Genomic DNA, 57671 nt, shown 5'->3' with positions numbered 1-57671 from the left:
CGACTGATTCGACTTCCGGCAGCACGGGAACCGGCGGCACAACTGATTCAACCAGCGGTACTTCAGGTGCAAACGGAACGGACAGCACACAGTCTGGCAGCACAAATTCAAGCGGCACAACAGGCTATTAACAGCAAACCCGATCCTTTGAGAAGGATCGGGTTTTTCTATATAATAAGAGAATAGCAGAATCCATAAAAAAGCAGACCATTTGCATGATCTGCTCTTTTTAATTTTTCTTTACCAACCTCTTGTAAAACTTGGTAAATGGTTTAAATTGTTCATTTACTAACCCTGTGACCTCTGCTATGATTTGCATAAATACAATCAATACAAAAATAATAAACAGCGAAAGCCATATGGTCGCGCTTTTCAGCAGGATTGCACTGACGCTGAAAATAAAGCCGATTAAATAAATGATGATGACAGCCGTACGGTGTGAAAGCCCGAAGGCCATCAGCCTGTGGTGTATATGTGACTTATCAGGCGCCGAGATCGGCTGTTTGTTTAAAATCCGCCTGATGACAGCGAATGTCGTATCAAAAATCGGCACGCCCAAAATAATGATCGGAATGATGATACTGAATAAAGTAACGCTTTTATAAAGACCCAATAATGAGAGTACTGAGATGACGTATCCGAGAAAGAGCGATCCGGTATCTCCCATAAATATTTTTGCCGGATGAAAATTATAAAATAAAAATCCGAGTGTGCTTCCTATCACTACGAGAGAAAGTGACAGAATCAGGATTTTGCCTCCGGATAACGCCATTACTGCGATGGTGGACAGTCCGATGACTGACAGGCCCGCAGCGAGTCCGTCCAAACCGTCTATCAGGTTCATCGCGTTCGTGATACCGACGATCCATAACACAGTCAGCGGGTAAGCGACCCATCCCAATTCTAAACGTTCCGTTAAAAACGGCACGGAGAAAAAGTCCATTTTCAGTCCCGTGCTCACAATCATAATGGCCACGGCTAACTGGACGAAAAACTTTACCTTTGCGCTTAATTGGTATTTATCATCAAGTATTCCTAAAATAACAATAATAAACGCGCCCACCGTGATGGCGGTCATCTTCGTTTCATTATATATGCCGGCCGCGAGCACCCCTGCCGCTACGCCGATAAAGATAGCCAATCCGCCCATACGGGGCATTATTTTATCATGTACTTTTCGGTTGCTGGGCTGGTCAACTGCACCTATTTTGATCGCAATTTTTTTCACGATAGGAGTTAGGATTAAAACCGTTAGCAGAGAGACAAAAAACGCAACAACTATGCGAAACATGCGTTCGTCAAGCATAAAGAAGTCTCCTTTGGAATTATATGAAGTCTTTTCTGATATTGAACCGTTCCTTCCATTATAATTCTTACTAGTTATTATAACAAGCATCATCAAAAAGAAACACGCAAATCAAAAAATGCGCTTTCCCTTTTAATGGGATTGCGCATTTTTCAATATACCCGTGCATTCGAGCATTCGGCCGAATAAAACGTTCCAATCCCGTCTCCGGGCCAATTCACGGCGCAACGCCTCATAGGATCCGCTCCGTTCCGATGCCAGCAGGGCGTCACAGGCCGCAATGAAATCTGCGGAGTCCCCGCCTTCAACGTATTCATAAACGAAAGGCCTTTTGATCTTTGCCGTAGAAGTAAGGTTGCACCCGACAACCGGTTTCCCGGCGGCTAAAAATTCAAAAAGCTTGAGCGGAAATACCGCGTCATTATAAGGTGAATTTTTATAAGGCATAATGCCGATGTCGACGAGCTGCATATAGGACGGCACTTCATTCGGCGCGGCGGGTCCCGTCCATATAACATTCGGGCGTTCCAAAAGCGACTTGAAATCCGGGTCATCGTGAGCCGTGTTCGGGCCTACCAATAAAATCGTCCAGTCCGGCCGTAAATCTGCGGTTTCCGCCAAAAGCGCGAAATCAAGCTTCGGTTTGATTCCGCCGATAAAACCGAGAACGTTTCCGTTTCTTCCCCGTAAAATGTCTTCATCCGGCTGTTTATTTTCCCGTGAAAACAGGTCATATTCCACTCCGTTTTCAATGGTGAACACTTTCTGGCGCGGATTCTCCAGCTTTTTTCCGACCTCCTGGTGCAGAAAGTCAGATGTGCAGGTAATGGAATCCGCCCGCTGAATGATTCTCATTTCCGCCTGTTTAATGATGTTTCTTCTGACATTTGACAGCACGCCGGCACGGCCGCTGATCGGAGCGGCCCATAGATCGCTGCAATCGTAAATCACTTCATCCCAAGGGTAAAGATCTGATAGAAGCGGAAAACCGGGGAAGGTGTACCATAAGCAGCAGCGGGCCCCTTCTCCTTCTTCCTTCAGCACGGCCAGCAACGATGAAAGCTTATGCCTGTAGCACATATCTGTATACCTGCCGAACCGGAATGCTTTTTGCCGGAAGAGATCCTTTACCGCGAACTGCCGGATTCCCTCGGAAATTACGGTCATCTGTCCGTCATTTTCCCGCGGAGACGGACATACCCAAATGACGCTTTTCGTTTCTTTTTGCCGGGCGAGAAATTCAGCCAGCCGGTGCCGTCTGTATCTCAGCCGGTCATGACCCCATTCCGCCGCTCCGACGATTACGTGAACAATCGGTTCCACCTTCATCACCCAGCCCCTCTGACGCCTACAGCCTTTTCATGACCGCGTTTTTCGCATATTGCATAAAACACCATGAAGCCTTGATAAAGTGCAGGCGCTCAATTTCTCTATAGACAAACCATGTTTTTTTGGCGGCTTTCCACTTGTTGCTTGAAATCGAATTCTGCACAAGTCTGTATTCTGAAAGACACTCATTCAAACCGTAAGCTGTAAATCCCCTTTTCAGCAGGGAAAGCCAAGTCGCCAAATCCTGCCGCGTTCTGATATCAGGCATTTGAATCTGCCCCGTCTGCTCTCTGTCAATCATGACCGTTAAACATCCGATAATCGTGTTTTTTAAAGCTTCATCATATGACAGGCTTTCAGGCGCTTGAATCGTTTTATCCGTCGGCGTTCCGTCCTGCTCCATGACGCTGTAGCCCGTGAATGAAAAGGCACAGGACCGCTCTGACATAAACGCCAGCTGTTTCTGAAGCTTTTCCTTCTTCCATCTGTCATCGCTGTCCAAAAATGCGACATAACGCCCCTCGGCATGCTCGAGGGCTGTATTTCTGGCAGCCGCGGCTCCCTTGTTCTCGTCTAAATAAACGACGCGGATCCGCTCATCCTTTTGTTCATATTGCCGTAAAATATCTCTCGTTCCGTCCGTTGAACAATCATCCGCAATGATCATTTCCCAATGCGGATGGCTTTGATGTAAAACGGATTGAATCGTGTCTTCGATATATTCACTTGCATTATAAGACGGTGTAATGACAGATACGAAAGGTTTCCAGTTTGTCATGGTCACATCTCCATCGCAGATTTTTAAAAGGACTCTCTAAAAAACTCAGGAATGACAATGAACATAAATGCAACTGCAATGCCGATCAAAACACCCAGAACCGCTTTCTTTTTCGGCGGCATGCCTTGTCCCGCCGTTTCACTCACCGGCTCTGAATTGATGACGCCGGCTGATTTCAGATTCAGCTGTGTATTTTTCAATTCGTATAAAAATCTTTCCTTATCCACTTTGGCATCCGCGCTGACGGTTTCTCCTTCAAGTGCATCAATGCTCTGCCGGACCACTTTTGCCCGTTTCTCAAACAGCTCCTGATCATTCTTCAGAAAAGTCTTCATGACAGCCTGAAACACCGATTCGGTCTCCTGCTTGTTTTGATCGCTGTAGCTGACCGTGATCAATGAATCTGATTGTGTTTCGACAGTCAGTTTACTTTTCACGGCCGTCCTTTCTTCGTCTGTTTTGTCAGGCAGAGCCTGTTTTAAAAAAGCATCGCTCGTCAAAAGGAGCGGAATTTCTTTTGTGTTGTTATAAAGCGGATGATCATAGTTTCCGGCGGCAATCGCGGCTTCCGATGTGAAACTGCTGCTTCCGGTGATTTTTGACGGCAATAGATAACCCGCCGCCCCCAGCACTACGGGCAGCGCAATGATCCAAATGATATTCTTTTTGATACGCCGGATTATTCTTGTCAACATATCCTTCATCTCGCATCTCCCTGTTTTTCATAGTACGCCGTAACGGCAGGCTCCTTTTGTAAACGCCTCAGAATATTGACCGCCGCAATCACGAGTGAGAGAAATACCCAGTGGAAAAATAAATTTGATACGGAGCTTGGGCTGATGCTGCTTACCAAAAAACCGGCCATTGCCGTGATGAGTCCTTCTGTGATCAGTCTTGACTGATTTTCCGATTTTCTTTCATGGCATTTATAAAGTGCCCAAAAAAGGTACAAATAGACTGTCAAATAGCCGAGCATCGCCAGCACGCCGAAGTTCGCCATAATCTCGACGAGCCAGTTGTGCACCTCAACTACGCCGCCCGTATCATAAACGGGCTCGGCTTTTAAATAGTACGAGACGTTTCCGGCACCCACTCCGAACCCCCAGGAATCAATCACGTAGTAAAAGGCGTTCTTTAAAAGATTCGCCCGCGCGAGGTTCGATGGAAGCGGGTGCTGTCCCGGCATCGCCTGCGGAGCTGAAAACAGATTCAAGATGGCATTTGTGATACGGCCCGCAAATAAAACTGCAAACAGCGCAGCACCCGCTCCCGCTGCGTACAGCGCGAGTTTTTTCAGCAGAGAAGGCAGCAGGATGAAGACGTATACAGCCGCCCCCGCGCATATGCCCAGCAGGCTCGCGCGCGAACCGGTCAACATGATTAAATACAAAGCGCTGATCGCAAAGAGCAGGCTGACGGCTTTTACATAGCCGTTTTTCATATTTTTCACCGCCGCCGCGTACAGAAAGAAACTGATGCACAAAAATGTCGCAAAATCATTTTGATTAAAGAAAACGGACGTCGGATAATGCTGTTTGTACTGCGGCCCGTTATAAAGCGTTGAGCTCGGCAGTTGGTGGTGAGTAAAATGGTTGTAAAAGCCGATCGCCATCACAAAAATGGTCATCACAAGCCAGATGCCGTAAAAAACCATCAGCTGATCAAAGCGCTGAATAAACATGACGATGAGATAAATCAGAAACATGCCCATCGCCATTAAAGCTAAATATTTGATCCCGTACGTCACGGATTTTGCCCACAATAACGATATGAGACCGTATGTAAACCATAAGGCGAAAAACATCAGGATGCCTTTTACATTCACTCGATTCCATCTGTCAATATGATGACGGTTTGTCAGGATGCCGGCGATGTGAAGAGCGCCCGCTCCGATTAATAACAGCCGGTATATAAATAAGCTGAAAAACCCGAGATGGATCGCAAAGAAGGCCTGATTTAAAAATGTACACGCGATCAGAACATAAATGAGCCCCATAAACATCTGACCGTTTGTGGCAAAGGCCGATAGCAAAGCAAGACCGGCAATCCCGATCATGGCGGCAAGCAGCATCACGGTGATTTTTCCGAAGCCGGCATCCGCCCTGACCGCCTCCACCATGATAAATCCTCCAGTAATGACAGCGGCAAGCAGCACAAGAACATATGCCGCTGAACGTTTGATACTCACATGGCAAACCCCTTTCCAAAACCGGCAGCCGAGCCGGACTGCCGAGAGCCTGAAGACAAATCTTTTTCTATCTTGCCAGTTCTTTTATTTGCCGATCGGCATGAACCGCCGGACGTCCGACGGAATGATAAGTGAATCCTGAAACCCGCATATATTCCAGCGGGAACATATTTCTGCCGTCAATGATGACCGGCTGTTTGAGCAGCTGCTTCGCCCTCTGAAGATCCATCTCCCTGACTTCCGGCCAATCGGTTGTAATCAGGCATGCATCCGCATTTTTGATGGCGCTGTACAGCTCTGTGTAATAGTCAATGCCGCCGTTTCCTAATGCCGCAGACGCTTCGGGAATCGCGATCGGATCATACGCTTTTACGTGAGCGCCCTGCTCTTTAAGATGCGGAATGATATCGAGAGCCGGGGCGGAGCGGACGTCATTTGTGTGCGGTTTAAAGGCCAGCCCCAGTACGGCCACGGTTTTCCCTTTTACAGAACCGATGGCACGGTTTAATTTTTCCGTTATGAGAACCCGCTGCTTCTGATTGGTTTCAATGACGGCTTCCATCATTTGAAACGGATATCCGGCGCTGTTTGCGATATGCAATAAAGCCGTTGTATCTTTCGGAAAGCAAGATCCGCCGAACCCGATGCCCGCCTGGAGAAATTTATTCCCGATCCGGCTGTCGAGTCCGACGCCTTCTGACACGTGAGAAATGTCCGCGCCGACACGTTCGCAAATATTTGCGATATCGTTAATAAAAGATATTTTGGCGGCTAAAAAAGCATTTGCGGCATACTTAATCATTTCCGCGCTTTCAAGATTGGTCTTAACGATCTTCGTACGGAACGGCTTGTGAAGCTCTTCAATAACCGAAGCGGCATGTTCGCTTGTGGCGCCGATGACCGCCCGCTCCATCTGCATCGTATCCCGCACCGCCGAGCCTTCGCGGAGAAATTCAGGATTTGACGCGACATCAAACGGATATTTCCCCTTCGACGCTTCGCTGACGATTTGGTAAACGAGCTTTCCCGTCCCGACCGGAACGGTGCTTTTGCTGACAATGATTTTGTATCCGTTCAGCTGTTCCCCGATTGTTTGCGCCGCGGCCTTGATATAGGTCAAATCGGCTTCACCCGTCTTTGACATCGGTGTACCGACGGCAATATAGATGATATCAGCGGCTTTCACAGCCGGCCCAATCTCTGACGTAAAGGATAACCGCCCGGCACTGACATTTTTTTCAGCTAATTCCTCAAGCCCCGGTTCATATATCGGGATGACTCCGTTTTGCAGGCTTCTGATTTTCGCTTCATTGATGTCACAGCAAGTCACATGATGGCCGATTTCCGCAAAACAAGTTCCAGATACGAGACCTACATACCCTGTTCCTAATACAGCGATTTTTTTCACAGCTTCATCCCTCTTTCGAAAGGTTCTCCTCTTGCCCGGCCCGATTCATGACGGTCCGGTATTTCTCTTTCAGCGCTTTTGCGTTTTGGCTTGCGTCAAAATACATGCGGACGGTTTGATAAAGTTCTTCGGCTGTTTGCGTTGTCCATGCCTCTCCTTTTTCATATTGCAGGATGGATTCCGCCAGCGTTTCGGGTGAACCCGGTCTGATCAGCAGCCCCCGGTGTTTACCGAATAAAGAAGCCACTCCTCCGACATCAGTGCAGAGCACCGGCACCTTCAGAGCAAGCGCCTCAATGACCACAGTCGGCATGCCTTCGCTGTAGGACGGCAGGGCCATGATATCCGACGCCAGCAGATAGTCCTGTATCTTGTCATTCGGCACTTGCCCCGTGACGATGTGAGCGGCTTCCCGCAATGAGGCTGCGGCGGGTCCGTCACCGACAAAGACGGCTTCAAATCTTTCATCCAATGACTGAACGGCTTTTGATAAGTCGAAAACGCCTTTCTCTTTGACAAGCCTGCCGATGAACGCGATCAGCTTTTTATCCGGAGGAAGGCCGAGCCGTTTTCTGATGGCTTCTTTCGTCTCGTTTCTTTTTTGGAAGGCGTCAAACGTGATGCCGATCGGAAGCACGCTGCAATCCGCTGCGCTGATCTTCTTCATTTGTTCCCGCAGACTGCCGCTGACGGCATAAATATCGGCAGCCTCCCGCACCGCAAATGTAAATGCGCGATGAGCGCTTTTGCTGTAATGCGGATAGACATTGACATCGCTGCCATGCAAGGTCAGGACATACGGAATTCCCAGAGCCTTTGACACAATGGCGGCCGCTCCGCCTGACGGCATGGCGAAATGCGCGTGAATCAGATCAGGCTTCAGGCCGTTCTTTTTGATCGCAGAAAGAACCGATGCCGCCATTCTTTTATGCGGCTGCGCCCATTTCAGCTGCCCGGGGACCGCCTGATAAAACGGCCGGTGTACGGACACGCCTTTCCGCCATTCATGCGCAGGCCTTATATCCTTTTGCCGATATGTCTTTTTCAGCAGCCGGAATGGCGCGGCGAGTTTCGGCCGCGGACAGATGACGGTCATCTCCGCGCCAAGCTTGCTCAGTTCTAGCGCCTGTGTTTCATGAAAAACGCCTTCCCCCGGCTTTTCACTGCTCGGATAGACACTTGTCATCCACAATACCTTCATAGCAAACGCCCTTTTCTTAATTTACTTTTCATCTGCGGATAAGCTTTGATTAAAAGAAATAAATAACACAATGCGCCGCAGGCTACTGAGATCGCCAGACGCAGCTTTACATCAAGGCTGATCCGCTCCGTTCCGAGGCTGGCTGTAAAGGCGATGACACCCATCGCCGCCGTAAGCAGAAACGGTTTGGCCACGGCTTTGAAGTAAGCCGACAGCCGCAGCTTAATGACATATGCCAACAGCCAGCGGCCGATCAGGAAATTCAAGATGCTGATGAATGCGTACGTCCAGGCTACCGTCAAGAGATTTCCGGACAGCACGGCGGCGTACAATGATGCACCATACAGGAGCATCACCCCGGCGTCCCAATAAAACGCCAGATCGGCCCGCCCTTTTGCCAGCAGCACAGATCCGTTCGGGTTCATCAGGACCCTTAAAATCCCGACAATGGCGAGAACATTTAAGACCGGGACAGCCGCCAGCCATTTTTCTCCGAATACCGAAGCCACGAATGCATCCGACACTGAAACCAAACCGAGCAAAAGCGGAAAGGATATCAGCGCGAGCATTTTGGTCATATTGAGAAAGCCTTCTCTGATGGCGCTGTTTTCATGCTTGTTTTTCGCAAAGACGGGAAACGCGACTCTTGTAATGATTGGATTAATTTTTAATACCGGAAGCGTGACGATCTGATAGGCCAGATTGTAAATGCCAAGGGCCTCGGCTCCGATAAAACTGCCGATCAGAATCATATCAATATTCGCCCCGAGCCGGTTCACAAGCCGGGAAGACAGCTGAAAGGCTCCGAAAGAAAAGAAGCCTCTCATTCCCTTCAGATCAAAAACGAACGACGGACGCCATGTTTTTCTGCAGGCCATCCAGTACAGAATCCCTTTCGACGATTGCAGCAGCACCTGGGAAATCACATATGCGAGAATCGGGTCCGTATAAAAAACCGCAGCCGCCAAGTAAACGAAGGACAGCACATTTGAAAAGATTTCAATTTTGCTTAACGTGTTAAATGCCAGCGCTTTTTGCAGCATATACTGATATTGCTGACCGATCGGTGCGATTAAAAACATGACGGCCAGCACGCGGACTAAATAGTCAAGCTCCTCCCGCTGATAAAAATCAGCAATGAGCGGGCTGCTGAAAAACAGCAGCGCAAACAGTGCAAGCCCGGTTATGATATTCAGCCAGTACAAGGAAGACATCTGTTTTTCAGTGACATGATCTTTTTGAATGAGCGCGGCGCCAAACCCCATATCAAGCGCAATTTGGGCGAACACCGCTACCGTTGTGATCATGCCGACAAGGCCGAATTCAGCCAGTGACATGACCCGCCCGAGCAGGGCGAATTGAACGATTTGAATGACCGTAATACACGCTGTCGAAATACTTGTCCATTTAGCGCCGCTCAAAATTTGATTTGTAATACTAGGCATCGTTTTCCCTACTTTTGTCTGCTGACCAGAATTTTTATCGTGCCCCGTCACCGGTCCAGATTACTTTGCACGTTTTGAGCATAATCTTCAGTTCCAATGAAAAGGTCAGGTTGCGGATATAGTATAAGTCAAACATCAGCTTTTCCCTCGGTGTCATGTCATATCCCCCATTGACCTGCGCCCAGCCGCTTAATCCGGGCTTAACAGCCAGCCGCTCCGTAAATCCCGGGATTTCTGCCTGAAACTGTTCCGTAAACACGGGCCGTTCGGGGCGAGGGCCGATCAGGCTCATTTCTCCCCGAAGCACATTTACCAGCTGCGGCAGCTCATCAATACGGGTCCTTCTGATAAAAGCGCCGACCTTTGTCACGCGGGGATCCTTTTTCAGCGCCCAGACCGCACCCGATTTTTCAGCATCTATTTTCATAGAGCGGAGCTTATACAAATAAAACGGCTTCCCGTTTTTGCCTACCCGCTCCTGCTTATAAAAAGCCGGGCCGGGCGACTCCAAACGAATCAGTATGGAGAACAGGCCTATTATCGGAAGCGCCGCCAAAAGCCCCGCAAGCGCAAACACAATATCCATGAATCGCTTAAAAGCCAAATAACGGGCCGTTTTTTCCGTTACGGCAGCGGAAGTCCCCTGCCGCACTGCATAGTTATTATTTACATTCATGCTTTTCTCTGCTCCCACTGACACACACCTCACGATTTGTTGGGATGTTTGATGACCTATGCCGTGAGTTTAGCAGATGGATGTTAATTGGAAGTAAAGGAAACGTTAATGTTTATTAGAATGTTTCGATTATTGTTTTTTTATTGTAAATCTATTCATATCCATATTTGAGTCAAAGCATAATGAAAAAATAAAAAAACAGACCGGTATGAATCGGTCTGTTTTAAATGGAAAATATTATCTGAAATAGGAGGAGACGCCTTGAGTGATCCCCGCCGCGAGTCTGTCCTTTTTCGTAGATTGTTTTAAAATATTGGCATCAATCGGGCTTGTGACAAAACCGGTTTCTAACAAGACACTCGGCATTTTAGAATACTTAATGACGTAAAATCCGGCAGTTTTCACACCGCGGTCACGCGTGCCGAGAGCAGAAACCATTCTCGGCTGAATATTTTGGGCAAGTCTCAGACTGTTTGCGGATTGGTAGGTTGGATCATAATATGTCTCCGTACCGTTTGCACTGCTGTTATCATTCGCGTTTGCATGAACGCTGATGAAAATATCGGCGTTCGCCTTCGCCCCTTTGTTCACTCTCTCCTCAAGCGAATCAAAGGTGTCGCCCGTCCTCGACATTACAGTAAGCGCACCAGCACCGTATAATTGATTGTTTAGGCGTGTTGCGATATCAAGGTTCACATTTTTTTCAAGCAGGCCATTGCCCGTTGCTCCTGAATCCTGGTAGCCGTGTCCCGGATCAATAAAGACCGTTTTGCCGACAACTGGATTTTTAAGCTGCGATGCCGCATTGTTGCTTAAAGATGATGCACTCCCTATGACGGTGAAGCTGGTGATGCGTTTACTTCCGATATACGTCCGGACGTCCTTTGACAGACTGTCCCCATTCGTCATAAGGTGAACTCTTCCCTGTTTGGCACTTAAAACGCCTGCGACAATGGTATCCGGCTCTTTAAAACCATTGGTAATAAACGTATAGCCTGTGCTGAGGCCTGTCTTTTTCGCAAGATTCACAGACAGGTTATAGCGGTTTTTACCGCTGATTCTTGAAGGGTTCGGCAGCTTATTGTAAAGTGAGCTGCTGATGCTGCTTGTCCCGCCGATGACAATCGTGTTTTTAATCCCCAAGCTTTTGATCGCATTGGACGTAGATCCATTCAGTGTTGAATCATTGGTGAATAAGATCGGATATTTTTTAGCGGACGCATAAGAAATCGCAGCCATTCCATCTGCATCAACAAACCCGTTTACCACAAGAGCTGTAGAAGATCTTGTCATTGCACCCGCCACTTTTGCGGCTGTGGCATATCTCGTGCTCCCTGATAATCGTTTGACACTGATGCCTAATTTAGCAATTTGATTTGCGGTATTTTTCGAAACGGCAGGTGTGCCGCCTACGATAATCACATTTTTCGTTTTTAAATCAATTAATCCCTTTTTTGTGCCCGCAGACAGCTGATCTTTATTTGTAAACAGCAGCGGCGCATTTTTTTGATATGCAAGCGGCGCAGCGGCAATTGCATCGGCATATGAAGTTCCGCCGGTGATAATTACCGTTTTCGCTTCACCCCATGATTGTTTTGCCGCCAGTACAGCCGTATCATACCGGGTGCTTCCGCCTATCCTTTTAACCGTGTTGTCAGCCAAAGCGGAAGGGACAAATAGAATGACCCCGAGAATGAAAACGGGGAGGCATTTTATGATGAATTTCAATCCGATCTCCTCCACAGAAGTTTAGTAGTTTGTAAGTGCTGTATTAGGATAATAGAACGCAAGAATAGAAGTATACGGCTCTCCGGCCTCTGCCCTTTCTCTCGCTCCGTATTGACTCATTCCCACGCCGTGTCCGTATCCCTTTCCTGATATCGTGATTTTCGCAGAATCAGCGGACGCACTGGCGTATGTACTTTTAAAAGATGAAGCTCCGATCATCGTCCTGAGTTCTGACGCCTTCACCTCAAAGGACGCAGTCTTGTTCATGACATAGCCTTTCGACTTGTCATTCACATGGTATGTCACCTTCACCGCGGCGTCTTCTGCCCGCTGCCCTTTTGTTTTTCCGGTGAGCGAGAGATCAGAGATGCTTGCAATTTTTATGGAATTTGCATTGGTTTCTTTATTTTTCATCAGCCAATTTTTTATTCCGTTGAGCTGCGCAGCATTTGCTTCGTTTGTTTTGGACCACCAGGATGCGGGGTTTTTCATATCCAGACCTGCTGGCAGCTGCTGTTTCTGCAATGTTAAAGACCAGCTGATTTCCGGATCTTTTGTATCCTTTTTGGCTACTAAATACGGCACTTTTGAGCCCCATACTTCATCGCCCGCTTCAGTGTAGCCGCCATTGCTTGACGAGTAGGTGGCATCTATCAATCTGCCGGAATAAGTAAGCACTTTTCCCTTTGTTCCGTCAACGGCTGCGGTGGCGTTTGGATACCAGCTGTATCCCCCGTACACCTGAAAAGCCGTTGAATCCGCAACTGTTTGTCCCGTCTTGCTGATAGAGTAGGTGCGGGCGGCAACAGCCTGAGCCTTCAGCGCTTCTGTCGGCCAGCTTCCCGGCATTTCATTCGGCAGGACACCTTTCAAATAATCCTCAAAAGGAATGTTTTCATTTACAGGTCTTACATATTTTCCGGATTCCGCAGAAAAACTCATATTCCCCAAATACGGTTTTCCGTCAATGCTGATTGTGTTCGATGTTGAATATTTTTCAGGAACCGCCTTGAAAGACGTTTTTCCGCTGTTAATACCGGCAACGCCTAGTTTGCCGCCGGATGTTTCAATGCGGTACGTTTTTCCGTTTACGAGATAAAATTCTTTTGCGTAAGCATCCTTAACTGAATCTGCAATTGAATTCGTGCTGCCTATTAATGTATAAGAATAGGTGCCTTTTGCTTTAAAAAGGCTGGCTTCGTCGGCCGGCGTTTCACTTTTTTTGATGTATACAAGCGGCATATGATTTGCGGCGGCAATATTCGAGCCGACAACGATGTCCGCTAATTTTGTCCCGTTGGCAGCAACTGCTTTGCTTGCATCCATGCCCAGCGAAGTGACTGCATTTGCTGATATTTGATATCTGTTTGAACCGGTAATTCTTTTTGTCACTGAAGCTTTCTTTTTAATTTGATTCTCCACATCTTTGCTGACGCTTGAAGTGCCTCCCATGATGATCACTTTTTTAGGCAGATTGTAGCTCGGGAGTGAGTCTTTTTTCGTCAGGAGAATCGGATAGCCGTTTTGCGCGGCATAAGGTGCGATTGCCAGCGCATCCGTATAAACATCTCCGGTTACTACGATTGCCTGGTCATAGCTGCCCATTTCGGCCGCGATATTTTTGGACAGATCATATCTGTTTTTTCCGCTGATCCGTTTCGTGCGGCCGTATTTTTTCAATGTTTTTTCCGCGGCTGACGAAATACTGTTCGCCCCGCCGATGATTAAAATATTATCCGGGTTGTATTTTTTGATTTGCGCTTCCGTGCTGCTGCTGAGTTTTTTCGATTCAGTCAGCAGAACAGGCGCTTTCAGTTTATTCGCTAAAGGAATGACGGAAAGCGTGTCCGCAAAATAAGCATCCGTATTCACGACGACTACGTTGGACGGATTTTTCCAATACTTTGATGTCGCGGCGTTTGCTGTATCATATTTGGATGCGCCTCCCAATCTGACAACGGAAGACACACCGCTTCCCGTCAGTTTATAAGTTCCGGAGGGTTCGATATTCAGAGTCGATTTATTACCAATATAATTCGTCAGTTTTACTGAGATATCCGAACTAGCCGCAAAAGTGCTTTCCGGTAATAAAGCCAGGCTGAATATCACAGAAAAACAGACAGCCCATATTGTTTTCTTCAATTTTTATCCCGCCTTTTGCTGATCATGATGTATTATTTTGCTTTCTCGATTTCCTTGATCTCTTTTTGGCCTTTATCATTTGTGAAATAAGTAATGCTGACTTTGTCATTTTCGCTGAATTTATTCAGAACATCAGAGAAGTCGTCAGAAAATTCAAAGCTGACAGGCTGATCATCGACTTTTACTTCAATTGTGTGCGTATCCGCCATACCGACATAATATGCCGTTTCTTTTTGAGCCTGCGTTTCCGAAGAACCGCTTCCCTTCTTTGATTGATCCGCCGTTCCGCATGCTGCTAACACAACTGAAAAAAGCAGTATTAAGAACGAAGCTGCAACAGTTTTTTTCATTTTTTTCACCTCATCTTTATGTATCGTCTTATACTAACTTTTTTTTAAGGTAATTTTAAGGTCTTTTTGTAACCTTTTTTTTAAGAATTTCGTCTATTACACGGTTAGAAGTAAAAATATGACTGGATTTATAAAGATTAGTAAATTGCATCGTGAAAGTTAATAGAAAAGGTGATGACAAATGAGGGCTGAACGAAAAAAAAAGAAGAAAAAAGTTCTTCTGACAATTGTAACGATCATCGGGCTGTTAGTTTTAGCATCAGGAGGCTACGTCTACTACTTGTGGCATAAAGCAGCTTCAACGGTGGCAAGCATTCAGGAAGACTTAAAAAAATCGGACAAACGCGACACAGATATAGATCTCGGAAAGAAGGACCCGATTTCTGTTTTAATCATGGGCGTCGATGAACGGAAAAATGATAAGGGACGCGCGGATACGATGATTTATATGACCGTCAACCCTAAAACGAATACAACAGAAATGGTCAGCATTCCGCGTGATACCTATACGAAAATCCCCGGCAAAGGTACGATGGATAAAATCAACCACTCCTATGCTTTCGGCGGGACGCAGATGGCCGCGGATACCGTCGAGAACCTGCTTGACGTGCCGGTGGATTATTTTGTGAAAGTAAACATGGAGAGCTTCAAAGATACAGTGGATACACTCGGCGGGATTACGGTGAACAGCACGTTTGCCTTCAACTACGACGGGCACTCTTTCGGAACGGGGAACATCAGCCTGAACGGTGAAGAAGCACTTGCCTACACGCGTATGAGAAAAGAAGATCCCCGGGGGGATTTCGGCAGGCAGCAGCGCCAGCGCCAAGTGATTGAAGGGATTATCGCTAAAGGGGCAAATATTTCGTCTGTCACGAAATTCGGCGATATGTTTAAGGTTATTGAAAACAATATGAAAACAAACATGTCATTCGATGATATGTGGACGGTCATGACTGACTATAAAAACGCCCGCGGCAAAGTTATTCAGCATGAACTAAAGGGAACGGGAACGAGAATCAACCATATCTATTACTACAAATTAGATGAAGCAAGCCTCGCTTCAGTCAAAAAAGAATTAAAAGAAAGCCTGAAATAATAAAAAACTCTGCATGCGATGCAGAGTTTTTTATTCTGTAAAAGGCTGCGGACGGTTTTTTCTATAGCCGTACCGATAAAGCAGTTCCTCCGCAATCCGCTTTGAGGCAGATCCGTCACCATAAGGGTTGGACGCCTTTGACATCCGTTCATATTCAGCCTGATCGGTTAAAAGCCGTTTTGTCAGCTGATACACGGTTTCCTCATCGGTGCCCGCAAGCTTTAATGTTCCTGCTTTCACTCCCTCGGGGCGTTCGGTTGTATCCCGGAGCACCAAGACCGGCTTACCGAGGGAAGGCGCTTCCTCCTGCACTCCGCCCGAGTCGGTCATAATGAAATGGGCTTTCGCAGCGAAATTATGGAAATCCACAACCTCCAGCGGCTCTATTAAATGCACTCTGTCCGAATCAGCGAAATGGGCTTCTGCGGCCTCACGTACTGCGGGATTCAAATGGACGGGATAAACGACTTGTACGTCCTCAAACTCTTCAATGACTCTTCTGACGGCCTTAAACATCTGTTCCATCGGCCTTCCTAAGTTCTCACGTCTGTGCGCTGTCAGGAGGATCATCCTGCTTCCGTCCAGTTTATCAAAAATCGGATGAAAATAATCTTCCCGCACCGTCGTTTGAAGCGCGTCTATCGCCGTATTTCCCGTGACAAATATGGAATCCGGCTTTTTATTTTCCGCGAGCAGATTCTGTTCAGCCTGGCTTGTCGGCGCAAAATTCACATCAGCGATCACGCCCGTCATCTGCCGGTTGATTTCCTCAGGGAAAGGAGAGTATTTATTCTGCGTACGCAGACCGGCTTCCACATGGCCGACGGCGATTTGATGATAAAAGGCGGCAAGGCTTCCCGCGAAAGTTGTCGTCGTATCTCCGTGGACCAAAACGATATCTGGTTTTACTTCTTGGAACAGCTTGTCCAGTTTCAGCAAGGCATGAGATGTAATTTCAGAAAGCGTCTGACGCTCTTTCATAATGTTCAAATCATAATCAGGCTTAATGCTGAATGCTTCAAGCACTTGATCCAGCATCTGTCTGTGCTGTGCGGTTACAGTCACCAGTGAATCAATTTCCGGATATTTTTCAAGCTCTAACACGAGCGGAGCCATTTTAATTGCTTCAGGTCTTGTACCGAATACGGTCATTACTTTTAGTTTTTTCAACGGTTTGTCTGCACCTCGTTTTATATGTCGGATATTGCCTTCATGTTAACATATTTATGCCGTTTCTTAGATATTGTAAAGCTTAACGGCAAACAAAGCAAAATCCTTTACAAGACTCTTTGAAAGCGGATTAAAAGGTGTGAATTTTAATCAATTGTGGTAAAGTGGAAAAAGACTAGGTTATAGTTCTGAAAAAAAGATTCAGCAGAAACAAGGATGGTGTTATTCAGTGAAGAAAGTACGCAAAGCCATTATTCCGGCAGCAGGTTTAGGCACACGTTTTTTGCCTGCCACAAAAGCAATGCCTAAAGAAATGCTTCCAATCGTTGATAAGCCGACAATTCAGTATATTATCGAAGAAGCTGTCGAATCCGGCATCGAAGACATTATTATCGTAACCGGAAAAGGAAAAAGAGCAATTGAAGACCATTTCGACAATGCGCCTGAACTGGAGCGCAATTTGGAAGAGAAGGGTAAAATCGAACTGCTGCAAAAAGTGAAAAAATCATCAAACATTGCAGATATCCACTATATCCGCCAAAAAGAGCCAAAAGGACTCGGTCATGCGGTTTGGTGCGCACGCAACTTCATCGGCGATGAACCTTTCGCCGTTCTTCTCGGCGATGATATTGTCCAGGCCGAAAAACCGGGACTTCGTCAGCTGATGGACGAATATGAAAAAACATTGTCTTCCATTATCGGGGTTCAGCAAGTTCCTGAAAGTGATACACACCGCTACGGAATAATCGACCCGTTAACAAATGAAGGACGCCGTTACCAAGTCAGAAATTTCGTAGAAAAGCCTGAAGCGGGCACAGCTCCTTCCAACTTGGCGATTTTAGGAAGATACGTTTTCACTCCTGAAATTTTCATGTATTTGGAACAGCAGGAAGTCGGTGCAGGAGGAGAAATTCAATTAACGGATGCCATTCAAAAGCTCAATGACATTCAGCGTGTCTTCGCTTATGATTTCGAAGGAAAACGTTACGACGTCGGGGAAAAACTGGGGTTCATCGAAACGACGCTTGAATTTGCCTTACAGGACAAAGATATCCGTCATAAATTAATTCCGTTTATGAAGGATCTTCTTGAAAAAGAAGAAGCTGACGAATAGAAAAAGCTGCCGAATCCGGCAGCTTTTTTTATGTGATCTTTACTTTTTAGATGTTACGGTCAGTGTTTGATCAGCGTTGTTCACAGAGAAAGTATATTTCTGGTTTTTAAGCATGAACAAGTTCTGATTGATTTTGCTGCCGCCTTTTTTACTTAAAGCTGAGATGTCTGCGGGACGCGATAAATGAAAAATCACTTCGGAGACTGTATTATTATCAATCACAAAATCCGTTCTCGCATCGGATACTTTTAATACTTTCCGTCCGTCATCCGTTTGCCCGTCAGCTGGATTTTTCAATTTACTCCGCACGTCGTCAAGGCTCTTATTGATATATGAGAGAAACTCTTCTGTCGTTTCGCTTGATAAACTGCTGCTGAAATCGCTGAGCTGAACATCCGTCGTTTTTAAAGCGTTCACTTTATGCAAATCAGCCTTTTTCATAAAGTACTCTTTATCGTTTAATCTCACTTTGGCCGCTTGGTTATTCTCGGCTTCTACCTGCACCTTCGTACCGAAATTTACACTTGCCGAGATTTTCCCTTTTATATCTTTTCCGGCGTAAAGATCCGCTTTTTCAGCTTTTACCAAAGCAGGTTTATTCACAGACTCATAAAGGCCGGCATCGCTCTGTTTGACGTCGCCGAAAGAGGCGATCGCACGCAGAGGCTTGTCTGAAAACATCGAAGCGGCCGTTCCTGCAGCCAGCAATGCAAGCAGCGTAATCTGAATCGTATTGGCAATGAATTTGGGCTTCGCTTTCTTTTGCTGCGCCTGAGAGATTTTCTGTTCCTCGGCAGCCCGCGTTCTGCCTTCAATCTGCTCATTTTGATATTTCTTTTTTTCTTTCTTGGAAAGCTTGTTGAACCAATCCACAAAAGCTTTATATTCTTTCACGACCGCTTTTGTTTCATCAAACATACGCATTTCGCCGTAATGCATCCAAGCCACCCGATCACACATTTTCTCAATCTGTCCGATGGAATGACTGACGAAAAAGATCGTTTTGCCGCGTTCTTTAAATTCCGTAATGCGGTCCACACATTTTTGATAGAAAGTCTGGTCCCCTACTGAGAGCGCCTCATCAATAATAAGGATGTCAGGGTCCATATGCGCCGATATGGCAAAACCGAGACGGGATTTCATACCGCTTGAATAGCTTTTAACAGGCTGATCTATAAAGTCGCCGATATCCGCGAATTCAACGATTTTTTCATAAAGCTCGTCTATCTGCTTATTGTTGAGACCCATCATCAAGCATTTCAAACGAATGTTGTCCTTACCGCTTAATTGATTGTTTAATCCGGCAGAAATGGCGATTAAAGACGGCTGCCCGTTCATATCAATCTCACCGCTTGTCGGCGGAATGATTTTTGCAAGCAGATTAGACATCGTTGATTTTCCCGAACCGTTGATTCCTACGAATCCGATTGTTTCTCCTTCATAGACGTCAAAAGAAACATTTCGGACAGCGAAAAAACCTTTTTGATTTCTGTTTGGGAAAAACAGCCCTTTAATTTTGTCAGACTGTTTTTTATATAGAAAATACTGTTTTGAAACATTTCTGAACGAAACTTTTAGTTTCATCGTATAATCTCCTTACTATATTAAAGAAAGTCAACAAACTTATCTCTGAATTTCATATGAAGAAGTGAACCGACTGTTAACAACAGCAGTGTGACGAACCAGAAATACAGCGTATATTTCATATCGTGGAAAAACCACTGCCCTTCCATAAAGCTGTCTCTAAAGCCCTCGATAATATAGAAAAGAGGGTTTAACTTCAAGATGGTCAAAACTTCAGGTCTGTTTCCAAATTTCTCGGCAATGTCCCAGAAAATCGGCAGAAGAAAAAAGAGAAGCCTTGTGACGGCCTGAAGCAAAAACTGATAGTCCCTGATTAATACGCTGATGGTCGAATTAAACAGGCCGAAAGCAAACATAAAACTGATCATGCAAAACAAGTAATAAATATATTGCAGCCAGTGAAGCGTCGGAAACAGCCCGTTGCTCAGCAGCACAATAATATAAATCGCCATCATCACAAAGTAACTGAATAAATTCGATGCTATCACTACAGAAGGCAGTGAACTGATCGGAAAGTTCATTTTCGATACTAAATTTATCCGTTTAAAAACGCTGTTAGATGCATCCAATATCGTCGGACTGATAAAGAACCAAGGAATTAAGCCGGCCAGCATCCAGACGATGAACGGTACGCTGTCTCCATTTCCAAGCACCATATCATGTCCGCCGCGAATCCCGAGACCAAATACGAACCAATAAGCCAGCATTTGAATCATAGGGTTGAGAAACTGCCACAATATACCCAAATAGTTCACTTGATACTTTGATTTCGTTTCGTACACTGCAAGCCGCATAATCAGCGGAAATGAGTTGAATTGCTCTTTCAGAATTTTTACCAATGCATTCATTCTAATCTTCCTTAGTCGTAAGTTTTGGTCATGGCTTTGACTTACAAAAGCACCGCTCATAATTGTAACAGATTACGATGTATTTTTCACTTCATAACAAGCCTGCGTCCGATGGGCGCAACATGCCGTCTTTTAAGCAAAAAAGCATAATTAACGTGGTTAAATTATGCTTTTTTGCACTTATTTACTTGTCCCCGAAAATCACTTTTACGGCTTTTTCAGACGATTCCCCGGTCTCTAAATAACAGAACTTCTCATAAAAAGGCCCGAACGAATCCGGAAGCTTATAATTGTCTGATTCCGTTTCATTCACCCACTTGATAACGTCACCCGTTTCTTTGACCAGCGGGCCGGGCGCTTCTTTTTCAAAGTCAAAGTAAAACCCTCTGAGTTTATCCCGATACGTTTCGATATCAGGCACATAAAACAGCATCGGTCTTCTCAGATTTGCATAGTCAAAAAAGACAGATGAATAGTCCGTTATGAGTAAATCAGAGACCATATACAGCTCACGGATATCTTCGTAGCTGGAGAAATCATATGCAAACCCTTCATACGGTCCGAGATCAAAGTTTTCCGCAACCAGATAATGCATCCGTAAAATAATGACGTAACGGTCGCCGATCGCTTCTCTTAATTGGTGAAGGTCTAAATCAAGGTCAAACTTGTATTTTCCCTTCTTATAAAATTGGTCATCCCGCCATGTCGGTGCGTAGATGATCACTTTTTTATCTTGCGGAAGGTTCATTTTTTCTTTCAGCGCTTTGATGACAGAAGGACTGTTATCCGTCTGAAGGAAGTCATTCCGCGGATATCCAGATTCAATCATGGTTTTATTAAACTGAAACGCCCGAGCGAAAATTTCTGTTGAATAGGCGTTCGGTGAAATCAGATAATCCCATTTTGAAGCCTCTGTCGTAAAATTGCGCTTATATTTTTCAGTGTTTGTTCCCGGCATATGCACTTCATCCATATCAACGGCAAGACGCTTTAAAGGCGTGCCATGCCATGTCTGGACATATGTCGTATGCTCAGGTTTCGGGATCCACAGCGGCATACGGCTGTTAACAATCCAGAACTCGGCTCTTGCCATGGCAAACAGCCATTTAAACGTAAAACGTTCGATATAAGGAATCCCTTTATCTTTAAATGTCTGTGAATAAGCGGGATTTACACTCCAGCACAGACGGTATTCAGGCATTTCTTTGCTCATGTATTCGTAAATTGCCCGCGGATTGCAGCTGTACTGTTTTCCTGCAAAGCTTTCAAACATGACAAATTTCTGTTTGACGGGCAGTTTCCCTGCAAGCCTGAATCCTGCTTTATAAGTGTTTTGTATTCTTTTCTCAATAAACTTTTTCAGCTTATTCTTTCTTTTGCGTATAAATGATGCGCCCCGTTTCAGCTTTCCTTTTACAAAATACTCCACACGGGTGCTGAAACTGTAATCATTCATTCTCAGATGGAGATTTTTCGTTTTCTTTTTCGTGAAAACATGAAATCTGGCAGGTCCTTTTTCCGTTTTCAGAATCGTGAATTGGTTAGGGTTTACTTGTTCAGATTTCAGTGCCTTTAACGGCTTGCTGTTGGTGATAACCTCTTCACCCGTTCCGGCATCTTCAAAAATGAATTGAATATGGAATTGAAAGATAAGCTGCTGATTCAATTCTTTATAAATGGCATTCAAATCAATTTTTGTATCAAAGCCTATCGTGTCAAGTGCCGTTGTATCCTGAACATATTCATCAAGGTCGTGTCTCGGCACGTCATGAAGCGGATACTTCAGAATGAGAGGCTCCTCTTCTTTTCCTTTTTTCATTTTCAGAATCAGGTTTTTTTCTTTTATCTTTAAATTTTCTGCTGCATTCAGCCGGAATGCAAAACCTTTCAGATGTAAGCTGCCGTCAGATTCAAGCTCCATTTCATCAATTCGCGTGACGAACTTTCTCTGCAGCAGCTTTAAGGAGAAATTCCCTTTCTTGGTCGTATAAGGGAAAAAGAACATATGATGAGCCTCATCTTTATAAGAAGACAGTTCAATAGGTTCAAGGCTGGATTTTAACCGTTTTTTATTGATATCACTGTCATCATTGATAAAGGAGACATAGAAATCAAGACATCCTTTGCCGTCCGTATGTTCAGAAAGCAGCTCCGTGCCCATGACAGCATGGTACTCCCCGCCTTCTCCGGGCAACCGTTTCAGAGGGACGGAAAGTTCCGCTTTTGTCTTACGATTTATAATCTGAAGAGAAGGCTCTTCCTCTAAAGCGGCATTTTCACAGGATATCGTAATACTGAATGTATCGTCCTTTATATTAAGATGTTTTAACTTGTATCTGACAGGATTTTCTATACCCATAAAATAAGTCTACTCCTCTGTTTCAATTAAACATATCCAATCATAATCATCATTTTGATACTTTCAGCGATAGGTTCTCCTTCACCGTCCGGTAGAATTGATAGTGCAGTCCGTTCGCTTCTGCTGTTACCTTTTCATCGTCTTCTCTGTTTAACATGACCCGTTCATAATCGTTATAAATGACATACATAATATAACCGCCAAGTCCGACTTTTTCAATGTCACGTAACGGGAGTTCAAGGACGTACCGCCCGTCTCCCAGTGACTGTACCGGAAACTGGTGGTATACTTTCATTTTTTCTCTGTGCTGAAACTGAATATATTGGGCATTATTTCTGTCCTGTCCGAACAAGCGGAACGTAATGCTGAATTTATCATCGGCGAACACCGCACTTTCCGTTTCCCCGTGCATGCGCAGTTCGACCAGTTTATTTTCTTCATCCGTCAGCGGGCTTTCTAAATAAGCCAGTCCGTCCCGGGTCACGATGTTTTTATTGGGCTCTTTTTTAGACCATCGGAACAGCTTTTCAACTTCATCATACCGTTTTTGAATCAGCAGGCGGTAGGCTGTTTTATGGATCGGATGAAAAAACGTCTCGGAAATATCGTACTTCGTCTTCTTTAATACATTCAGAATTTCATTGAATTTATTGTAGTAAGCTTCTTTATTTTCGCTTTTCAGGAAGTGCATCCGATCGAAAAGCCGCGTAATGGAATCGAATTCAATCAGGCGGTTCATCGCCATCTTTTCTTTCTCAGTATCTAATTTTTTGTTTAGAATATACTTCATTACGGCTATGTTCGTATCGGTTTTTTCCATAATATTCGTCTTTTTTGTCAGCGACTCATTATTGTCCATTCTGTTCAGATAATAAACCGGTTCTGTTGACGTTGAAATATCTCCGCACGACAAAAGAACATCCATAAAAAATTGCTTATCTTCAGCAAATTTCATTTCCGGATATCTGATATCATTATCTTTTAGAAATTGTAAGTTCATCATTCTTGCCCGCGGGCCGAGATGATAGAAAATATGCCGGATTGAAAAAGGCGATACTTTCGCTCTGTTCAGTGAGGACTCATGTTTCCCGATTGTTTTTTGCCCGTTCACCTGCATTTCGATCGTTTTTCCGACCGCATAATTCACATGATCTCTTTCAAGCATGTCGAATAAAATTTTAACGCCGTTTGGCGCAAACCAATCATCCGCATCTAAAAAGGTAATGTACTTTGCATTTGCAAGCTCAATTCCCAAGTTTCTCGGATAAGCGGGGGTTCCCGTATTGTCTTTCAGAAATACGACCGTAATATTTTCATACAGCTCGGCGTATTCAGTCAGAATGTTTCTGGAATCATCAGTTGAACAATCATCGACCAGAATTAAAGAAATATGCTGAAAGCCGATATTTTGAAGGATCACTGAATCAACTGTTTTCCGCACATATTCTTCTGCATTATAAACAGGAACGACTACCGCTACCTTCTTTTCATCCGCCAATGCTTCTTTGTTTAAAATGGTATATTCACGTTCTTCTATGGACGGCTTGGACTCTTTTTTATTCAATTTAAAAAAGTTACTAAGATTCATTTTAAATTCTCCTCTTATTGTCTAGCTTTTTTAAAAAAAGCGCATAACAAATATAGCGAAAATAACCTTATATTACAAGAAGTACTCCCTATCCGGAGGGAGTACTTCTTTATCATCTGCATATCCGAATGTTTCAATTACACTCCGGCAATTTCTTTTTTAATCTGAGTAGTGGAAATGCCTTCGGTTCTAGGGAGATAGATGACTTCGCATTGATCTTTAAGGAAGTCGAACTTGCCTTCCCAATCGTCTCCCATTACGAACACGTCGATGTTGTGCTCCGCTACGTCCCGGACTTTTTGATCCCAGCTGTTTTCCGGAATAACTTCGTCGACATAACGGATCGTTTCAAGAATTAACTTTCTGTGTTCATAGCTGTGGTAGGCCTTTTTTTGTTTTTGAAGGTTGAACTCATCTGTTGAGATGGCAACGACAAGATAATCTCCAAGCTGCTTCGCGCGCTCGAGCAGTTTAATATGACCCCAATGCAGTAAATCAAACGTTCCGTAAGTAATGACCTTCTTCATGAAACAAAAGCTCCTTTCTATCATCATACGTATAACAAGCAACTGCCCTGAAATGCTGTGCAGCTGTATCCTTAATCACTAAAGTGCCAATTTCGTACTCATGGAACCTCATTATATCACATAGCCCTGAAAAGGTTAAGCTAATGTAAAACGAAGTTAAATTCCACTTATTAACAAATGTTATTACAATAGGAGTTTAGCAGGGTTTTTGCGCGTATGATTAAAGAAATTGTTATCTTATTTATATTTTTGTAAAACTATTGTTAAGTTTATCTGAAGGTATTATGTTAAAATAAAGCTTAGCTTAAGTCACGAAAAAGTGAAAGAAAATCCCGTACAAAAAGGAGGACGGCAGATGCAGACTGAAATGGTGCACAACCTTTCTTATGTTAATGGAAATTTACAGGAGTTTATTTCATATTTAGACACTTATTATATCGCACAAAAGCAAGGAGCCGTCATTGCGACGGTCAATCCAGAGATCGGATACGCTGCGGCGAAAGACAAAGGTTATCATCAAGTCATTTCTTCCGCGGATTTCGTCCTGCCGGATGGTATCGGCGTCGTGTTAATGTCACGTTTGACGCAGCACCCGCTGAAATCAAGAATTGCGGGATTCGATGTGTTTCTGTCGCTGCTCGGTCTCGCAAACCGGCAGTCTAAAAAAATATTTTTATACGGAGCTAAGCAAGACGTGCTTGACGCCGTTTTGAATCGGATCGATAAAGAGTATCCGAATATCGAGGTTGTCGGAGCCAGCAACGGCTATGAAGCCGATAAACGCTTCGTCGCCAAACAGATTTCCCGGTCGAAACCCGATATCGTGTTTGTCGCCTTAGGATATCCGCATCAGGAGCAATTTATTTATGAATACAAACATCTTTTTCCTCAGGCTGTTTCAATCGGTTTGGGCGGAAGCTTTGATGTGTTCAGCGGAACGGTGAAACGCGCCCCTGAATGGATGATCAAAACAAATCTGGAATGGCTGTACAGACTGGTGACAAATCCGTGGAGATGGAAAAGGATGCTGAACATTCCGAAGTATGCTTTTACCGTTTTGAGAAACAATAAATCAAATAAGAGCCTGTACTCCAAGCAGGCTGAAGATCAAACGAAACAGCTTTAAACAAATAAAACAGCAAAAGAGATTGGTAATCTATGAACTTGCGATCTTTATTCGCCGCTTTCTATTCTATATATCTGTCGGTTCTCGGCGTTTTGTTCAAGCCTGTAAAGCCAAAGAATCACCTGACCCTGCTGGTATCTTTTGAAGAGAATGCCCAGGCTCTCATCCGTTCTTACAAGGCGCACGCTGAATCGTTTTCTTATGAAGTGACGGTTCTGTATACGAGACATGCCGTCAGTCTGAAAAAGGAGCTGGAAGGTCTCGGCTCTTTTTATCTGAACGAAAAAAACCCTCTGCATCTTGTGAAGGCCGTTTTCATCCTTTTTAAGAGCAAAGTGGTCATAACGGATAACTATTTTCTCCTGACAAGCGTCTTAAACCGCCGGCCGCAAACGACATGCATTCAAGTATGGCATGCGAACGGCTCTTTGAAAAAGTTCGGCCTTGAGGACGTGACGAACCGAAGCCGGCCGGCATCAGATATCAGCCGCTTTAAAAAAGTGTATCGTTCGTTTGATTTTGTCACCGTCGGTTCAGATGAGATGGCTGACGTTTTTAAAAAGTCGTTCGGTATACGGGATGCCCAGCTGTTAAAAACGGGAGTTCCCCTGACTGACGTCTATTATGAAGAAAACAAGCCGGAACCGGAGCGCAAATGGCCGAAAAAAATCATTCTGTACGCACCGACATTCAGAGATTATGATATGCAATCCTTCCGGCTCCCATTCACCGAAGAACAGCTCATAAACGAATTAAACGGAGAGTATATGCTGCTTGTAAAGCTTCACCCAGCCGTTTTGCATCATATTTCAGCTTCGTTTGAAAGCGAATCGATCAAGAACGTGTCTGACATGCGTCTTCATGACCTTTTGAAAGCGGCTGATATTTTAATTACGGACTACTCTTCCGTGCCCTTTGAATTCGCACTCTTAAATAAACCGATATTCTTTTTCACCTATGATCTGGAGGAATACGATCAAAAACGCGGTTTGATCGACAATTATGCTTCGGTCATCCCCGGAAGAGCTTGTCATGACAGCAAAGCCCTTCTCGAGGAAATGACGAAAAAGCCATTTCATGCAGAAGAAATGAAGCGGTTCTCGGACAAATGGAATATGTATTCAAATGGGAATTCGAGTGAAGCGTTATTGAAATTTGCGGAAACAAAAATGAAAAATTGTGCTGAAGCACCTGCCTGAATCCGAGGCGGGTGTTTTTTTTTGCATGAAGAAAGGCTGAAGCAACAACTTCAGCCTTTTTTTACACTTTCATATACACAGGAACATCATAGTAAAGCGTGTAGTCGTCCAGAAGTGAGTATAAGCTGTACATGCGGTTTACCTGCTTATACGCCCAGCCGATGTCTGTCGCATACTGATGGGATGCGGCTGGAGACCATCTCATTTTATACAGGGTATCCTGTTCGTATGCGGAGTTGTGAATATATGACGCACCGATAAATTGGGCTCCGCCGATAATCGCGGCTTCCGGAGTAAACCAGCCTTGATTATATGCGTATTGTGCGCCGTAATAATTCGGGTTGCTGTCATAAGCCCCGATGCCGTACATGTTATAAACCTTTTTTCCATTATACGTAATGCCGTTTGCAAGCTCTGACGTGCCATTGCCCGTTTCAAGCAAAGCATGCGAAATCAAATACACTTCATTGATGCTGTATTTTCCGGCGGCTGTAATAAAGGCTTGGCCTTTGCCTGTCAGAATTCCTTTATTGACCAGCACTTTTTGATTCAATTCAGATGCGTTCAATCCCGCTGTCTGAGAGAGCTTCAGAAATTGAAAATAATACTTGCTGTCTTGTGCGAAGTGATCGGGATTGACGTATTGCTCGACTTCATCACTGCTGGCGTTTCTCCAGCCCATGCTGAGTTTGGCCCAGCCGTTTGTCTGGCCGGTGATGCTGACTTTATCGCCTTTTTTCAACTGCCCGATAATATTGCCTGAGCTGACTTCCGGAGTTGAGCGGACGTTCAGTACGTCGGCTGTGACCGTCCCGGAAGCCGTATTGATGTAAGTAAGCGACGCGTAAGCCGAGGCATCAGTCTGCGGGCTGACTGTCATTTGTTTTTTGACCATATCCGCAAGCGAGATGTTGTAATTGGTATTCATAATTTGCGGTCCGTTTTTTATTTTCAAAATAGTCATCGTCCATCCGTACAGCTTTTTCAGCTTTTGAGAGGCGGCGTCCGCAGACTGCGAGCCCGTGAATTGATCGCGGAGATGGAGCTCATAAACCGGATGGCTTTCACTCGTATAGCCGGCCTGCAATTGTTTGGCGCTGAAATAGCTCATGCTTTTATTTAAAACGGTTTTACCAGTGAACTTTTCGGTTTTGATGACGTACTGTGAATAGGCGGTTTTCCCCGTCTCCTTTACAGTGCCGGCCGCTTTGTTTTGTTTGAAAAAGGCAGTCACGCGGTCAATGTCTTCCTTCTTAAGCAGCGGGGCCGTTTCAATCCTGAATTGTGTATACGCTGTTTCACCTGTTTTCTGTGAAGAAGCGGATACTTTTTTCCCTTTGAAGAAATCCAGCGAACGATTGATCTTTGCCGTATCAAGCAGTGATTCAGTTGTGACTTGGTACGTTGTTCCCGTTTGCTTGGCTGCTGTTTTGGAAACGGCACTCAGTTTATATCCGGCCAGAAGATTCAATCCTTTTTTAATCTTCGATTGGTCTGCCGTCTGCTGAGAAAGCAGCTGATATTGGTTTTCTGCTGTTTTTCCTGCCGCAGTTCTTGCCGTCTTTACATGCTGCTGGCGGAAAAACGCCTCCGCTTGATCTGCCTGTGCGGCAGTAAGCTGTCCTGCTGTAATCCTGTAAACGGACGCTGACGCTGTCTTTTTGACAGACGTTGTGTCGCAATGCCATTTTTTCTTTTTAAAGAAGGATTGAACGCTTTGCAGCTGCTGAGCCGTCAGTCCGCTCATCGCGACCGTATAATTATTTTTCGTGCCGGCTTTTTGATAACTGCCGCTGACGCCCGTATTCTTCTTGATTTGGCTGACGGCATTTCGCACGGCGCTTACTCCGTTAAAATACCCTGACCGCACGTTGTACACGGCAGCTGTTTTGCTTTGGGCATATGTTTGAACATTCCCTTTGATGCCCGTTTTCTGCTGCAGCTGTTTCGCTAAGCCGGCCGCTTTATTTGCATCCGGAATGCCGGAAGCTGTCACGGTGATATTCGGGCTTCCTTTTGTTATCACCTTCAGCGACGATTGTAATCCTGTTTCCTTTTGAAAATCAGTTTGGATTTGAGCAGCTTTTTGATCGCCGGTAATTGTTCCTGATTGGATCTGAAACTGGGCAGTTTCCCGCTTGATCGGACGGTATGATGCTTTCACGCCCGTCTGCTTCGTCAAATCTTGAGCGAGCATTTTCGCGTCTGCTTCGGCTGCGATCTCAGAAGTCACGACCTGCATGTACGGCTGCTTCGTTCCCGACTCCTTGACGGCGCCAGTCACGCCCGTTTCTTTCGTCAATTTGGCAAGAAGGTTTTTCGTCTGCTGCCCGTCTGATAGAACTCCTGATGTGACGGTCACGTATGGCTGTTTGCTTCCGCTTGCGCTGTAAGTCCCGGCCACTCCAGTCTGCTTCGTGAGATCTTTCAGCACGGCTTTCGCGTCCGTTTCATCGTGTAAGCCTGAAGCTGAGATTTGATAAGTGAGCGGCGCATTACCGGCTTTCTTTGCGTCAGCCTGCCATCCCGTATCCTTTTTCAATTTCGCTGCCGCTTGAAGCGCATCATTCTCAGAAGCGAATTGCTGCTTCGTTTCCAGCTCATAAACGGAATAATCGCTGTATGCAGCCTGGGCGTGCTGTGTAACGGTGCTAAAGACAAGGAAAACGCCGGACAATAACATAGGTGCAACGAATCTCTTTTTCATTCCTTCTCCTCTTTCTGATTCAATTGGTTTCTATCAAACTAGTTTATTTATCGGCCGGCTTTCTTCATTTTTACAGAGAGAAATCATCCAATTATCCAAATAAAAAAAACTTAATCCCATCGCTGGGATTAAGTTTCGGTGATTTATATATGAGAAACGATGATTGTGCATTCTCCGGTTATCGTAAAGTCAGGCATCTGATCCGGCAGTATGAAATGCGCGCCTTTTTCAAGTGTTGCAGTTTTGCCTTCACAAGTGATGGAGCCGCTTCCTTCTATAACGCTGCATAACATAAACGGAGCGTCCTGGGTCATTTCCGCCGTCCCGCTGATATCCCATTTGTAAACAGAAAAATATTCTCCCTGCACAAAGGTTTTGATGGTGATGCCTTTTCTCGTTTCAGTTGATTCATCTAAAAATCCGTCCACATGAGGAACGGTGGCGGCGTTGACGGCATCGCGGATATGCAGCTCACGCGCCTCGCCGTTTTGATCTGTGCGCCCGTAATCATATATCCGGTAGGCGGCATCTGAATTCTGCTGTATTTCCAGCACGAGCGCCCCGGCGCAAATGGCATGGATGGTTCCGCTCGGCACATAATAAAAATCGCCGGGTTTGATCTTCACGCGGCGCAGCAGGCCTTCCCAATCACCGCTGTTAATCATGGTGACAAGCTCTGCTTTCGAACGGGCCGTATGACCGTATATTATCTCCGCATTTTCTTTACAGTCGATAATGTACCAGCACTCAGACTTCCCCGTTTCGCCCAGTCCATGCTCCTCGGCATCATAATCGTCAGGGTGGACTTTGACGGACAGGTGATGTTTGACGTCCAGTATTTTCGTCAGCAGCGGAAAGCGGTCCCCTTCCGTTCCGCCGAATAATTCTCTATGCTGATTCCACAGTTCGATCAGGGTTTTCCCTTGATACGGACCGCTTTTGACCGTGCTCATCCCGTGCGGGTGGGCTGATATCGCCCAGCATTCGCCGGTTGTTTCTGAAGGTATACTGTATCCGAATCGTTCGCGTAATAACGTGCCGCCCCATATTTTTTCTTTACATACAGGCTGTAAAAAAATCGGCTCTTGCGTCATGTTCGTTCCCCTCCCATTAAAAAGCGGCTCATATCCCATTCCCCCTGTACCTATTTTAAAACACGGAGAGAGCCGCCAGTTAAAAACAATATGTATAAATGGCTGACCTGCTCATTATACCATTCGGATGGGGCGGAATGCTCAGTCATTTCCTATTCCAGAATAAAATCCCTTGTTTGTCGCAAATTAAAATAACTGATGAAAGGGGGGAAACATTGTGACGATAAATGCTGAGCTCGGACAAAACCTTCAAGCGCTGAAAAAACGGTTCGGCCAAAGCGATGACATGATGTTTTATTCATTTACGTACGGAAACGGCAATTGTGACGCCTGTCTAGTGTATATAGACGGACTGACTGAAAATCAATTGCTTGCCGAATATATTATTTCGCCCGTGCAGGCGGCCGCCTGGCATCAAGAGGAACCGGCTGAAACACCTCCGGCATCCATTTCTTTCGGGTATCACCACACCCGGCTTTCTTCACTTAAGGATGTTGAGACAGACATTCTTTCCGGCAAATCGGTTTTGCTGGCGGAGGGATGGAAGGAGGCCCTTTCCTTTGATACGGAAACATTTAAAATGCGGGATGTCGAAGAACCGGCATCAGAAGTGCTGGAACGCGGGCCGAGGATAGGTTTTGTCGAAAAGCTTCGGACGAATACGGCGCTTTTGCGTGAGCAGTCCCGTGACCCCAATCTCCAGATCAAGGAGCTGACACTCGGCGAACGGACAAAAAAACGGATCGCCGTTGCCTACATTCGGGATATCGCGCCTGATGATGTCGTAAAAGAAGTGATGAAAAGACTGGAGTCCATCACCATTGATGATATTCCGGAATCAGGATCGATCGAACAGCTCATTGAAGATAACACGTATTCCATTTTCCCGACCATTTTGACGACCGAACGGCCTGACCGGGTTATGGGCGCTCTTTTAGAGGGGCGGGTCTCCGTTCTTGTAGACGGAACGCCATTTACCCTTTTGGTGCCCGCTACCATTGATGAATTTATCCACTCTCCTGACGATTATAATCAGCGGTGGGTTCCGGTTACCTTTCTCAGGCTGCTTCGGTATTCATGCATTTTAATCACGATTTATTTACCCGGCCTTTACATCGCGCTCGTTACATTTCATACCGGGCTTTTGCCGACGAGAATGGCGGTGACGATTGCCGGAAGCAGGTTGAATGTCCCGTTTCCCCCTTTTGTTGAAGCGTTTATTATGATTTTTACGATTGAAATGATCAGAGAAGCTGGGCTCAGACTGCCGAAGCCGATCGGCCAGACGATCGGCCTGATCGGGGGAGTGGTGATCGGCCAGGCCGCCGTACAGGCGAATATCGTCAGCGCGATGATGGTGATTGTCGTATCCGTTACGGCATTGGCCTCTTTTACGGCGCCCTCCTATGTGTTCAATTTCCCGCTGAGGCTCATCCGCATTTTTTCGATGATTTTATCGGCGATTTTAGGTTTATACGGACTGATTATGTGTTATCTGCTGGTCGTCGGCCATCTGATGCGCCTGAAAAGCTTCGGCCAGGATTATATTATTCCGATCATGGCGCAGCCGGGACAGGACTTAAAGGATACGATTGTCAGGCTGCCGACACCGCTTTTTAAAAAACGGCCGACCCGAAAAGAGACAAAAGATAAAATCAGACAAAGGTGATCCCCATGATAAAACCGGAAGACAAGCTGTCTTTTATGCAGACCCTTCTCATGGTAAGCGGAACAATGATCGGAGCGGGCGTGTTAACATTGCCGCGCTCGGCCGCAACAGCGGACAGTCCGAGCGGATGGATCATTATTCTGTTGCAGAGTGTCGTGTTTATCGGCATCGTCCTGCTCTTTATGCCGTTTTTGCAGAAGAACAGCGGGGAAACCATCTATGAGCTGAATCAAAGCATCATGGGCCGCGCTATCGGTTCTCTTCTGAATTTATTCATCAGCTGTTATTTTGTCGTCACCGTCTGTTTTCAAGCCCGGTTTCTCGGTGAAGTCATCAATTACTTTTTACTGAAAAATACGCCGATGGGTGTCGTCATATTCATTTTTCTGGCGGTCGGCATTTACCATGTGACCGGCGGGGTCTATCCCATTTCAAAGCTCTATGCGTATCTCTTTCCGGTTTCGATCATCATTCTGCTTACACTGCTCATATTCAGCCTGAGACTGTTTAAGCTGGATTTCGTCCGCCCGGTCTTTGATGGGGGCTACAAAAGCTTTTTTGAGCTGTTTCCGCGAACCCTTCTGTATTTTTCGGGGCTTGAAGTGATTCTTTTTCTGGTGCCGTTTATGAAAAACCCGAAGCAGGCGAAAAAGGCGGCTGTCTTCGGCATCGCAGGCGCGAGCTTATTTTACAGCTTTATACTGCTTATCGTGATCGGCTGTATGTCGGTTGCTGAAGCCAAAACGGTGACGTATCCGACAATTTCCCTGATTCACGCCTTGGAAATCCGCGGTATTTTCATCGAAAGATTTGATATCTTTCTTTTAATTACGTGGACATGCCAGCAGTTCACCTGTATGCTCGGTTCTTTTAAAGGAGCGCATCTCGGATTCAACACCATTTTCAGGCTGAAAAATAAAAACAATGGCTGGCTGCTGGGGGGATTATTGGCGGTGACATTCGGCCTTTCAATGTACCCCGATGATATCAACAGTGTGTTTGCATTCGCTAATATTCTCGGATATGCGTTTTTTGCCGTCATTATGATTCCTTTTCTCATTTGGTTTGTCAGCTGGATGAAGAAAATAGCGGGGAGGAAACAGACGTCATGACATATTTCATAAAATGGGCGGTGGCGCTTTTCATACTGATAATGCTTTCAGGATGCTGGGACGCGAAGGAAGTCGAAAAACTATCGTTCGCCCGGGGAGTGGCCATAGACGAGACGAGTGACCGCCGATATAAACTAACCTATCAAAACCTGCTGCCCCAAAGTGAAAACAGCCAGGCTTCCGGCCGGCCCGTGTTTGTCAATGTGACGACGCGGGGGGATACCATTCTTGAAGCCGTCAGTGAAGTCTCCTTAAAAGATCCGCCCGTTTACAGCGATCATTTAAAAGTGCTGATATTCAGCGACAAATTGCTGGCCGACCAAAATATACTGCAGATGATGAATCATTTTATCCGTGATGATGAATTAAGACGGAGCAGCTATCTTTTCGCGGCAAGAGGAAAAGCGTCCGATATTCTGACGGAGCCGACGCCGAATCAGCAGCAGCCCATGGCCGCGGAAAAGCTCATCGACCTCACAAACAACGGCGGCTACAACGGAAAAATTTTAAAGCCGCTCAGAATCGGGAGAGCTTCGATTTACTGCCATAATAAACTCAGCTTTCTCATGCAGGCCGTCAGCAATCAAAAAGGAAAAACGGTGTATGACGGAGCGGCCATCATCAAAAACAAAAAACAAAACAGACTGGCGGGATTCCTGTCATCATACGAAGTACAGAGCCTGAATTGGCTGACGGGAACGATACAGGGCGGCGTGCTGCCCGCTTTGGATAAAGGAGGGCACCCGATTACCTTCGAGATCAAAAAATCAACATCCTCCATCACCCCCCGGCTGAAAAACGGGAAGCTGTCATTTCACGTATCGGTAAAAACAAAAGGCATCTTGTCGGAGGATCAATATGCCGGCGAGGATTCATTCAATCAGCATTATTTAAACGGGCTCGAAAAGATTTTCGAAAAAAAACTAAAAAGCGATATAAAAGAAGTCATTGATAAGCTTCAGAATCAATATGAAACGGACCCTGTATTCTTTTCTGACAGAGTCCGCATTCAATATCCCGACTATTGGAAGAAAGTGAAAAATCATTGGGATGAGACCTTTTCCGAAGCAGCCTTTGACTATGATGTTTCCATTCAGATTGTCAACTTCGGAACGATGGGACGGTAGCCTTCAGCGTGTTTTTTCGACACGCAGGAGGATTTGGTAAATCCGGCTTTGTTCGGGCAGCTGTGTTACCGGAAATTGCATCGCCTGCGCCGTTCGAGTGATTTCTTGTAAAAACAGCTGCACCCGCTCATCAACGTGAACATACGTATAGGACTGCTTTTTCACGTCAAATGTCTCTTCCGGAAAGAGCGTGCGGACCGTCTGCGGCGTAAAAAACCGCAAGTGGGTGCGGTCGAGAATGCCGGCGTCCTTGTATGTCCAGTCACCGAGCAGAAGCGGAAACAGCGCTTCGGCGTGAGAAATATTCGGAATGCTGCAAACGATTGATCCGGCAGGCGCCAAATAGGCTGAGTACGTTTCAATGACACGCCAAGGGTCTTTTAAGTGCTCAAGGATGTCTGCAAAAATGATGCAATCAAAAAAGCCTTCCGGATACGGGAGTTTCACTTCTTCGACATCTTCCTGCAGAACCGCTTCATAGTGTCCTTTTGCCGCTTGCGCCGCCAGCGGGTGCAGTTCTATTCCGTACAGTTCACAGGGCTGTCTGTTTTGAAGTTCCAGTCCCGTAGCACCCGCGCCGCAGCCGACATCAAGTACCCTTCTCGCTTCCCGGGGAACAAGCTCCGCAATTTCCGGTCTCGGGTGGGTAAAGTACGTAAAATCAGTGCCCCATTTTTCCATAAAACGCTGGCGGTTCTCCAAATATAATTGATTGATATTGATATCCTGATTAGCCGTAAACGTCGCGTGCCCGTGATGATGCACAAAGGCATCGAGGGCGATGTGCAGGCTGTAGCCTTTTTGCAGGGCGCGCAGGCATAGATCATCATCTTCAAAAGAACCGTATCCGAATTGTTCATCGAACGGGCCGATGTCTTCAATGACGCTTTTTTTCACCAGAAGGCAGAATCCGACAAGGCGGAGCACCCGCTTCGTTTTATGCTTTTCCCTTTCACAATAAGCCTCCGCGAATGGCTCCAGTTCATCAAGCGATTGATACGCGTCATGGATCATCTGCGCGCCGCTGACATAGTTGCTGACGGGACCGACCATGCCGTTTTTTTCAGATTGATACAGCACTCTCAGCATGGCGCTGAGCCAATTTTTCGTGACTATCGTATCGTTGTTCAGAAACAGCAGATTGTCCCCCCCTGCCGCTTCGATTCCTTGGTTGCAGCCCTTGGCGAACCCGAGATTTTTTTCATTTAGGATGACTTTGACGTCAGGAAGTTTTGATATGTACTCTCTCGTTCCGTCTGATGAACCGTTATCAACGATGATCAGCTCTATCTCTTCTTTGTCGGTGTATTGATCAATGCTGGCCAGACATTTTTTGGTCAGTTCCAGCTCATTATATGTAAGGATAATAATGCTCGTTTTCACCGGCATCCCCGCCTTTATCGTGACTTTATACTAACGTATGACATATTCCTGTCATTTATGTGACCGGGCGCGGGACGCAGTTTTAAGGGGCCGGTGTATAACCGCCCCCTCTCACACTGGAATTAAGGATGAACTGTCTGCCGATTGGATTCTGATTCAGAGCCTCCGTTACGGCTTCGCAGATCCTGTTCGATTTCTTCAAGGCTTTTCCCCTTCGTCTCGGTCACTTTAAACCAAACGAACAGGAATGCCATTATCCCGATCGCGGCATAAATGATAAATAGATAGCTGATGCCGACGGCCTCCATTAATATCGGATAGGTTAATGAAACAAGCAATGTTCCGGCATGCAGCATCAAAGTCGAGACACCCGTGCCGATACCGCGGACATGGAGGGGGAATAATTCCGGCAGCATAACCCATACAACAGGCCCCCAGCTGATCGCAAACACGATGATAAACAGACCTAAACAAATCACCGTCGTCCATGATGCGGCTGCTGAATGTTCAAAGAAGAGATTGACCGCGGCCAATACGAGCAGACTGATGACCATGCCCGCATTTCCGGCCAAAAGCAGCGGCTTCCGACCGATCTTATCAATGACTTTGATAGCCGCAAGCGTCATGATGACATTGACGGCGCCGATGCCGACGGTTCCCAGGATAGACGCGGAATTGCCGAACCCGACACTGGTAAATGTTTTCGGGGCGTAATAAATAATGGTATTTGTCCCGATGAATTGCTGTAAAAAGGCTAGCCCGAGGCCGGCAATCAGCGCGGGTCTCACCCACGGCTCAAACAATTCTTTCAAACCGCCTTCGTTTTCCTTTTCCGCTTCTTTCATCTGGTCAATCTCGCCCTCAATATTCTTCGTTCCCCGCAATGACGAAAGAATTTCTCTTGCTTTATCTTCTTTGCCGATTGTAAACAGCCAGCGCGGGCTTTCCGGCATGAATAATATTCCGATCAGCAGAATGACTGACGGCACGACCGCAAGACCAAGCATCCAGCGCCAAGCGCCTGCATCGGCAAATATATAATTCACGATATACGAAACGAGGATTCCGACCGAAATCATCAGCTGGTTCAGTGATGAAAGCGCCCCCCGTTTATGCTTCGGAGCCAACTCCGATAAATAGAGCGGAACGATCGTTGTAGATGTTCCGACAGCCAGTCCGAGAATGATCCGGAATAGAACCATCACCTGTGTATTCGGGGCAAAAGCGACCCCAAACCCGCCAATACAAAACAGCAGCGCCGCTCCCATGATGGCCTTCCGCCTGCCGAACCGGTCGGTCAGTTTGCCGGCGAATCCCGAACCGAGAATCGCCCCCGCCAATAACGAACTGACGACGAGGCCTTCTGTAAAGGCGTTCAGTCCCAGTTCTTTTTTCATAAATAAAATAGCCCCGGAAATGACTCCGGTATCATATCCGTATAACGCGCCGCCGAGAGCGCCGAAAAAATAGAGCCATTTATTAGAATGTATGCTTTTCATGTGATATAGACTCCCCTCATCCTGCGCTGTATCCGCGAGGAATTGTTCTACTGCTTCTTTTGCCTGATTCCGATCGTTTCAAACCTTCCGACGGTTAACATCCATTATTTTACTGATTATTTTTTACAACCCGACGAAACATTTTCCGCTTCCTGCCGTCCAATATAATGTGAACCTGATGTAAAAATAACAGTAGATGTTGTCGAAATAGAGAGAAAGATTTGGAATTTTCTCATTTACAGAGTTGTTCCAAGCCAACAATTATGGTACGCTTCACAAAGAATAGAAACGAGAGGTAATGATATGGAAGAACGATCTCAACGCAGAAAAAAGAAAAAACGCCTCAGAAAATGGGTGAAATTTGTACTGGTTTTTGCCGCTTTCTTATTGGTGATTGCCGGTTCCGTCGGCGCCTACGCATTTGTGAAACTGAACAATGCGACCAAGGAAGCGCACGTCAGTCTTGACCGCGGCGACCAGTCCGTGAAACGGATTAAAGAATTTGATCCGAAGAAGGATTCTTTCACCGTATTGCTTTTAGGAATTGACGCCCGTGACAATAAGGGCGAATCAGTAGATGACGCAAGAAGTGACGCCAACGTGCTCGTCACCTTCAACCGGAAAAAGAAAACAGCGACAATGCTCAGCATTCCGCGGGATTCCTATGTCAACATCCCAGGTCACGGCTATGACAAATTCGCGCACGCACATGCTTACGGCGGTTATAATTTAACTTATAAAACAGTAGAAAACATGCTTGATATTCCGGTAGATTATGTGGTTGAGAGCAACTTCGACGCGTTCCGCGATGTCGTCAATGAATTGAACGGCGTTACGGTAAATGTAAAAAGCCAGAAAATTGCCGATCGTATTAAAGTCGATACAAAAGGAAAAGTCGTGCTGAAACCGGGCGTTCAGACGCTTGACGGCGAGCAGGCACTGGCTTATGTAAGAACACGTAAAGCGGACACCGATCTGATGCGCGGACAAAGACAGATGGAAGTGCTGAGCGCCATTATTAAAAAATCTAAATCGTTAAGCTCGATCCCTTCTTATGACGATATCGTCGACAGCTTAGGGAAAAACTTAAAAATGAACTTATCTCTGAATGACGCCATCGGCCTGTTCCCGTTTATCACATCGCTGAAATCAGTGAATTCTTTACAGCTGACAGGTTCAGACAGCTATATTTACACTCCTCAATACGGCAAAAATATTTATTATTTCAAACTGAATGAGGAGAACCTTCAAGAAGTAAAAACGAAATTAAAAAATGATTTAAACGAGTAAGATGTCACGGCGGGGTTTCAGAATCCCCGCCGTTTTTCTGTTGAAAAAAAGGACATGAAGGTATAGCCTTTTAATTGACGGCTTTCTGCTGATTTCGCAAAAAGCTGAACATACTACAGGAAGCAGCTTTATTTTTAAGGAGGGCATCCATACATATGAAATTGATAGCCATTGACTTAGACGGCACATTACTGAACTCGGACAGTGTGATTTCTCCGGAAAACAGAGCGGCTTTACAAAGAGCGGATGAAGCGGGCGTTCTTGTGGCCATCTGCACCGGCAGAGCCACTTTTGATGTAAAATCACTCCTGGAAGATTTGGATATTCCGATCATTGCCGCAAACGGCGGGACGGTTCACGACAAAGGATACCGGCTCGTCAGCCGGCTCTTAATGGATCAGCAGGCCGGTAAGGATATCGCCGCTTATTTAACGGGAAAAGACATTTACTTCGAGGTTTATACAGATCATCACCTGCTGTCCCCGTTTGACGGCGAGTCCAAATTGCAGGCAGAACTGGACATTCTGAAAAGCGCCAACCCGAAGGAAGATATTCAGACATTATGGGAGGGCGCAAAGACGCAGTTCAAACAATTCGGCATCAAACCCGTGCAGGATATACAGGCCATTTTTAACGGAGACGAACATATTTACAAGCTTCTTTGTTTCTCTTTTGATATGGAAAAACTGAAAAATGCCGAAGAAGAAATTACACACCATCCGAAATTATCCCAGACTTCTTCCGGAAAACACATCATTGAAATCCTCCCTGCCGGTTCCGGTAAAGGACGGGCCCTGACGGAGCTTGCTTCACTGTACGGAATTGAAAAACAGGATATTTACGCCATCGGCGACAGCCCGAATGATTTCTCCATGTTTGAAGCAGCCGGAAACCGCATCGCCATGGGCAACGCGATTGATGAACTGAAGGAAAAAAGCACGTATATTACAAAAAGCAACGATGAAAACGGCGTTGCCCATTTCATCAACCGGCTTCTCGACAACGAACAATAAAAAATCCGTCCGTCAAAAGCCAGGTCTTTCACGACCTGGCTTTTTCATGTTTTCCAAAAATTAATTTCCAAAATTGAAAATAAATTGTAAAATAAAGAAAAAAGGAGCGTTATTATGTCGAATGCAATCGCTATTATTGGATTTTTGGCTTTTCTCTTCGCACTTGGATACGGAATATTCCATCTCATATGCAAAGCGGCAAAAAAAGAAAAACGTTTTTCAAAAAAGCTGTTTTGGCCCCTTCTCATCGGCGGATTTGTTCTGCTCCTGACAGGCGGTTCCTCGGCAGAGCCGGACACCTCAGCCGCGAAGGCAGAGGAGAAATACAGCACACTGGATACGGCTTATCAAAAATTAACGAAGGACCACCAGGCGCTTGAGAAAAAATATGAAAGCATCAGTGCCGCGGCTGAAAAAGAGAAATCCGAAGCCGAAGCAGGCAATGAGAAAAAACTCAGCAAACTCAGCAAAGAAATAAACGAGCTGAAAAAAACAAACAAATCACTCAAACAAGACAACGAGAAATTAAAAAATTCACAAAAGAAACTCGAAAAGACCGCCAAAACGCTTCAATCAGAAAATAAAACATTAAAGCGGCAAAAAGAAGAAACAAAAACATCCGAGCACACGGAAACGGCGCAAAATACCGCCCCTTCCTCCGGCGGACATGCCGGGACGAAAGCAGCCGACACCTCACAGGGATGCGACATTAAAGGCAGCCGAAACGGCATTTATCACACGCCGGGAAGTACATACTACGATCGGACGACAGATCCAGTGGAAATGTTCTGTTCTGTAGAAGAAGCGGAAGCGGCCGGATTCAGAGCCCCGAAACGGTAAAAGAAAAAGACGTCAGAGACACTCTCTGACGTCTTTTTTTACGGGAGCCGGATGCTGCCCGCATATTTGTCCTTCCAATAAGCGCTTGTATTCATATTTGTTATGGTTACGCCTGCGGACACAGTGACATGAATCACTTGTCCGTTCCCGATGTAAATGGCCGGATTTAAGCTCTCCGCTTTAAAGAAGACCAGATCGCCGGGCTTCAGATCCTGTTTATCGACCGGAGCGCCCGCCTGCATCTGCTTGTCCGCGTAACGCGGCAGGCTGATTCCTTTCGCTTTTTGATAGACGTATTGAACAAATCCGGCTGTATCAAAGCCATTTTCCGGTGAAACGCCGCCTTTCAGATAAGAAATTCCGATAAGATCAGCCGCTGTTGACACAACGGGATTATCTTTAGAAATAGTCAGGTTGCTGAATCGGCGCACTCCTGTAAAATGCTTTTTCCAATAATCTTCCGCCAAATAAGAAATGGTGACTTTTTCGGAGCGGCTCGCTTGGATGAATCTTCCCTCTCCCGCATAAATGCCTGCATGGGAAATTCCTTTTTTATACGTGTCGCTGAAATAAATCACGTCCCCGGGCTTTATGTCGCTCAATTTGATTTTCTCACCGACCAGCCACTGCTGCTCCGCAGATCTCGGCAGGTAAATGTGAAGCCTGTTTTCGAAAACATATTGGACAAGCCCTGAACAGTCGAATCCCGCTTCAGGCGTGCTGCCGCCGAATACATACGGAATGTCGAGATAACGGGCGGCCTCCTGAACGATCGGATTATCAGCCAGCTCCGGATCTTTTTTAATCCGTCTCGCGCCAAGATATAAATTCATCCAATAACTGCTTTTTTGAAAGCGCGTGATCGTCACGCCTTCTGACGGAGAACTGTGTATCATCTCTCCGTTTCCGATATAAAGACCGTCTTGGACGGGCGTGTTTTTTGTTGAATCCGACTTTTTGAAAAAAACAATATCTCCCGGTGAAAGGTCATTTTCTTTGACGGCAGCTCCGACTTTCCATTGATCACTGACCGTTCTCGGCAGATGGATGTTCTGTCTGCCGAAAAGATAATGGATCAATCCGGACGGATCAAAACCGTCCTCAGGCTCTTCGCCTCCGTAAACATATTTATTTCCGACAAGTTTTTGTGCGTCTGAAACGATCAGGACAGAAACTTGAGAATCCGCTTCAGCAATTTCAGTTCTCGTTACTGCAGGTGCCACAAGACAAATCATAAGGCCGGCAAGGATGTACTTCCTCCAGCTTGTGAGCATGTTTTTTGTTCACTCTCCTTGTTTTTAGTAGTTTTTACATCGGTAACTTTTAACAAATGTTTAGAGAGCATAAAAAAAGAATGCCCATATCGGGCATTCTTTACTGGATTCGGTGCAAACAATATGCCGGCAAGCGGAATCATGCGCTTATTTTGCGCCCGCTGTGTCCTCTTGCTGAATTTTTTGCATTTCCGTGTCAATTTTTTGTTTTTCCTGATCTGTGAGCTGATCATTGTATTTAAAAGCTGACATAAACATAAATACCATAATGATCGCGGCAAACGGCCATCCGGCTTTAATGATTTTCATTTGTTTTTCCCTCCGCTTTCTTTTTTAAGATATTGCTGTGGTCCACATCAAACGTTAACTTTCCGTCCTTGACGCTCCAATTGAAATTCGATTCTTTCGTCAGTTCTCGTATGATTGTTTTATGATTGATGCTGCCTTTTTTAACCGGCGCAGGCGTCGCTTCATGAATGTTCATCGGCGTGACTTCAAAGCGTCCCGTGCCGTTTTTCTGCAAATGATATTGTACAAGCGCCGTGTCTCTCGTTCTTGTCCATCCCTGGTCAAATACGAAGTTGCCCAGGCTGTAGAAAATAACGGTGCCGTGGTACATTTCGATCGGTTCAAGCACGTGCGGATGGTGTCCGACGATGATATCCGCTCCGGCATCTGACATTGCTCTTGCCAACTGGCGCTGTCTGTCATTCGGGTCATTATCGTATTCCTGTCCCCAGTGTGTTTGAACAATGACAAGATCGGCTTTCTTTTTGGCTTTGGAAATCATCGGAATGAACAGCTCAGGATCGGCCGGAAGCACACCCGGCGCATTTCGTTTAGCTGCAAAGCCTTTTCCGGAAACATCGGTGAATCCCAGTGTTGCGATTTTGATTCCGTTTACATCTTGATATGAAATGTTCTGCTCAGCCTCTTTAAGCGTCAGGCCCGCACCGACAAGTTCAAGGTTCTGCTTTGAAAATTCTTCAACAGTATCCCGCATTCCTTGAGGGCCGTAATCCATCGCATGGTTGTTGGCTGCCGTCAGAACGGTGAAATTTGTGTCCTTCAATACTTTTACGGCATCTTTGTCTGACTGAAGGTGAATATTTTTGTCTGCTTCTTTGTAGTTCTTTTTATATGTAACCGGGTTTTCAAAGTTTCCCGATACATAGTCAGATGCTTCAAAAAATGGCTTTGCGTAGCGGAAGACGCTTTCCGTTCCGTTATGCTTTGTCACTTTCTCCACATTCCGGCCCATCATAATATCTCCGACGAACGAGGCTGATACAAGGTCATCGGCATTTCTTTTCACACTCGGCGTCTCCGCCTTCCCTGTCAGGATGCAGATGAACATCAGGCAAAAGACGATCGGCAGTGCGATAAAAACGTGAAGATTGGTTTTCTTTTTCTGCTGTTTGGTCAGCTTCAGCAGTTTCTCTTGAAAGCTTAATTGTTTTTTCATCGTTTGACACACCTTACATTAGATTAAGTAGTAAGCAAACATAATGGCAAAAGTGGCGCCGCTTAAAAACAGCGTGCTGGCAAATGTAATCGTTAATCCCTGTTTCTGAATGGTGTTGGCGATCAGACCCGGTACAATGATACCGATTCCGCGGAACTCTGATATCTCAAACGGTACGATCGGGTAGAGAAAATCCAATGCGATTTTTAAGCAGATTCCCGTAATCAGCATAGCTGCGAATTTTCTGCGTCCGTATAAAATCATAAATCTGGATAAACCGTATTTGACGATCACGTATGTAAGAAGACTTACTAACAATACGAGTAAAATAAAGACCGGCTGGTTAAAAACGAGCCCTAAATAACCCGGTACAACTAAACCGGCAGGTACGATACCTGTTTTTTCCGCGAAAATTAAACTGATTAACACGCCTAAAATAAGTGAGATATATAAATCTGATCCGAACATTTATCCTTTTCCTCCTAGCTAACGAGCTGTTTCACCTTATACTCTTGGATTTTTTCAATTAATGGCTCCGCTGAACCGTGGATGTTGCCGACGCCATATATGACACGGTTTTGCATTCTTGTTTTCAGTACGTCCATGATTTCGTCTGTTGATTTATATTCGAGATCGTGCAGGGTATCGGCAGGAATCTTGCCTTCTTCATAAGCTTTGACGATCGGTTCTGTCGTCTCGCCGATGAGAATGAGTTCCTTCGTTTTAATGTACGGAAGCACGTCATTGGCAAACTGAATCGTTCTGTCCACGCGGTCGGCGCGGCAGTTCATGATGACGATCGGTTCATCTGTCGGATAGCCGATTTCCTTTACACGTTTCCATATATTCAAAGTAGAAGATGCATCATTTGCGGCAAAGCCATTTACGAAATGACCGGGCTCCTTTGTGCTGAGCAGCGGCAGAATTCTCATGGCGCCTGGATCAGGCGGCGCATTCAGCATGCCTTTAAACGCCGTTTCTTCATCTATACCAAGAGCCTGGGCAACGCCGAGCGCAAGTGAAGCGTTATCAGGAAAGACCATATATTCGAATTTCCGCAGGTATTCGTCAGTAATTTTAGAGTTATCCGCAATAATGACTTCGGTATTTCGCTCTGCGGCTTTTTCTTTAAAGAAATCTGTGTATTCACTGTCTGTAATCACAAGATGGCCGTTATAAGGAATCGTCGCAGTAAAAGCTTCAGCAATTTCATCAAGCGTCGGCCCCATAACGTCCATATGGTCTTCAAGCACATTCACGATGACGCCGATGTTGGCTTGAAGGAGTTCTTCCTGAAAGATAATCTGATAATCCGGGTTTACCGCCATACATTCACTGACAATGGCATTGGCGCCCCGTTCTACGGTTTCCTTCATTACTTCTTTTTGCTCGCCGATATTCGGACCCTGCGGTTTCCGTTTGATCGGTTTTTCCTCAGGTGTATCCCAATAGATCATCCTTGCATCTGTTCCCGTCGTTTTTCCGACTGTTTTGTAGCCCGCCTCCATCAGTATTCCGGTCGTCAGCCTCGTTACGGTTGACTTTCCGCGGATACCATTAATATTGACGCGTACTGGCAGAGCATCGATATTCTTCTGATGCCGCCTTTTTTCAATGATTCCGATGATTAGTACGGCAGCACAGGCTATAATGAGTAACCACATTGATTTTTGACATCTCCTTCTGTATTGATAAATTCATTCATCAGTATATAGCTTCACTATGAATTCTCAATCGGCATTATGTAACATAATCTTCCCGCTTTCACTGAGCCAAACTTCTCTATTAGTGACGCTATTCTTCCTATTATCGAATTGCTTTTTTTGGGAATCGGCAGGACTTAGAACTTACTTCAATTTTTTTCAGAAAAAATGAATGCGTTTACATTTTCCCTCGTCTATTTATTTGGACTAATAGAACTATTCGCGTTCCGGAAGAAAAAGATGTAATCATAATCCATCTTATCCAGCCTTTTATACCAGTGTTTTCCGCATTGCGCATACGTTTTCGGACTCTTTGTCCGCTGGATGCACACTTCCTGTTTTGTTAAGAATAAGGTCTTAAAGTCATTCATTTTTCCCCTGTATTCTGCTGTCAGTCCCATTCCAAAATAACTATTGGGATGTCTTGTACATGACAGAAACAGACGGGTCCGGAGTGTTTACAAGAAATATACATTTTATATGCGGAAAGCCTATCTGCTTTCGTTCCGTTTACAGGCCATTTCTCACTCTTTTGAAATAATTTTAATAAATCTTTAAATTCGTTCAAGAAAAGTTCATCCATAATTGTGGAGTTTATGGAAAAACAGCAAGCAGCATCAAGAAATTCCTCTAATTTATAAAATACATAAAAAAGGAATGGATACTGATCCCCGCCGGCATCTGAAAGTAAAAATTCGTTTAAAGCTGAATGCATGTCTCTTGGAATATCCGAAAGACAAGCTGAATTCCTATGCGGCTATCAGCCAAATGAACAAACAAGCCTCAGCCAATCTGAACGAGCAGGGCAAGCATCTCAATTGGGCGTGAGATCTATCCTTCCATAGAGATTGTCCCTGATATCAAAGTTAACATCTCTCAAATCGGTATCGTGAATGAATAGAGGCCCCGGCCTCTTTTTTTGTTGCCAAGCGAAAATATTCGTGATACTCTTTTTGTGTAAACGGTTACATAAATAGAGGAGGAGTGTTTGTTGGCAACGATTAAAGATGTCGCAGGCGCTGCCGGCGTCTCTGTTGCCACGGTCTCGCGTGTCCTCAATGACAACGGCTACGTGCATGAAGATACAAGAACGAAGGTCATGCTTGCCATGGAGAAGCTGAATTATTATCCGAATGAAGTTGCCCGCTCTCTTTATAAAAGAGAATCCAGACTGGTCGGACTTTTGCTTCCGGATATTACGAATCCCTTTTTCCCGCAGCTTGCCCGCGGCGCTGAAGACGAATTGCAGCGGGAGGGGTACCGGCTGATGATCGGCAACAGCGATGAGGAATTGGAAAAAGAGCTCGACTATCTGCAGACATTTAAACAAAATCAAGTTGCCGGAATTTTGGCGGCCACCAATTATCCCGATCTTCCCGAATACAGCGGGAGCCTTTACCCGGTCGTATTTCTGGACCGGGCAAAAGAAGGCGCTCCTTCCGTATTCAGTGACGGCCGGGCAGGCGGAAAACGGGCGGCTGAGGAAATGCTCCGCGGCAAAAGCGCAAGCATCACGCTCGTCAAAGGCCCCGGCCGCCTTCCGACCGCTCAGGAACGTTTTAACGGCGCACGTGACGTGCTGCAAAAAGCGGGCGCGCAGTTCAATGTCATCTCCGCCGCTTCATTTTCCATCAAGGATGCCGCCATGTTAGCGGAAGAATTGTTTGCCGCATTCCCGGAAACTGACGGCGTCATTGCCAGCAACGACATTGCGGCGGCGGCCGTTCTTCATGAGGCGCTGCGGCTCGGTAAAAAAGTTCCCGAGGAGATTCAGATCATCGGATACGACGATATTCCGCAGAGCAGTCTCTTGTTCCCGCCTCTTTCAACGATCCGCCAGCCTGCATATGAGATGGGAAAACGAGCGGCAAGCCTGCTGCTGCAATTAATAAAGAAAGAACCGCCGAAAGAGACGTCCATTCAAATGCCAGTCACATACATGGAAAGACAAACGACGAGAAAGGATGAGTACAAGTGAGTGAAATTTGTGTTATCGGAAGCTGTTCAATGGATCTTGTCGTCACATCCGAACGGCGTCCGAAAGCGGGAGAAACCGTGCTGGGCGCAGACTTTCAAACCGTGCCCGGAGGAAAAGGCGCTAATCAGGCCGTAGCCGCTTCCCGTCTGGGCGCTGACGTATATATGGTAGGGAAAGTAGGCAGGGACAGCTACGGAAAAGCGATTATTGAAAACCTGCAGGCAAACGGTGTCAATACGGACTATATGGAAACGATTACACATCAAAAAAGCGGAACGGCTCATATTGTGCTCGCAGAAGGAGATAACAGCATCGTCGTCGTAAAAGGCGCAAACGATGACATCTCTCCCGCTGATGCCAAAAGCGCGCTCGCGAAACTTCCCGGCATTGATATCGTGCTGATCCAGCAGGAGATCCCCGAAGAAACCGTTGAAGAAGTGTGCAGCTACTGCCGCGCGCATCAAATTCCGGTGATCCTTAATCCGGCGCCGGCCCGTCCGCTGAAACAATCAACGATTGAGGATGCCGCTTATCTTACGCCGAACGAACATGAAGCATCCATTTTATTTCCTGGCCGGACGAAAGAAGAGGCGCTAGCCGGCTATCCCGGCAAACTGTTTATTACCGAAGGGAAACAAGGCGTGCGGTATTCTGACGGCACTGCAGAGCGGCTCGTTCCCGCCTTCCCTGTGGAAGCGGTCGACACGACAGGAGCCGGTGATACTTTTAATGCGGCACTTGCCGTCGCACTCGCGGAAGGACAGGACATTGAACAAGCGCTTCTGTTTGCCAACCGCGCCGCCTCCCTATCCGTGCAGCATTTCGGCGCCCAGGGCGGCATGCCGGACAGAAAAGCAGTCGAGGAGTTGCTGTCATGAAGAAACACGGAATGTTAAACAGCCACATTGACAAAGTATTAGCCGATCTCGGGCATACAGACCTCATCGCGATCGCCGATGCGGGTCTCCCCGTCCCAGACGGTGTCCCTAAAATTGATTTGTCCTTAACGGCGGGCGTTCCCGCCTTTCGGGACGTGACCAGCCTGGTGGCCGGGGAGATGGAAGTCGAAAAGGTGATGGCTGCCTCCGAAATCAAAGACGCCAATCCTGAGAATGCAAGTTTTCTAGAGAGCCATTTCTCAGAGCGGACAATCGAGTACATGCCCCACGAAGAATTCAAACGGCTCACACAGAAAGCAAAAGCCGTCATCCGAACGGGTGAAATGACACCATACGCCAACTGCATCCTGCAGGCGGGAGTGATTTTCTAGAAGGAAGGGATCCAGCATGCACATCGGCATGACAGACATTCATAAAGCATTCGGGAAAAATCAAGTGCTCTCCGGCGTCACATTTGAGCTCCTGCCGGGAGAAATCCACGCTTTAATGGGAGAAAACGGAGCGGGTAAATCGACTTTAATGAATCTGCTCACCGGACTGCACCGCCTCGACAAGGGAAACATTACGATAAACGGAACAAATATGACCTTCTCAAATCCAAAAGAAGCCGAAAAGCACGGAATCGCCTTTATCCATCAGGAACTGAATATATGGCCGGACATGACGGTGCTTGAAAACCTGTTTATCGGCAAAGAGCTGACGACGGCGTTCGGTGTTTTGGAAACGAAGAAAATGAAAGCGCTAGCAAAATCACAGCTTGAAAAACTGGGAGTCTCTCTGCCTCTTGACCGGAAAGCCGGACAATGTTCCGTCGGCCAGCAGCAGATGATTGAGATTGCTAAAGCGCTGATGACAAACGCCGAAGTCATCATTATGGACGAACCGACCGCGGCGCTGACCGAACGGGAAATCAGCAAGCTGTTTGACGTAATGACGGCGTTAAAGCAAGACGGCGTTTCAATCGTCTATATATCGCACCGAATGGAAGAGATATTTTCAATTTGCGACCGGATCACCATTATGCGGGACGGTCTCACTGTCGATACGGCACATTTGAAAGATACTAATTTTGATGAAGTGGTCAAAAAAATGGTCGGCCGGGAGCTGACTGATCGGTATCCGACACGCACGCCGTCACTCGGCGATAAGGTGCTCGAAGTGAAAAACGCCTCAAAAAAAGGAAGCTTTTCACAGGTCAGTTTCCATGTGCGCGCCGGAGAAATCCTTGGTGTTTCCGGCTTAATGGGTGCCGGACGGACAGAAATCATGAGGGCGCTGTTTGGAATTGACCGGCTCGATTCCGGAGAGATCTGGATTTCCGGCCGAAAAATCGGCATCCGGGGTCCGGCTGATGCCATCCGCAAGGGACTCGGCCTGATTACAGAAAACCGGAAAGATGAAGGACTGCTTCTGGATACGTCCATTCGTGAAAACATCTCATTGCCGAACCTGACCAGTTTCTCTCCGAAAGGCATCATTGACCGAAAACGCGAGGCGGAGTTCGTCGAGCTGCTGATCAAGCGGCTGACCATTAAGACCGCGTCTCCGGAAATCGCCGCGCGTCATTTATCCGGAGGAAATCAGCAGAAAGTCGTCATCGCCAAATGGATCGGAATCGGCCCAAAAGTTCTCATCCTCGATGAACCGACAAGGGGCGTCGACGTAGGTGCGAAACGGGAGATCTATTCATTAATGAATGAGCTGACCGACCGCGGAGTCGCCATCATCATGGTTTCTTCCGAGCTGCCGGAAATTCTCGGCATGAGTGACAGAATCATCGTCGTCCATGAAGGACGCATCAATGGAGAAATCAATGCGGCCGGCGCAACACAAGAACACATCATGACACTTGCCACGGGAGGGCAGCAGAATGAAAACTGAACCAATGACATCAACTGAACAACAGCGTTTTTCCATTCATACCTTTACGCAAAAACTCGGTCCGTTTCTCGGCTTACTAATTCTTGTGCTGATCGTTTCCGTTTTAAACCCGAGTTTTCTTGAACCGCTCAATATTCTCAATCTTCTTCGGCAGGTTGCGATTAACGCGCTGATCGCTTTCGGAATGACGTTTGTCATTTTAACGGGAGGCATTGATCTCTCTGTCGGAGCCATCCTCGCCTTATCGAGCGCATTGGTCGCCGGTATGATGGTATCAGGCAGCGACCCGATCTTAGCCGTTATCATCGGCTGCGCGATCGGCGCCGTACTAGGCATGATGAACGGTTTATTAATCACAAAAGGAAAAATGGCTCCGTTTATCGCCACTTTGGCGACAATGACGGTCTTTCGCGGACTGACCCTCGTCTATACAGACGGAAATCCGATTACGGGACTCGGTACAAATTACGCGTTTCAATTATTCGGGCGCGGTTATTTTCTCGGCATCCCCGTACCCGCCATTACAATGCTGATTGCATTTGCGGCCCTATGGGTTCTTCTGCACAAAACACCGTTCGGCCGCCGGACATACGCCATCGGCGGCAATGAGAAAGCGGCGCTGATTTCCGGTATCAAAGTGCCCCGCATCAAGATCATGATCTATTCTCTGACAGGTTTATTATCGGCTCTGGCCGGAGCGATTCTAACATCACGCTTAAATTCCGCACAGCCGACGGCCGGGGAATCATACGAGCTGGACGCCATCGCAGCGGTTGTACTCGGCGGAACGAGCCTGTCCGGCGGACGGGGACGTATCATCGGTACGCTGATCGGGGTTTTGATTATCGGTACGCTGAACAACGGCTTGAACCTTCTCGGCGTATCGTCTTTTTATCAGCTCGTCGTCAAAGGAATCGTCATTTTAATCGCGGTGCTGCTGGACCGCAAAAAATCGGCATAGTAGGAGGAGCATTATGAAGAAGGCCATCATCGCGATTGCGGCATTATCACTGTTTTTACTGTCCGCCTGTTCACTTGAACCGCCCCAATGGGCAAAACCGTCAAATACCAAACATAAAAAAGAATTCACACTCGGACTTTCCGTCTCCACTTTGAACAACCCGTTCTTCGTTTCATTAAAAGACGGCGTGGTAAAAGAAGCCAAAAAACGGGGCATGAAGGTCATCGTTGTCGATGCCCAAAACGATTCATCAAAACAGTCGAATGACGTAGAAGACCTGATCCAGCAGGGAGTCGATGCGCTGCTGATCAATCCGACCGATTCATCAGCGATTTCAACCGCCGTCGAATCTGCAAATTCCCTCGGCATTCCCGTCATTGCGCTTGATCGTTCAGCCGAACACGGCAAAGTCGAAACGCTTGTCGCTTCTGACAATATCAAAGGAGGAGAAATGGCAGCCGGCTACCTCGCCGATCAGCTCGGAAAAGGCGCCAAAGTCGCGGAATTGCAGGGAGTTCCGGGCGCATCCGCAACCCGGGAACGCGGTACGGGCTTTCATCATATCGCCGACAAAAAGCTGAATGTCGTAACGAAGCAAGCGGCCGATTTTGACCGTACAAAAGGATTGACCGTCATGGAAAACCTGCTCCAAGGCCACCCTGACATCAAAGCCGTGTTCGCCCATAATGATGAAATGGCGCTCGGTGCGCTCGAAGCGATCAACAGCTCAGGCAAACACATTCTGGTTGTCGGTTTTGACGGAAATAAGGATGCGATTTCCTCCATTAAAAACGGGAAGCTGACAGCCACGGTCGCCCAGCAGCCGGAGCTGATCGGAAAACTGGCGGCGGAAGCGGCGGAACAGGTGCTGAAAGGAGAAAAAATCAAAAACACCATTTCCGCTCCATTGAAACTTCAAACGCAAAAGTAGCCGTCCGATGTTTAGACTTCCGGAAAAACGTGAAAAGAAGATGTAAAAGGAGAGATAGAGATGAAGAAAACAGCCAAAGCGGTATCCATCCTGACCCTTGCAGCGGGAATATCAGCGGCTTCAGCTGCCGGAATAACGCCTCTTCCTGAGACACACGCGCAAGAAGCGGTCAAGATTGACGATCTGTACAGCTATCCGCTTGACTCTTATCTCGTTTCCGCGGAAGCATTGAACGTCAGAACAAAAGCATCGGCTGTCAGCCCGAAAGCTGATGTCCTTCATTTAGGCGACAGCTTAAAAATCGTTTCATTCCAGAACGCAGACTGGGCAAAAGTTCATTATAAAAACGGAAAAACAGGATTTGTATCTACTCATTATATTGTTAAAGCAGCAACAACCGTAAAAACGACCGCAAAAACTAAAGTATTTACAGAAAACCGAGCAGTCAAAGCTTCCCTTGCTAAAAATACGAGCGTTTCTTTCTTAGGATGGAAAAAAACTGCCGGCGGCGGCATTGATTTTGGCTGGGCGCTTGTCGATTACGGCGGCGCAACTGGATACATCAGCACAAAAGATCTGCAAAAACTGACATAATTTCAAAAACGGATTTCGCACATTCACCGCGAAATCCGTTTTTTTCTTTCTGACAGTCAAAATTGTCGGGAATTCGAAATATTTCTCAGGAAATATTGTCACATAAAGACGAATGCATCCTGCATCAGCGGATCATTTTAAAATGATTTCTTTATGTAATCCGCCAGACTTCTCGCATTGTCACGAATATCTGCCGCACCCGCCCCATTTACACCGTACAGCGCAAAAGCCGGCAAATAGGTCATACCCGTAAAATTAGCCATTGCCTGAAACGGCCTTAAAAGCTCGCTCAATGTAAAGTGGTTGGAACCGCCTGCCTGATATGCATCCTCCCCGGCACCTACGGAAACAGCCAGCAGTAATTCTTTGCCGTGCAGCGCCTTGCCTTTGGAGCCGTAAGCCCAGCCGTACGACAGCACATGATCCATCCATGTTTTTAAAAGCGGAGGCGCACTATACCAGTACAGCGGAAATTGAAATACGATCCGGTCATACTGTTCACACAGCTGGCGTTCCTTTTCCGCATTGATTTTCCCGTCCGGATATTCTTTATAAAGCTCACGGACCGTAATGTCATCGTGATTTTTTAACTCTTCTGTCCACGCCTTATTGACCACTGAGTTTTCCATGTCAGGGTGAACCGCCAATACCAAAACTTTCACAGCTACCACACCTTTCCCTTTTGACTGTATTTTACCTAATCATTGCCGGTTCAGCCAAATAAAAAGAAAGCCCGGGAGAAAAACGGGCTTTCTTTTTTCATTTATTCAGGGCTTCCTTCGGTTGTTTCAATATCCTTCGCGAAATTCGGATTATCTAAATTCGCGTTGAAAAAGTCCGCCGTATTCGGAAGCTTGAGATTCATGTTCATTTTTTGAGAAATGGTCACTTTGCAATCTTTAATGATATAGTCAAACACATGTCCGCCGGAATTGCGGCCTTCATCAATGAAGTGCAGGTGATACCCGGAAACAGCGATGCCGTTTGCGTAACCCGGCGTCCAGAAGCCGGCAATCGTTCCCTGAATGTCGTCAAAGTTGAACACAGGCTGTGTTTTCACCGCTTCGATCATCGGAACGTACGGTTTCTCCTGACGTTCTACCGTTCTCGTCTGCACCTTTTTAAATACACCGTCTAAACGGATCGCATAAAATAAGTTTTTACTAGGGAGAAGGCTTGCCATTTCCTGTTCGAATTCTTCACGGGTCATTTCGCCGTCGATCGTATGCGTCATATCCGGTGTGAAAAATGTGAATGAACAGAATGGTGACAGGTCCCCGCCTTTCACAGGCGTAGCCGTTCCGTCGCCGCGCAGACGGTAAAATTGTCCGTCAAATCCGATTAATTCGCCGTCCAGTTTGTTGAAAGTGCCGATTCCGAAATCACCGAACTTCGGAATGTCAGCCATATCAAAATCTCCGTCATATACTCCGTCCAGCAGAGATGTCATTGTTGATACTTGATAGATCTGATCCTCAGGTGAGCCTTTTTCTCCGCGGCTCATCACTTGGATGTCGTTTGCATTTTTCATTCTCTTCACTCCTTTTAAATTAGGCTGTTTTAGAAAACAGGTCATGGTGCGCAGAGTGCTAGAGAGCTTTTGCTTTCATTCTTTCTTTGAATTGCTTCGGAAGCATGTCACTTGATAAATGAACGTTGTCACTGTAATCGACAGGAATGTCGATGATGACAGGGCCTTCTGTGTTCAAGCCTTTTTGCAGCACGTCTGCCAGCTGTTCCGGTGACTCGACACGCAAGCCGGTGGCGCCGAAGCTTTCTGCATATTTTACGATGTCAATGTTTCCGAAATCTACGCATGATGTACGGTTGTATTTTTTCATTTGCTGGAATGCGACCATATCATATGTGCTGTCATTCCATACAAGGTGAACGATCGGCGCTTTTAAGCGGACTGCCGTTTCCAGTTCCATTGCGGAGAACAGGAATCCTCCGTCTCCTGAAACGGATACGACTTTTTCACCCGGATTCACCAATGTGGCGGCAATCGCCCAAGGAAGCGCTACGCCCAATGTCTGCATGCCGTTGCTGATCATCAGCTTCAGCGGCTCATAAGCGCGGAAGTAGCGGGACATCCAGATCGCGTGAGAACCGATGTCACAAGTAACGGTCACATCGTCAGCAATTGCGCTGCGAAGTTCTTGGACGATTTGCAGAGGATGCACTCTGTCGGATTTATGATCGCTTGGCGCCTTCTCGCTGTCTGTCAGCATTTGTTTTAATTCGCTCAGCACTTCTTGTTCACGGCTGCCCATATCGAATGTCACCGCATCGTGCTCGATTTGTTTGACCGTTGCGGCGATATCCCCTAATAACTCTAATTCCGGCTGATAGGCATGATCGATATCGGCCTGAATTTCGTCAAGATGGATAATAGCACGGTCGCCGTTTACGTTCCAGAACTTCGGATCGTATTCAATCGGATCATAACCGATCGTTAATACGACATCCGCCTGTTCAAGCAGAAGATCGCCAGGCTGGTTGCGGAACAGTCCGATCCGGCCGAAATATTGGTCTTCAAGCTCTCTGGACAATGTGCCGGCCCCTTGGTACGTTTCAACGAAAGGCAGTTTTGTTTTGGCAAGCAGTTTGCGGATTTGTTTTACCGCTTCCGGTCTTCCACCTTTCATGCCGACTAACAGAACGGGAAGTTTCGCCGTCTGGATTTTGGCGATAGCCGCGCTGACCGCTGATTCCGGTGCAGGGCCTTGTTTCGGCGTCGGCACGCTGCGTACGTTTTTAACATTTGTGATTTCATTCACAACATCCTGCGGAAAGCTCACAAAAGCCGCGCCTGCCTGACCTGCTGACGCTGCCCTGAAGGCGTTTGTTACCGCTTCTGGTATATTCCCTGTCTCCTGTACTTCTACACTGTATTTTGTGATCGGCTGAAATAGTGCCGCATTGTCTAATGATTGGTGTGTCCGTTTTAACCGGTCCGCGCGAATCACGTTTCCCGCCAGTGCCACTACCGGATCACCTTCTGTATTAGCCGTTAACAAGCCGGTCGCTAAGTTGGATGCCCCCGGGCCTGAAGTAACGAGACAAACGCCAGGTTTTCCTGTCAGTCTTCCGACAGCCGCTGCCATAAACGCAGCGTTCTGTTCGTGACGGCATAAAACCAGTTCAGGTCCTTTATCTTTTAACGCATCAAATACTGCATCAATTTTTGCACCCGGAATGCCAAAAACATGTGTGACACCTTGCTCCACTAAGCAATCAACAACAAGCTCCGCCCCGCGATTTTTTCCAGAGGTTCTCAGTTCATTTGTTGCTTTTGCCAACACCCTCACTCCTTATTATGCATATTAAATATAAAATTTTAAGTAATTTGTGATATTATTCACTATACACCCTTTGGAAATTGACCTCCAATATCAATTCGCCGTATGATTAATATGTTTCACGAATAATTAACAAAGGGAAAGGAATGGATAAGGATGGAGCTTCGCCATCTTCAATACTTTATTGCCGTTGCTGAAGAACTTCATTTCGGCAAAGCCGCGCTTCGGTTAAATATGACACAGCCGCCTCTCAGCCAGCAGATCAAACAGCTTGAGAAAGAAGTCGGCGTGACTTTATTAAAGCGCACGAAACGGGTTGTAGAGCTTTCTGCTGCCGGAGAAAGTTTTTTGAAACACAGCAGAAACGCGATCGAACAAATAGAAAAAGCGATTGAAATGGCGCAGAGGACAGCGCGGGGAGAGCTCGGCCGGCTTGTCGTCGGTTTTGTCGGCTCAGCCACATATGAATTTCTGCCGCCGATCATTCGGGAATTCCGCGAAAAATTCCCCTCCGTCAAGCTTGATCTGCGTGAAATCTCTTCTTTCAGACAGCAGGAAGAGCTTCTGAAAGGCAACATTGATATCGGCATCCTTCATCCGCCTTTACAGCATTCGGCTTTACATATGGAAAAGGTGCAGAGCAGTCCTTGCATTCTGGCCTTGCCGAAGCAGCACCCGCTTACCGCCAAAGAGACAATCGACATTCAGGATTTAGAAAATGAACCGATTATCACACTGGCGAAAGAAACATGGCCTACTTTATACCTGGAATTTGTAAACTATTGCGAGCAGGCGGGCTTTAAACCGAAAATTGTTCAGGAAGCGACGGAGTATCAAATGGTGATCGGATTGGTAAGCGCCGGAATCGGTGTAACCTTCGTGCCTTCTTCAGCTAAAAAGCTGTTTAATCTCGAAGTCGCCTATCGCGACATCAATCAGGTTCAGCTTACCGCCGATTGGGTCATCGCCTATCGCAAGGACAACCAAAACCCGATCCTGAAACATTTCTTGGAGATTATCAATAAACGCCAGGCTTTATTGCAGGCGGATAAGGAAAAAGTATAAAAAAGAGGACGCCGAGAAGCAGCCTCTTTTTTTTGTGCTTTAATGGAATTTTACTAAATTAGTAGAAACGCTCAGTACACCTTTCGGCCTGTACTCGTATACATACAGTACAACTGATCAGGAGGGATAAAAATAACGGGGCGGCAATGACCCATCCAAAAAGGAGGCAGAACATATTACACATATTAGCGTCATATTGACCCTGATTTCTTTCTTTGTGACCATTATTCTTATTTTTTGGAGACCCCGGGGATTAAATGAAGCCGTTCCGGCATCGCTGGGCGCCATTTTCGTTTTGTTATGCGGAACCGTTTCCTTTCATGATTTAGGAGATATAGGGTCTAAAGTCACCGGGGCATCGATCACCATTATTTCCACAATGATTATGGCGATCGCGCTCGAAAGCTTCGGTTTTTTTAATTGGGCGGCAGCCAAGCTGCTCCATCGCGCCAGAGGATCAGGCATCCGGCTGTTTTGGCTGACCAACCTGCTTTGTTTTTCAATGACGCTCTTTCTGAATAATGACGGCAGCGTCTTAATCACCACTCCTATTTTACTGTTGGTATTAAAGTATCTCGGACTTAAAAAACATCATAAAACGCCCTATTTAATCAGCGGCGTCTTAATTGCGACGGCGGCAAGCACTCCTATCGGCGTCAGTAATATCGTCAATTTAATTTCTCTCAAAATGATAGGCATGGACCTTTATTTGTACACCA

Annotated in this window: 50 protein-coding genes and 1 pseudogene (2 of these 51 cut by a window edge); 21 read left to right on the top strand and 30 right to left on the bottom strand. The window is 46.2% G+C overall.

Going from position 1 to position 57671, the window contains the following annotated elements:
* A protein-coding gene (locus tag ICW23_RS09230) for an LCP family protein (protein WP_095241244.1) crosses the window boundary here: on the top strand, positions 1-131 show its 3' end. It extends 1108 nt beyond the left edge of the window; only the last 131 of its 1239 coding nucleotides appear in the window; the start codon falls outside the window, past its left edge; its stop codon occupies positions 129-131.
* A 98-nt stretch (positions 132-229) separates the two neighbouring features.
* Here the strand turns inward: ICW23_RS09230 and ICW23_RS09225 are convergent, their stop codons facing one another.
* The 12 genes from ICW23_RS09225 to ICW23_RS09170 all read right to left on the bottom strand — a co-directional run bounded on the left by ICW23_RS09225 (position 230) and on the right by ICW23_RS09170 (position 14551).
* Positions 230-1306, bottom strand: a complete 1077-nt coding sequence (locus ICW23_RS09225) for a glycosyltransferase family 4 protein (protein ID WP_003151382.1) — start codon at positions 1304-1306, stop codon at positions 230-232.
* A 132-nt stretch (positions 1307-1438) separates the two neighbouring features.
* Entirely contained in the window at positions 1439-2635 is a 1197-nt protein-coding gene (gene tuaH, locus ICW23_RS09220) for a teichuronic acid biosynthesis protein TuaH (protein ID WP_188154387.1), read from the bottom strand.
* Positions 2636-2654: 19 nt separating this feature from the next.
* Positions 2655-3413, bottom strand: coding sequence for a teichuronic acid biosynthesis protein TuaG (gene tuaG / locus ICW23_RS09215; protein WP_016937764.1), 759 nt, complete (start codon positions 3411-3413; stop codon positions 2655-2657).
* 23 nt (positions 3414-3436) lie between these two features.
* On the bottom strand, positions 3437-4117 hold the full coding sequence (gene tuaF, locus ICW23_RS09210; RefSeq protein ID WP_045927197.1) for a teichuronic acid biosynthesis protein TuaF: 681 nt from the start codon (positions 4115-4117) through the stop codon (positions 3437-3439).
* The gene (tuaE, locus tag ICW23_RS09205) at positions 4114-5601 is read right to left on the bottom strand and encodes a teichuronic acid biosynthesis protein TuaE (protein WP_188154386.1); all 1488 of its coding nucleotides are present in this window, start codon (positions 5599-5601) and stop codon (positions 4114-4116) included. The genes tuaF and tuaE overlap by 4 nt, the downstream gene beginning before the upstream one ends.
* Positions 5602-5668: 67 nt before the next feature.
* Complete coding sequence (gene tuaD, locus ICW23_RS09200; protein ID WP_188154385.1) at positions 5669-7009, bottom strand: UDP-glucose 6-dehydrogenase TuaD; 1341 nt, start codon at positions 7007-7009, stop codon at positions 5669-5671.
* A gap of 4 nt (positions 7010-7013) precedes the next feature.
* Positions 7014-8210: a teichuronic acid biosynthesis protein TuaC gene (tuaC, locus tag ICW23_RS09195; protein WP_188154384.1), complete on the bottom strand. Its 1197-nt coding sequence runs from the start codon at positions 8208-8210 to the stop codon at positions 7014-7016.
* Positions 8207-9655, bottom strand: coding sequence for a teichuronic acid biosynthesis protein TuaB (tuaB, locus tag ICW23_RS09190; protein WP_047475795.1), 1449 nt, complete (start codon positions 9653-9655; stop codon positions 8207-8209). Before tuaB ends, tuaC begins: the two co-directional genes overlap by 4 nt.
* 34 nt (positions 9656-9689) lie before the next feature.
* Positions 9690-10349 (bottom strand): exopolysaccharide biosynthesis polyprenyl glycosylphosphotransferase, encoded by a 660-nt coding sequence (locus ICW23_RS09185; RefSeq protein ID WP_188154383.1) that lies wholly within the window; start codon positions 10347-10349, stop codon positions 9690-9692.
* Between the two features lie 219 nt (positions 10350-10568).
* The gene (locus tag ICW23_RS09180; protein ID WP_188154382.1) at positions 10569-12059 is read right to left on the bottom strand and encodes an N-acetylmuramoyl-L-alanine amidase; all 1491 of its coding nucleotides are present in this window, start codon (positions 12057-12059) and stop codon (positions 10569-10571) included.
* A 21-nt stretch (positions 12060-12080) separates the two neighbouring features.
* Positions 12081-14201, bottom strand: a complete 2121-nt coding sequence (locus ICW23_RS09175) for a SpoIID/LytB domain-containing protein (protein WP_188154381.1) — start codon at positions 14199-14201, stop codon at positions 12081-12083.
* A gap of 32 nt (positions 14202-14233) precedes the next feature.
* Positions 14234-14551 (bottom strand): hypothetical protein, encoded by a 318-nt coding sequence (locus ICW23_RS09170; protein ID WP_016937755.1) that lies wholly within the window; start codon positions 14549-14551, stop codon positions 14234-14236.
* A 181-nt stretch (positions 14552-14732) separates the two neighbouring features.
* Here ICW23_RS09170 and tagU point away from each other — a divergent pair, with 181 nt between their 5' ends.
* A complete protein-coding gene (gene tagU / locus ICW23_RS09165; RefSeq protein WP_188154380.1) occupies positions 14733-15650 on the top strand; it encodes a polyisoprenyl-teichoic acid--peptidoglycan teichoic acid transferase TagU in 918 nt (305 codons plus the stop codon).
* Positions 15651-15680: 30 nt separating this feature from the next.
* Here the strand turns inward: tagU and wecB are convergent, their stop codons facing one another.
* On the bottom strand, positions 15681-16820 hold the full coding sequence (gene wecB / locus ICW23_RS09160) for a non-hydrolyzing UDP-N-acetylglucosamine 2-epimerase (RefSeq protein WP_099745079.1): 1140 nt from the start codon (positions 16818-16820) through the stop codon (positions 15681-15683).
* 229 nt (positions 16821-17049) lie between these two features.
* Here wecB and galU point away from each other — a divergent pair, with 229 nt between their 5' ends.
* Positions 17050-17934, top strand: a complete 885-nt coding sequence (gene galU, locus ICW23_RS09155; RefSeq protein ID WP_016937752.1) for a UTP--glucose-1-phosphate uridylyltransferase GalU — start codon at positions 17050-17052, stop codon at positions 17932-17934.
* Positions 17935-17973: 39 nt separating this feature from the next.
* Here the strand turns inward: galU and tagH are convergent, their stop codons facing one another.
* The 5 genes from tagH to tagD form a co-directional block, all read right to left on the bottom strand.
* A complete protein-coding gene (gene tagH, locus ICW23_RS09150) occupies positions 17974-19518 on the bottom strand; it encodes a teichoic acids export ABC transporter ATP-binding subunit TagH (protein ID WP_188154379.1) in 1545 nt (514 codons plus the stop codon).
* A 20-nt stretch (positions 19519-19538) separates the two neighbouring features.
* A complete protein-coding gene (locus ICW23_RS09145) occupies positions 19539-20366 on the bottom strand; it encodes an ABC transporter permease (RefSeq protein ID WP_016937750.1) in 828 nt (275 codons plus the stop codon).
* Between the two features lie 184 nt (positions 20367-20550).
* A complete protein-coding gene (locus ICW23_RS09140; protein ID WP_188154378.1) occupies positions 20551-22725 on the bottom strand; it encodes a CDP-glycerol glycerophosphotransferase family protein in 2175 nt (724 codons plus the stop codon).
* Positions 22726-22774: 49 nt separating this feature from the next.
* Complete coding sequence (locus tag ICW23_RS09135) at positions 22775-24313, bottom strand: glycosyltransferase family 2 protein (RefSeq protein WP_064778527.1); 1539 nt, start codon at positions 24311-24313, stop codon at positions 22775-22777.
* Between the two features lie 137 nt (positions 24314-24450).
* Entirely contained in the window at positions 24451-24840 is a 390-nt protein-coding gene (tagD, locus tag ICW23_RS09130) for a glycerol-3-phosphate cytidylyltransferase (protein ID WP_016937747.1), read from the bottom strand.
* A gap of 355 nt (positions 24841-25195) precedes the next feature.
* Here tagD and ICW23_RS09125 point away from each other — a divergent pair, with 355 nt between their 5' ends.
* Both ICW23_RS09125 and ICW23_RS09120 read left to right on the top strand, forming a co-directional pair.
* Entirely contained in the window at positions 25196-25966 is a 771-nt protein-coding gene (locus tag ICW23_RS09125) for a WecB/TagA/CpsF family glycosyltransferase (protein ID WP_064778526.1), read from the top strand.
* A gap of 32 nt (positions 25967-25998) precedes the next feature.
* Positions 25999-27165 carry a CDP-glycerol glycerophosphotransferase family protein gene (locus tag ICW23_RS09120; protein ID WP_188154377.1) on the top strand — a complete coding sequence of 389 codons (1167 nt, stop codon included), beginning with the start codon at positions 25999-26001 and terminating at the stop codon, positions 27163-27165.
* 61 nt (positions 27166-27226) lie between these two features.
* Here the strand turns inward: ICW23_RS09120 and ICW23_RS09115 are convergent, their stop codons facing one another.
* Together ICW23_RS09115 and manA are read right to left on the bottom strand one after the other, a co-directional pair.
* Entirely contained in the window at positions 27227-29872 is a 2646-nt protein-coding gene (locus ICW23_RS09115) for an N-acetylglucosaminidase (protein ID WP_045926558.1), read from the bottom strand.
* Positions 29873-30015: 143 nt separating this feature from the next.
* Positions 30016-30966 (bottom strand): mannose-6-phosphate isomerase, class I, encoded by a 951-nt coding sequence (manA, locus tag ICW23_RS09110; protein ID WP_060964123.1) that lies wholly within the window; start codon positions 30964-30966, stop codon positions 30016-30018.
* A gap of 217 nt (positions 30967-31183) precedes the next feature.
* On the opposite strand from manA, the gene gerBA reads away from it, so the two are divergent.
* From gerBA to ICW23_RS09095, 3 genes are read left to right on the top strand one after another with little or no spacing between them, the layout of a single operon-like run.
* Complete coding sequence (gerBA, locus tag ICW23_RS09105; RefSeq protein ID WP_188154376.1) at positions 31184-32635, top strand: spore germination protein GerBA; 1452 nt, start codon at positions 31184-31186, stop codon at positions 32633-32635.
* Between the two features lie 5 nt (positions 32636-32640).
* Positions 32641-33747, top strand: a complete 1107-nt coding sequence (locus ICW23_RS09100) for a GerAB/ArcD/ProY family transporter (protein WP_049627521.1) — start codon at positions 32641-32643, stop codon at positions 33745-33747.
* Positions 33744-34874, top strand: coding sequence for a Ger(x)C family spore germination protein (locus tag ICW23_RS09095; RefSeq protein ID WP_188154375.1), 1131 nt, complete (start codon positions 33744-33746; stop codon positions 34872-34874). Before ICW23_RS09100 ends, ICW23_RS09095 begins: the two co-directional genes overlap by 4 nt.
* Before the next feature lie 3 nt (positions 34875-34877).
* Here ICW23_RS09095 and ICW23_RS09090 read toward each other — a convergent pair whose 3' ends face one another.
* Both ICW23_RS09090 and ICW23_RS09085 read right to left on the bottom strand, forming a co-directional pair.
* Positions 34878-36263, bottom strand: coding sequence for a glycosyltransferase (locus tag ICW23_RS09090; protein ID WP_188154374.1), 1386 nt, complete (start codon positions 36261-36263; stop codon positions 34878-34880).
* A 116-nt stretch (positions 36264-36379) separates the two neighbouring features.
* Complete coding sequence (locus ICW23_RS09085; protein WP_049627524.1) at positions 36380-37756, bottom strand: sugar porter family MFS transporter; 1377 nt, start codon at positions 37754-37756, stop codon at positions 36380-36382.
* Between the two features lie 303 nt (positions 37757-38059).
* On the opposite strand from ICW23_RS09085, the gene ICW23_RS09080 reads away from it, so the two are divergent.
* The 3 genes from ICW23_RS09080 to ICW23_RS09070 all read left to right on the top strand — a co-directional run bounded on the left by ICW23_RS09080 (position 38060) and on the right by ICW23_RS09070 (position 40899).
* A complete protein-coding gene (locus tag ICW23_RS09080) occupies positions 38060-39046 on the top strand; it encodes an LCP family protein (protein WP_016937737.1) in 987 nt (328 codons plus the stop codon).
* A 155-nt stretch (positions 39047-39201) separates the two neighbouring features.
* Positions 39202-40059, top strand: a complete 858-nt coding sequence (locus tag ICW23_RS09075) for a Cof-type HAD-IIB family hydrolase (protein WP_188154373.1) — start codon at positions 39202-39204, stop codon at positions 40057-40059.
* Positions 40060-40173: 114 nt separating this feature from the next.
* A complete protein-coding gene (locus ICW23_RS09070) occupies positions 40174-40899 on the top strand; it encodes a sunset domain-containing protein (protein WP_016937735.1) in 726 nt (241 codons plus the stop codon).
* 38 nt (positions 40900-40937) lie between these two features.
* Here ICW23_RS09070 and ICW23_RS09065 read toward each other — a convergent pair whose 3' ends face one another.
* The 5 genes from ICW23_RS09065 to pgsB all read right to left on the bottom strand — a co-directional run bounded on the left by ICW23_RS09065 (position 40938) and on the right by pgsB (position 45302).
* Positions 40938-42173 (bottom strand): C40 family peptidase, encoded by a 1236-nt coding sequence (locus ICW23_RS09065; RefSeq protein WP_045926548.1) that lies wholly within the window; start codon positions 42171-42173, stop codon positions 40938-40940.
* Between the two features lie 147 nt (positions 42174-42320).
* Positions 42321-42482, bottom strand: coding sequence for an extrachromosomal elements maintenance protein EdmS (gene edmS, locus ICW23_RS09060; protein ID WP_003151344.1), 162 nt, complete (start codon positions 42480-42482; stop codon positions 42321-42323).
* Complete coding sequence (locus ICW23_RS09055; protein WP_016937733.1) at positions 42469-43638, bottom strand: CapA family protein; 1170 nt, start codon at positions 43636-43638, stop codon at positions 42469-42471. Before ICW23_RS09055 ends, edmS begins: the two co-directional genes overlap by 14 nt.
* A gap of 18 nt (positions 43639-43656) precedes the next feature.
* Complete coding sequence (pgsC, locus tag ICW23_RS09050) at positions 43657-44106, bottom strand: poly-gamma-glutamate biosynthesis protein PgsC (RefSeq protein ID WP_003151340.1); 450 nt, start codon at positions 44104-44106, stop codon at positions 43657-43659.
* A 14-nt stretch (positions 44107-44120) separates the two neighbouring features.
* The gene (gene pgsB, locus ICW23_RS09045; RefSeq protein ID WP_016937732.1) at positions 44121-45302 is read right to left on the bottom strand and encodes a poly-gamma-glutamate synthase PgsB; all 1182 of its coding nucleotides are present in this window, start codon (positions 45300-45302) and stop codon (positions 44121-44123) included.
* A 696-nt stretch (positions 45303-45998) separates the two neighbouring features.
* Between pgsB and ICW23_RS09040 the strand changes: the two are divergent.
* The 8 genes and pseudogenes from ICW23_RS09040 to ICW23_RS09005 form a co-directional block, all read left to right on the top strand.
* A pseudogene (locus ICW23_RS09040) lies at positions 45999-46242 on the top strand (Ger(x)C family spore germination protein); the annotation flags it as partial.
* Positions 46243-46332: 90 nt separating this feature from the next.
* Entirely contained in the window at positions 46333-47319 is a 987-nt protein-coding gene (locus tag ICW23_RS09035) for a LacI family DNA-binding transcriptional regulator (protein WP_188154372.1), read from the top strand.
* The gene (gene rbsK, locus ICW23_RS09030; protein ID WP_016937728.1) at positions 47316-48197 is read left to right on the top strand and encodes a ribokinase; all 882 of its coding nucleotides are present in this window, start codon (positions 47316-47318) and stop codon (positions 48195-48197) included. The genes ICW23_RS09035 and rbsK overlap by 4 nt, the downstream gene beginning before the upstream one ends.
* A complete protein-coding gene (rbsD, locus tag ICW23_RS09025; protein WP_188154371.1) occupies positions 48194-48589 on the top strand; it encodes a D-ribose pyranase in 396 nt (131 codons plus the stop codon). The genes rbsK and rbsD overlap by 4 nt, the downstream gene beginning before the upstream one ends.
* Positions 48590-48605: 16 nt before the next feature.
* Entirely contained in the window at positions 48606-50099 is a 1494-nt protein-coding gene (locus ICW23_RS09020) for a sugar ABC transporter ATP-binding protein (protein ID WP_188154370.1), read from the top strand.
* Positions 50089-51060, top strand: a complete 972-nt coding sequence (rbsC, locus tag ICW23_RS09015; RefSeq protein WP_188154369.1) for a ribose ABC transporter permease RbsC — start codon at positions 50089-50091, stop codon at positions 51058-51060. Before ICW23_RS09020 ends, rbsC begins: the two co-directional genes overlap by 11 nt.
* Before the next feature lie 13 nt (positions 51061-51073).
* Positions 51074-51991, top strand: coding sequence for a ribose ABC transporter substrate-binding protein RbsB (rbsB, locus tag ICW23_RS09010; RefSeq protein WP_188154368.1), 918 nt, complete (start codon positions 51074-51076; stop codon positions 51989-51991).
* Between the two features lie 60 nt (positions 51992-52051).
* Positions 52052-52585: an SH3 domain-containing protein gene (locus ICW23_RS09005; RefSeq protein WP_188154367.1), complete on the top strand. Its 534-nt coding sequence runs from the start codon at positions 52052-52054 to the stop codon at positions 52583-52585.
* Positions 52586-52722: 137 nt separating this feature from the next.
* On the opposite strand, the gene ICW23_RS09000 is transcribed toward ICW23_RS09005, so the two are convergent.
* The 3 genes from ICW23_RS09000 to alsS all read right to left on the bottom strand — a co-directional run bounded on the left by ICW23_RS09000 (position 52723) and on the right by alsS (position 55887).
* Positions 52723-53247: an NAD(P)H-dependent oxidoreductase gene (locus ICW23_RS09000; RefSeq protein ID WP_049627536.1), complete on the bottom strand. Its 525-nt coding sequence runs from the start codon at positions 53245-53247 to the stop codon at positions 52723-52725.
* 101 nt (positions 53248-53348) lie between these two features.
* On the bottom strand, positions 53349-54116 hold the full coding sequence (gene budA / locus ICW23_RS08995; protein ID WP_016937721.1) for an acetolactate decarboxylase: 768 nt from the start codon (positions 54114-54116) through the stop codon (positions 53349-53351).
* A gap of 58 nt (positions 54117-54174) precedes the next feature.
* On the bottom strand, positions 54175-55887 hold the full coding sequence (alsS, locus tag ICW23_RS08990; RefSeq protein WP_045926539.1) for an acetolactate synthase AlsS: 1713 nt from the start codon (positions 55885-55887) through the stop codon (positions 54175-54177).
* Positions 55888-56043: 156 nt separating this feature from the next.
* Between alsS and alsR the strand changes: the two genes are divergently transcribed.
* The gene (gene alsR, locus ICW23_RS08985) at positions 56044-56952 is read left to right on the top strand and encodes an acetoin biosynthesis transcriptional regulator AlsR (protein WP_016937719.1); all 909 of its coding nucleotides are present in this window, start codon (positions 56044-56046) and stop codon (positions 56950-56952) included.
* Positions 56953-57148: 196 nt separating this feature from the next.
* Positions 57149-57671 carry the start of an arsenic transporter gene (locus ICW23_RS08980; protein ID WP_016937718.1) on the top strand. Its footprint extends 809 nt past the window's final position, so 523 of the gene's 1332 nt are visible here — the first part of the coding sequence; the start codon lies at positions 57149-57151; its stop codon lies off the right edge, out of view.

This window comes from Bacillus sp. 1021, from assembly GCF_014534735.1.
GTDB classification, from domain to species: Bacteria; Bacillota; Bacilli; order Bacillales; family Bacillaceae; genus Bacillus; species Bacillus siamensis.
Note: the sequence above shows the minus strand (reverse complement) of the source record. Positions and strands in the feature narration are given on the sequence as shown.

Bases quoted from the DNA above. Each gene is read 5' to 3' on its own strand.
- pgsC (WP_003151340.1), bottom strand. From the start codon at position 44,106: ATGTTCGGATCAGATTTATATATCTCACTTATTTTAGGCGTGTTAATC.
- ICW23_RS09070 (WP_016937735.1), top strand. From the start codon at position 40,174: ATGTCGAATGCAATCGCTATTATTGGATTTTTGGCTTTTCTCTTCGCA.
- rbsB (WP_188154368.1), top strand. From the start codon at position 51,074: ATGAAGAAGGCCATCATCGCGATTGCGGCATTATCACTGTTTTTACTG.
- ICW23_RS09055 (WP_016937733.1), bottom strand. From the start codon at position 43,638: ATGAAAAAACAATTAAGCTTTCAAGAGAAACTGCTGAAGCTGACCAAA.
- ICW23_RS09170 (WP_016937755.1), bottom strand. From the start codon at position 14,551: ATGAAAAAAACTGTTGCAGCTTCGTTCTTAATACTGCTTTTTTCAGTT.
- manA (WP_060964123.1), bottom strand. From the start codon at position 30,966: ATGACGCAAGAGCCGATTTTTTTACAGCCTGTATGTAAAGAAAAAATA.
- tagU (WP_188154380.1), top strand. From the start codon at position 14,733: ATGAGGGCTGAACGAAAAAAAAAGAAGAAAAAAGTTCTTCTGACAATT.
- budA (WP_016937721.1), bottom strand. From the start codon at position 54,116: ATGAAAAATGCAAACGACATCCAAGTGATGAGCCGCGGAGAAAAAGGC.
- tagH (WP_188154379.1), bottom strand. From the start codon at position 19,518: ATGAAACTAAAAGTTTCGTTCAGAAATGTTTCAAAACAGTATTTTCTA.
- ICW23_RS09085 (WP_049627524.1), bottom strand. From the start codon at position 37,756: ATGAAAAGCATACATTCTAATAAATGGCTCTATTTTTTCGGCGCTCTC.
- edmS (WP_003151344.1), bottom strand. From the start codon at position 42,482: ATGAAAATCATTAAAGCCGGATGGCCGTTTGCCGCGATCATTATGGTA.
- tuaB (WP_047475795.1), bottom strand. From the start codon at position 9,655: ATGCCTAGTATTACAAATCAAATTTTGAGCGGCGCTAAATGGACAAGT.
- alsR (WP_016937719.1), top strand. From the start codon at position 56,044: ATGGAGCTTCGCCATCTTCAATACTTTATTGCCGTTGCTGAAGAACTT.
- ICW23_RS09225 (WP_003151382.1), bottom strand. From the start codon at position 1,306: ATGCTTGACGAACGCATGTTTCGCATAGTTGTTGCGTTTTTTGTCTCT.
- ICW23_RS09120 (WP_188154377.1), top strand. From the start codon at position 25,999: ATGAACTTGCGATCTTTATTCGCCGCTTTCTATTCTATATATCTGTCG.
- tuaH (WP_188154387.1), bottom strand. From the start codon at position 2,635: ATGAAGGTGGAACCGATTGTTCACGTAATCGTCGGAGCGGCGGAATGG.
- rbsC (WP_188154369.1), top strand. From the start codon at position 50,089: ATGAAAACTGAACCAATGACATCAACTGAACAACAGCGTTTTTCCATT.
- ICW23_RS09145 (WP_016937750.1), bottom strand. From the start codon at position 20,366: ATGAATGCATTGGTAAAAATTCTGAAAGAGCAATTCAACTCATTTCCG.
- ICW23_RS09005 (WP_188154367.1), top strand. From the start codon at position 52,052: ATGAAGAAAACAGCCAAAGCGGTATCCATCCTGACCCTTGCAGCGGGA.
- ICW23_RS09090 (WP_188154374.1), bottom strand. From the start codon at position 36,263: ATGCCGGTGAAAACGAGCATTATTATCCTTACATATAATGAGCTGGAA.
- ICW23_RS09095 (WP_188154375.1), top strand. From the start codon at position 33,744: ATGACATATTTCATAAAATGGGCGGTGGCGCTTTTCATACTGATAATG.
- ICW23_RS09100 (WP_049627521.1), top strand. From the start codon at position 32,641: ATGATAAAACCGGAAGACAAGCTGTCTTTTATGCAGACCCTTCTCATG.
- ICW23_RS09140 (WP_188154378.1), bottom strand. From the start codon at position 22,725: ATGGGTATAGAAAATCCTGTCAGATACAAGTTAAAACATCTTAATATA.
- ICW23_RS09135 (WP_064778527.1), bottom strand. From the start codon at position 24,313: ATGAATCTTAGTAACTTTTTTAAATTGAATAAAAAAGAGTCCAAGCCG.
- rbsD (WP_188154371.1), top strand. From the start codon at position 48,194: ATGAAGAAACACGGAATGTTAAACAGCCACATTGACAAAGTATTAGCC.
- pgsB (WP_016937732.1), bottom strand. From the start codon at position 45,302: ATGTGGTTACTCATTATAGCCTGTGCTGCCGTACTAATCATCGGAATC.
- ICW23_RS09020 (WP_188154370.1), top strand. From the start codon at position 48,606: ATGCACATCGGCATGACAGACATTCATAAAGCATTCGGGAAAAATCAA.
- ICW23_RS09080 (WP_016937737.1), top strand. From the start codon at position 38,060: ATGGAAGAACGATCTCAACGCAGAAAAAAGAAAAAACGCCTCAGAAAA.
- ICW23_RS09075 (WP_188154373.1), top strand. From the start codon at position 39,202: ATGAAATTGATAGCCATTGACTTAGACGGCACATTACTGAACTCGGAC.
- ICW23_RS09125 (WP_064778526.1), top strand. From the start codon at position 25,196: ATGCAGACTGAAATGGTGCACAACCTTTCTTATGTTAATGGAAATTTA.
- tuaC (WP_188154384.1), bottom strand. From the start codon at position 8,210: ATGAAGGTATTGTGGATGACAAGTGTCTATCCGAGCAGTGAAAAGCCG.
- tuaF (WP_045927197.1), bottom strand. From the start codon at position 4,117: ATGAAGGATATGTTGACAAGAATAATCCGGCGTATCAAAAAGAATATC.
- ICW23_RS09115 (WP_045926558.1), bottom strand. From the start codon at position 29,872: ATGAAAAAGAGATTCGTTGCACCTATGTTATTGTCCGGCGTTTTCCTT.
- tuaG (WP_016937764.1), bottom strand. From the start codon at position 3,413: ATGACAAACTGGAAACCTTTCGTATCTGTCATTACACCGTCTTATAAT.
- ICW23_RS09065 (WP_045926548.1), bottom strand. From the start codon at position 42,173: ATGCTCACAAGCTGGAGGAAGTACATCCTTGCCGGCCTTATGATTTGT.
- tagD (WP_016937747.1), bottom strand. From the start codon at position 24,840: ATGAAGAAGGTCATTACTTACGGAACGTTTGATTTACTGCATTGGGGT.